Genomic DNA, 57,394 nt, shown 5'->3' with positions numbered 1-57,394 from the left:
GAGCTGGAGCGCCGCGTCCGCGCGGGCGAGAAGGACGTCGTCCTGCTCGGCGCGACCGGCACCGGCAAGTCGGCCACCACGGCCTGGATGATCGAGAAGCTGCAGCGCCCCACCCTGGTGATGGCGCCGAACAAGACGCTGGCCGCCCAGCTGGCCAACGAGTTCCGCGAGCTGCTGCCGAACAACGCGGTCGAGTACTTCGTCTCGTACTACGACTACTACCAGCCCGAGGCGTACGTCCCGCAGACGGACACCTACATCGAGAAGGACTCCTCGATCAACGAGGAGGTCGAGCGGCTGCGCCACTCCGCCACCAACAGCCTGCTCACCCGGCGGGACGTGGTGGTCGTGGCCTCGGTCTCCTGCATCTACGGCCTCGGCACCCCGCAGGAGTACGTCGACCGGATGGTGCGCCTGAAGGTCGGCGAGGAGGTCGACCGGGACGCCCTGCTGCGCCGCTTCGTCGACATCCAGTACACCCGCAACGACCTGGCGTTCACCCGCGGCACCTTCCGCGTCCGGGGCGACACGGTGGAGATCTTCCCGGTGTACGAGGAGCTCGCCGTCCGGATCGAGATGTTCGGCGACGAGATCGAGGCGCTGTACACGCTGCACCCGCTGACCGGCGAGGTGATCAGCCAGGACGACTCGGTCTACGTCTTCCCGGCCTCGCACTACGTGGCGGGCCCGGAGCGGATGGAGCGGGCGATCGGCGGCATCGAGGCCGAGCTGGAGCAGAGCCTCGCCCGGATGGAGAAGCAGGGCAAGCTGCTGGAGGCCCAGCGGCTGCGGATGCGCACCACGTACGACATCGAGATGCTCCGCCAGATCGGCACCTGCTCGGGCGTCGAGAACTACTCGATGCACTTCGACGGCCGCGAGCCCGGCTCCCCGCCGAACACCCTGCTCGACTACTTCCCGGAGGACTTCCTCCTGGTCATCGACGAGTCGCACGTCACCGTCCCGCAGATCGGCGCGATGTACGAGGGCGACGCCTCGCGCAAGCGCACGCTGGTCGAGCACGGCTTCCGGCTGCCCTCGGCGATGGACAACCGGCCGCTGAAGTGGGAGGAGTTCCAGGAGCGGATCGGCCAGACCGTCTACCTGTCGGCCACCCCGGGCAAGTACGAGCTGGCCCGCGGCGACGGCCAGGTCGAGCAGATCATCCGCCCGACCGGCCTGATCGACCCCGAGGTGATCGTCAAGCCCACCGAGGGCCAGATCGACGACCTGGTGCACGAGATCCGGCAGCGGGTGGAGAAGGACGAGCGGGTCCTGGTCACCACCCTCACCAAGAAGATGGCCGAGGACCTCACCGACTACTTCCTCGGCCTCGACATCCGGGTCCGCTACCTGCACAGCGACGTCGACACGCTGCGCCGGATCGAGCTGCTGCGCGAGCTGCGGGCGGGCGAGTACGACGTGCTGGTCGGCATCAACCTGCTCCGCGAGGGCCTCGACCTGCCCGAGGTCTCGCTGGTCGCGATCCTGGACGCGGACAAGGAGGGCTTCCTGCGCTCCGGCACCTCGCTGATCCAGACCATCGGCCGCGCCGCGCGCAACGTCTCCGGCCAGGTGCACATGTACGCCGACAAGATCACCCCGGCGATGGACCTGGCGATCAGCGAGACCAACCGCCGCCGCGTCGTCCAGCAGGCGTACAACGAGGAGCACGGGATCGACCCGCAGCCGCTGCGGAAGAAGATCGGCGACCTGCTCTCCACCATGGCCGGGGAGGACGTCGACACCGAGGAGCTGCTCTCCACCGGCTACCGGCAGCAGGGCAAGGGCAAGGCGCCGGTCCCGGCGCTGGGCATCGAGCGCAAGCCCGCCAAGAGCCTGCCCGCGGCCGAGCTCGCCGAGCTGATCCAGGGCATGACCGACCGGATGCACACCGCGGCGGCCGAGCTGCAGTTCGAGGTGGCGGCCCGGCTGCGCGACGAGGTCAAGGAGCTCAAGCGCGAGCTGCGCCAGATGCGGGAGGCGGGAATGGCCTGATCCGGCGTCTGACCCCCGCCGGGCGGTGGTAATTCACCGTTCGGCGGGTGTCGTTGTGTCGTAGTTTGGCCACAGTCCGCTCCTCCCGGGCCGCGGCGGAAGGGCGGCGGCGTAGGGTGGGGCGCGGTCTGCCCGGGGCTCGAACGTTCCGGGTACGGTCGGATGTGCGACGAGGACGCCGGGCGGGGCCCGGAGGAAGCAGAGGTCGGCAGCGTGTCCGTGAACCTGGCCAAGGGCCAGAGCGTGAGCCTGTTGAAGTCCACCGGCGAGACGCTGACCGTGGTGCGGATGGGCCTCGGTTGGAAGTCCGCCCCCGGCAAGCGCGGTTTCTTCAGCCGCCGCCCCAAGGAGATCGACCTCGACGCGTCCGCCCTGCTGTACGACGGCAAGGTGATGAGCGACGTGGTGTTCTTCTCGCACCTGGTCAGCAACGACGGCTCGGTGCAGCACAACGGCGACAACCTGGTCGGCGGGGCGGGCGTGGGCGCCGACGACGAGAGCATCACGGTCGACCTGACCAAGGTGCCGCGCCGGGTCACCCAGATCGTCTTCACCGTCAGTTCGTACACCGGCCAGAACTTCCTGGAGGTGCAGAACGCGCACTGCCGGCTGGTCGACGAGACCACCGGCAGGGAGCTGGCCCGCTACGAGCTGACCGGCGGCGGCCCGCACACCGGGCAGATCATGGCCAAGGTCGAGCGGGACGGCGAGGGCGGCTGGAAGATGACCGCGATCGGCGCCCCCGCCAGCGGCCGCACCTTCCGGGACATGCTGCCCTTCATCGAGCCGTTCCTCTGATTCCCCTGATTCCTCCGACGACCGGCTGAGCCGACTTCAAAGGGGCTTCTTTACCTTCTTTACCTTCCCTTGGTCTTCCTGTTAACCTTCTGGGAGCGGAGGGGAGTATTCCCCGTTCAGTGTCCCCGTCATCACGGGCGCCCATCGCGGCGCCCCGGGGCGCTGGCCGCGCGGTGCCCGCGGTGAGCGGGCCGCGCGGCGGAAGAGACCTCCGGCAGTGACGATTGTTCGCCTATCTGCCGGAGGAGCAGACATGGACGTATCCGCAGGCCTGTGGGGCGGCACCATCGCGGTGCTGATCGCCCTGGTGGTGGCCGACTTCTTCATCGGCGGCCGCAAGCCGCACGAGGTCTCCGTCAAGGAGGCCGGCATCTGGACGGCGGTCTGGGCGGCCCTGGCCGTGCTGTTCGGCGGCTTCCTATGGTGGTACGGCGGCGGGAAGCCCGCCGGCGAGTTCTTCGCGGGCTACATCACCGAGAAGTCGCTCAGCGTCGACAACCTGTTCGTGTTCATCCTGATCATGGGCAAGTTCGCGGTGCCGCGGATCTACCAGCAGCGGGTGCTGATGTTCGGCGTGATCATCGCCCTGGTGCTGCGGGCGGTCTTCATCGCGGGCGGCGCGGCGATGGTCTCGAACTTCTCCTGGGTCTTCTACATCTTCGGCGCGTTCCTGGTCTGGACGGCCTGGAAGCTGATCAAGGAGGCCCGCGCCGAGGAGGAAGAGGAGGAGTTCGAGGAGAACCGCCTGCTCAAGTCGATCGAGCGGCGCTTCCCGTCCACCGACCGGTACCACGGCACCAAGCTGTTCGTCCGGGAGAACGGCCGCCGGCTGATGACCCCGATGCTGATCGTGATGCTGGCGATCGGCACCACCGACGTGCTGTTCGCGCTGGACTCCATCCCGGCGATCTTCGGCCTCACCCAGGACCCGTACATCGTCTTCACCGCCAACGCCTTCGCGCTGATGGGCCTGCGGCAGCTGTACTTCCTGATCGGCGGGCTGCTGAAGAAGCTGGTCCACCTGTCCTACGGCCTGTCGGTGATCCTCGGCTTCATCGGCGTCAAGCTGGTCCTGCACGCGCTGCACGAGAGCGGCGTGCACGTGCCGGAGATCGGCATCCCGGTCTCGCTGGGCTTCATCGTGCTGACCCTGGCGGTCACCACCGTCACCAGCCTGGTCGCCGCGAAGAAGCAGGAGGCCGCGGAGGCCGCCGCGCCGGAGAAGATCGACGCCTGAGCCGACGCACGACGGGGCCCCGCCGAGCCGTTCGGCGGGGCCCCGTCGGCGCGTCACCAGCCGCGCTCGCGCCACTCCGGCAGGTGCGGGCGCTCGGCGCCCAGGGTGGTGTCGCCGCCGTGGCCGGGGTAGACCCAGGTCTCGTCCGGGAGGACGTCGAAGACCTTCTCGTTGACGTCCCGGAACAGCGAGTCGAACGCGGCCGGGTCGCCCCAGGTGTTGCCGACCCCGCCCGGGAAGAGGCAGTCGCCGGTGAACAGGTGCGGGTGGCCCTGCGGGTCGTCGTAGAGCAGCACGATCGCGCCGGGGGTGTGGCCCACCAGGTGGCGCACCGTCAGCTCGACCTGCCCGAAGCGCAGCACCGAGCCGTCCTCCAGGGCCAGGTCGGTGGGCACGTCGATGCCCTCCGCGTCGATCCGCCCGGCCACGGTGCGGGCGCCGGTGGCGGCCACCACCTCGGCCAGCGCGCCCCAGTGGTCGCGGTGCCGGTGGGTGGTGACCACCGCGGCCAGCCGGGGGCCGACGGTCTCCAGCAGCACCGGCGCGTCGGCCGCCGCGTCGATCAGCAGCTGCTCGTCGGTGGCCCGGCAGCGCAGCAGGTAGGCGTTGTTGTCGTGCGGGCCGACCGCCACCTTGGTGACGATCAGGTGGGCCAGCTCCCGGACGTCCGGGGCCCCGCCGACCTTCACCGCTCCGTGGTACGTCATCAGGCCGCTCCTCGCTCGCTGTCGGGCTCTCGCGTCAACCGCCCACCATCATCCCATCGGGGGGAGCGCGGGCAGTGCGGAACGGGGGTCGACGAGGCCCTCGTCGCCGCGGTGGACCTGCAGGCCGTCCCCGTTCGAGCGGCCGGACAGCCAGCCGGTGAGCGCCCGCACCGGGCCCTCCGCGGTCAGGTCGAGCGGCTCGCCGCCGATCCTGGCCTCCAGCCCGGCGTCCTCGGCGACCAGCCGCACGCCGGGCAGCCCCGCCGCGCCGCCGAAGTGCCCGCCCAGCCGTCGGAACTCGGCGATCGCGAACGGTTCCGGCCAGTGCGCGGGGGTGTACCCGGCGTTCAGGTCGACGTGGTGGTACTCCAGCTCGGCCAGCCGCTTCGCCGGGATCTGCCAGGCCGGGAAGACGTAGCCGGCGCGGTGGGTGATCCGGGCGGTCCAGTGCTCGGGGGCGAGCAGCGCGGCGGCGTCCAGGAAGCGCTGCTGGCTGGCCCGGACGTCGGCGACCTGCTCGGCCAGCGGGCGCCCGGCCCCGGCCGCGATGCCGGCGTCCCGGCTCTCGGGGGTGGGGTACTGCGGGACGTCCTCGCCGGTGCGGGCCCCGGTCAGCAGGTTGACCAGGGAGTCCGCGTTGCGCGAGACGTGCGCGAGCACGTGCCCGCGGGTCCAGCCGGGCAGGCCGGACGGGCCGGACAGCTCGGCGGGGTCCAGTTCGGCGAGGGTGTGCAGCAGCAGGTCGGTGCTCTCCACGGTGGCCCGCAGCTGTTCGGCCGCGGCGGCGGCAGCGGCGGCTGCGGTGGTGGGGTCGCTCATCGGGGCGGTGCCTTTCGACGGTCGGGGGTGCGGGTCGAGGCGGTGCGGCGAGCGGTCCGGGCGTTGCCCGGGCCGGTTGTCAGTCGTTGACGCTACCGTCGAGCGCGGGTGCCGTTCACCCGTCCGGGTGGTCCCCGCTGGACAGGCTCAGATTCGAACGAATGAGCTAGTACGCTGGCGGGCGCATCCTGGAAGAAGCACGAAGAAGCACACCCCCCTCCCCTTCGACCCGGAGAAAGGCGCCAGTAGCAGTGGCAGACCGCCTCGTCGTCCGTGGTGCACGCGAGCACAACCTCAAGAACGTCTCGCTCGACCTGCCCCGGGACTCCCTCATCGTCTTCACGGGCCTCTCCGGGTCCGGCAAGTCCTCCCTCGCCTTCGACACGATCTTCGCCGAGGGCCAGCGGCGCTACGTCGAGTCGCTGTCCTCGTACGCCCGGCAGTTCCTCGGGCAGATGGACAAGCCGGACGTCGACTTCATCGAGGGCCTCTCCCCGGCCGTCTCGATCGACCAGAAGTCCACCAGCCGCAACCCCCGCTCCACCGTCGGCACCATCACCGAGGTGTACGACTACCTGCGCCTGCTGTTCGCCCGGATCGGCAAGCCGCACTGCCCGCACTGCGGCCGCCCGATCGCCCGGCAGTCGCCGCAGGCCATCGTCGACAAGGTGCTGGAGCTGCCCGAGGGCACCCGCTTCCAGGTGCTCAGCCCGGTCGTCCGGGAGCGCAAGGGCGAGTTCGTCGACCTCTTCGCCGACCTGCAGTCCAAGGGCTACGCCCGGGCCCGGGTGGACGGGCAGACCGTCCAGCTGACCGAGCCGCCCGCGCTGAAGAAGCAGGAGAAGCACACCGTCGAGGTGGTCATCGACCGCCTCACCGTGAAGTCGAGCGCCAAGCGCCGGCTCACCGACTCGGTGGAGACCGCCCTCAAGCTGGCCGGCGGCATGGTGGTGCTCGACTTCGTCGACCTGCCGGAGGACGACCCCGAGCGCGAGAAGATGTTCTCGGAGCACCTCTACTGCCCGTACGACGACGTCTCCTTCGAGGAGCTGGAGCCGCGCTCCTTCTCCTTCAACTCCCCGTTCGGCGCCTGCCCGGACTGCTCGGGCCTGGGCAACCGGATGGAGGTCGACCCGGAGCTGCTCGTCCCCGACGAGGAGAAGTCGCTCGACGAGGGCGCCATCCACCCCTGGTCGCAGGGCGCCACCAAGGAGTACTTCCAGCGGCTGGTCAACGCGCTGGCCGGCGAGCTCGGCTTCCGCACCGACATCCCGTGGGCCGGGCTGCCGGTCCGGGCGAAGAAGGCGCTGCTGTACGGGCACAAGACCCAGGTCGAGGTCCGCTACCGCAACCGCTACGGCCGCGAGCGCTCGTACACCACCGCCTTCGAGGGCGTCGTCCCGTTCGTCACCCGCCGGCACTCCGAGTCGGAGAGCGACGCCGGGCGCGAGCGCTTCGAGGGCTACATGCGCGAGGTGCCCTGCCCGACCTGCAAGGGCACCCGGCTCAAGCCGGTGGTCCTCGCCGTCACGGTGATGGACCGCTCGATCGCCGAGGTCTCCGCGATGTCGATCAGCGACTGCGCGGACTTCCTCGGCGCGCTGCGGCTGGACCGCCGGGACAAGCAGATCGCCGAGCGGGTGCTCAAGGAGGTGCTGGAGCGGCTGCGCTTCCTGGTCGACGTCGGCCTGGACTACCTCTCGCTCAACCGCGCCGCGGGCACGCTCTCCGGCGGCGAGGCCCAGCGCATCCGGCTGGCCACCCAGATCGGCTCCGGCCTGGTCGGCGTGCTGTACGTGCTGGACGAGCCGTCCATCGGCCTGCACCAGCGCGACAACCACCGCCTGATCGAGACGCTCGTCCGGCTGCGCGACATCGGCAACACCCTGATCGTCGTCGAGCACGACGAGGACACCATCAAGACCGCCGACTGGATCGTCGACATCGGCCCCGGCGCGGGCGAGCACGGCGGCAAGGTGGTGCACTCCGGCTCGCTGGAGGAGCTGCTGGCCAACGAGGAGTCGCTGACCGGCCAGTACCTCTCCGGCAAGCGCGCCATCCCGATCCCGGCGACCCGCCGCCCGCGCGACAAGAAGCGCCAGCTCGTGGTGCACGGCGCCCGCGAGCACAACCTGAAGGACGTCACGGTCGCCTTCCCGCTCGGCACCTTCACCGCCGTCACGGGCGTCTCCGGCTCCGGCAAGTCCACGCTGGTCAACGACATCCTGTACGCGCACCTGGCCCGCGAGCTGAACGGCGCCCGCAGCGTCCCCGGGCGGCACACCCGGATCACCGGCACCGACCAGGTCGACAAGGTGGTGCACGTCGACCAGTCGCCGATCGGCCGCACCCCGCGCTCCAACCCGGCCACCTACACCGGCGTCTTCGACCACGTGCGCAAGCTGTTCGCGGAGACCCAGGAGGCCAAGGTCCGCGGCTACCTGCCCGGCCGGTTCTCGTTCAACGTCAAGGGCGGCCGCTGCGAGAACTGCTCCGGCGACGGCACCATCAAGATCGAGATGAACTTCCTGCCGGACGTCTACGTCCCCTGCGAGGTCTGCCACGGCGACCGCTACAACCGGGAGACGCTGGAGGTCCACTACAAGGGCAAGTCCATCGCCGAGGTGCTGAACATGCCGATCGAGGAGGCGCTCGACTTCTTCGAGGCCGTCCCCGCGATCGCCCGCCACCTCCGGACGCTCAAGGAGGTCGGCCTCGGCTACGTCCGGCTCGGCCAGCCCGCCACCACCCTCTCCGGCGGCGAGGCCCAGCGCGTCAAGCTCTCCGCCGAGCTCCAGAAGCGCTCCACCGGGCGGACGGTCTACGTCCTGGACGAGCCCACCACCGGCCTGCACTTCGAGGACATCAGCAAGCTGATCAAGGTCCTGGAGGGCCTGGTCGACAAGGGCAACACCGTCATCGTCATCGAGCACAACCTCGACGTCATCAAGACCGCCGACTGGCTGGTCGACATGGGCCCCGAGGGCGGCTCCGGCGGCGGCGGCGTGGTCGTCGAGGGCACCCCGGAGGAGGTCGCGGCCGCCACCGCCAGCCACACCGGCAAGTTCCTGCGGGACATCCTGCCGGGCGTCTCCGACGCGGCGCCCGCGAAGCGCGGCAGGAAGAAGTAGCCGCCGCCCGCGGACGGGCCCGCCCGGGAGCGCACGCCTCCCCGGGCGGGCCCGTCCGCGCGTGCTAGGTTGCTGGCGCCAAATCCCGCACCGAGGAGCCCCGATGACCGAGCCCACCGCCTCCCGCCGTACCGTGCTGTGCTGCGCGGCCGTCGCGCTCGCGGGGGCCGCGGCCGCCGGCTGCTCCTCGTCGTCCGGGGACGACGGCAAGGCCGCCTCCTCCGGCCCGGTCGACCTCGGCCCGGCCGCGGACGTGCCGGTCGGCGGCGGGAAGGTCTACCGGGAGCAGGCCGTCGTGGTGACGCAGCCCGCCGCGGGCGAGTACAAGGCGTTCAGCGCGAAGTGCACGCACGCCGGGTGCCTGGTCAACGGGGTGGTCAAGGAGCAGATCCAGTGCCTGTGCCACGGCAGCCGGTTCGGGATCTCCGACGGCGCCGTCCAGGACGGCCCGGCGCCGAAGCCGCTGCCCGCCTACCAGGTCGCGGTGCAGAACGGGAACCTGCAGGTCACCAAGGGCTGACGGGCCGTCGGCGGCAAGAGAAGAACAACCAGGGGGAACGGCAGGATGAATCGCCGACTGTTCATGGGGGCGTTCACGGCGGGCGCGGTCACGGTCGCGGTGGGGAACGCGGACGGCGCGAGCGCGGCCGACCAGGTCACCGTCTTCAACAGCCAGGTCAGCGCGCAGAGCTTCTACGCGGACGGCCTGAACAGCCAGGCCGCCTGCTTCGTCACCGAGTCGAAGGCGGTCGCCTACGCGCACGCCCTGGTGGCCGTCCAGAACGGCACCACCGGTTTCGACGCCGACGGCGTCACGCCCAGGCTCAACGGCGGTTCCGCGATCAACGCGGTGTCCAAGAACCCGGACACCTCCGCGATGTACCTGACCGGCGTCGAGAAGGCCCGCGGCACCCTCAAGATCACGCACACGGGCTACGACGACGCCAGCGACAAGAACGCGGCCGCCCTCTCCATCGACCTGAGGACCGCCGGCACCGCCGCCCAGGGCATCTACGTGACCGCGACCGACGGCGCCACCCAGGGCAACCTGATCGCGCTGCGCAACAACACCGGCCTGGACGACTTCGTCGTCAAGGGCAGCGGCCTGGTCGGCATCGGCACCGTCCGGGGCGACAATCCGCGCGCCAAGGTGCACGTCGTGCAGAAGGCCGGCACCGACGCCGCGGGCCTGCTGGTGGAGGGCACCGTGCGGATCGGCAACGCCGCCGCCGCCCCGACCGGGGTGGACGCCGCGGCCGGCGGCGGCACGCTGTTCGCCCGGGACGGCGCGCTGTACTGGCGCGGCTCCGCGGGCACCGTCACCAAGATCGCCTCGGCCTGAGCGGGAAGGACGGACCGTGCAGCTGACCCCGGAGGAACTGGTGCGGGAGTTCCAGGACGCCGTCCTGGAGCTCTACTTCGCGCGCAAGCGGATCGCCCGGCTGGAGGTGGAGAACGCCGAACTCCGGGCGCACCTGGCCGCCGCGGCGGCGCAGGAGGAGTCCGACTGACGGCGACCGCGCCGCGCTGTCACCGGCAGTCGGTACGGTAGGGGCATGGCAGACCCGTCCACCTACCGACCGGCGCCGGGGGCGATCCCGCCCTCGCCCGGGGTGTACAAGTTCCGCGACGCGCACGGCCGGGTCATCTACGTGGGCAAGGCGAAGAGCCTGCGCCAGCGCCTCTCCTCGTACTTCCAGGACGTGGCGAACCTGCACCCGCGCACCGCGACGATGGTGACCACCGCGGCCTCGGTGGAGTGGACGGTGGTCTCCACCGAGGTCGAGGCGCTGCAGCTGGAGTACTCCTGGATCAAGGAGTTCGACCCGCGGTTCAACGTCAAGTACCGGGACGACAAGAGCTACCCGGAGCTGGCGGTCACCCTGAACGAGGAGTTCCCCCGCGTCCAGGTGATGCGCGGCGCGCACAGGAAGGGCGTGCGCTACTTCGGCCCGTACGGGCACGCCTGGGCGATCCGCGAGACGGTCGACCTGCTGCTGCGGGTCTTCCCGGTGCGGACGTGCTCCAACGGCGTGTTCAAGCGCGCCCAGCAGGTCGGCCGCCCCTGCCTGCTCGGCTACATCGGCAAGTGCGCCGCGCCCTGCGTCGGCAAGGTCACGGCCGCCGAGCACCGCGAACTCGCCGAGGAGTTCTGCGACTTCATGGCCGGCCGGACGGGCGGCCACCTGCGCCGGGTGGAGCAGGAGATGCAGCAGGCCGCCGCCGAGATGGAGTACGAGAAGGCCGCCCGGCTGCGCGACGACCTCGGCGCCCTGCAGCGCGCGATGGAGAAGAACGCGGTCGTCCTCGGCGACGGCACCGACGCCGACCTGCTGGCCCTGGCCGAGGACGAGCTCGAGGCCGCCGTGCAGATCTTCCACGTCCGCGGCGGCCGGGTCCGCGGCCAGCGCGGCTGGGTCACCGACCGGGTCGAGGACGTGGACACCGCGGGCCTGGTCGAGCACGCCCTGCAGCAGCTGTACGGCGAGGGCAACGAGCAGGTCCCGCGCGAGGTGCTCGTCCCCGCGCTGCCCGACGAGGCCGTGCACGCGTGGCTGTCCGCCCTGCGCGGCGCCCAGGTCGACCTGCGCGTCCCGCAGCGCGGCGACAAGAAGGACCTGATGGAGACCGTCCAGCGCAACGCCCAGCAGGCGCTGGCGCTGCACAAGACCAAGCGCGCCTCCGACCTGACCACCCGCAGCCGCGCCCTCCAGGAGATCGCCGACGCCCTGGAACTGGACTCGGTGCCGCTGCGCATCGAGTGCTTCGACGTCTCGCACCTCCAGGGCGAGGACGTGGTCGCCTCCATGGTGGTCTTCGAGGACGGCCTGGCCCGCAAGGGCGAGTACCGCCGCTTCGAGGTCAAGTCGTTCGAGGGCCAGGACGACGTCCGCTCGATGCACGAGGTGATCACCCGCCGCTTCCGCCGCTACCTCCAGGAGCGCGAGCGGACCGGCGAGTGGGCGGTGCCCGAGGAGGCCCCGGGGGAGGACGGGGCGCTCACCGACGAGAACGGCCGCCCCAAGCGCTTCGCCTACCCGCCGCAACTGCTGGTGGTCGACGGCGGGCAGCCGCAGGTCGCCGCCGCCGTGCGGGCGCTGGAGGGGCTGGGCATCGACGACGTCGCGGTGTGCGGGCTGGCCAAGCGCCTGGAGGAGGTGTGGCTGCCCGGCCAGGACGACCCGGTGGTGCTGCCGCGCTCCAGCGAGGGCCTCTACCTGCTGCAGCGGGTGCGCGACGAGGCGCACCGCTTCGCCATCACCTACCAGCGGGCCAAGCGCGCCAAACGGCTCACGGCGGGGGAACTGGACTCCGTCCCCGGGCTGGGCGAGACTCGCCGCCGGGCCCTGCTCAAGCACTTCGGTTCGCTGAAGAAGCTGCGCGCGGCGACCGTCGACGAACTGTGCGAGGTCCCCGGGATCGGGCGCCGCACCGCCGAGACTGTTGCCGCAGCCTTGGCCTCCCGTACACCTGCCGCATTCGCGGTCAACACCGCGACCGGCGAGATCATCGAAGACAGCACGGCCACAGCAGTACCGAGAAGCGGGGAAGAGACGTGACAGTGTCCAACGGGGGAGAGACCACCCCCGAGCTGGTGATCATCTCCGGCATGTCCGGGGCGGGCCGTTCCACCGCCGCCAAGTGCCTGGAGGACCTCGGCTGGTTCGTGGTCGACAACCTGCCGCCCGCGCTGATCCCCACCATGGTCGACCTGGGCGCCCGCTCGCAGGGCGCGGTGCCGCGGATCGGCGCCGTGGTCGACGTCCGCGGCCGCACCTTCTTCGACGACCTGCTGACCTCGCTGGAGGAGCTGGAGAAGCGCGGCGTCCGGCTCCGGGTGCTCTTCCTCGACTCCTCCGACGACGCGCTGGTGCGCCGCTTCGAGTCGGTCCGCCGCCCGCACCCGCTGCAGGCCGACGGCCGGATCGTCGACGGCATCGCCCGCGAGCGCGAGCTGTTGCGCGAGCTGCGCGGCGAGGCCGACCTGGTGCTCGACACCTCCAACCTCAACGTGCACCAGCTGCGCGCCAAGATGGACGCCCAGTTCGCCGGGCAGGACGAGCCGGAGCTGCGCGCCACCGTGATGTCCTTCGGCTTCAAGTACGGCCTGCCGGTCGACGCCGACCTGGTGGTGGACTGCCGCTTCCTGCCCAACCCGCACTGGGTCCCCGAGCTGCGGGCCCGCACCGGCACCGACCCGGAGGTCGCCGAGTACGTGTTCCAGCAGCCCGGCGCGCAGCAGTTCGTGGACGGCTACACCGACCTGCTCCGGATCATCACCGAGGGGTACCGCCGGGAGGGGAAGCGCTACATGACGCTTGCCGTAGGCTGCACCGGAGGCAAGCACCGCAGCGTGGCGATGTCCGAGCAGCTGACCAAGCGTCTGATCGCGGACGGGGTCGAGACGGTGCTGGTCCACCGGGACATGGGCCGGGAGTAAGCGGCCGGGAACCCCCGCACCGCCGCCCCGGTCGAGCACGAGACAGGAACATGGGGTCGGCGTGACGGGATACGTGCCAGCGCGGCAGCAGCTCCGGACCAGACCCGCCGAGCGGGCCCCGCGCCCCGGCGCGCCCAGGCCCAACCGGCTGAGGGTGGCGGCCCTGGGCGGCGGCCAGGGCCTGTCCGCCTCGCTGTCCGCGCTGCGCCGGCTCACCACCGAGCTGACCGCGGTGGTCACCGTCGCCGACGACGGCGGCTCCAGCGGGCGGCTGCGCGCCGAGCTCGGCGTGCTGCCGCCCGGCGACCTGCGCAAGGCGCTGGCCGCGCTGTGCGGCGACGACGACTGGGGCCGGACGTGGTCCGAGGTGATCCAGCAGCGCTTCGCGGGCACCGGCGAGCTCGGCGGCCACGCGGTCGGCAACCTGCTGATCGTGGCGCTCTGGGAGAAGCTCGGCGACCCGGTGGAAGCGCTGGACTGGGTCGGCCGGCTGCTGAACGTGCAGGGCCGGGTGCTGCCGATGTCCGCCGTCCCGCTGGACATCGAGGCGCAGGTCCGCGGCCACGACCCGCTGCGCCCCGCCGAGGTGTCGGCGGTGCGCGGCCAGGCCGCGGTGGCGATCACGCCCGGCACCGTGCAGTCGATCCGGCTGCTGCCGGACGGGCCCCCGGCCGTCCCGGAGGCCGTGCAGGCCGTCCTGGAGGCGGACTGGGTGGTGCTCGGCCCCGGCTCCTGGTTCACCAGCGTGCTGCCGCACCTGCTCGTCCCGGACCTCGCCAAGGCCCTCACCGGGACCAGGGCCCGCCGCCTGCTCACCCTCAACCTGGCCCCGCAGCCCGGCGAGACCGAGGGCTTCACCCCGCAGCGCCACCTGGAGGTGATCGCCGACCACGCCCCGGACCTGGCCGTGGATGCGATCCTGGTGGACGAGCGGGCGGTCAGCGGCGGCGCCTTCGGGGTCGCCGACCTGGCCGGCCTGGAACAGGCCGCCGAGCGGATGGGCGCCGTCCTGGTGCTCGACTCGGTGGCCCGCGCGGACGGGACGCCGCGACACGACGCGGAGCTCTTGGCCGCCGCGTACGACCGGATTTTCCGGACTCATGGAAGGATCGGCCCATGGCGATGACGGCAGCGGTGAAAGACGAGATCTCCCGGCTTCCCGTCACCCGTGCCTGCTGCCGCAAGGCGGAGGTCTCGGCGATCCTGCGTTTTGCGGGCGGACTGCACATTGTGAGCGGCCGCATCGTGATCGAGGCGGAGCTGGACACCGGCATTGCGGCACGGCGGCTGCGCAAGGACCTCCTGGAGATCTTCGGACACTCCTCGGATCTGGTGGTGATGGCCCCCGGCGGGCTGCGACGCGGCAGCCGGTACGTGGTGCGGGTGGTGAAGGACGGCGAGCTGCTGGCCCGGCAGACCGGGCTGGTGGACGGACGCGGACGGCCGATCCGGGGCCTGCCCCCGGCGGTGGTCTCCGGCGCGACCTGCGACGCGGAGGCGGCCTGGCGCGGCGCCTTCCTCGCGCACGGCTCGCTGACCGAGCCCGGGCGCTCCTCCTCCCTGGAGATCACCTGCCCGGGGTCGGAGGCGGCACTCGCCCTGGTCGGCGCGGCCCGCCGGCTCGGCATCCCGGCCAAGGCCCGCGAGGTGCGCGGCGTCGACCGGGTGGTGATCCGCGACGGCGACGCGATCGGCGCGCTGCTCACCCGCCTCGGCGCGCACGAGTCCGTGCTGGCCTGGGAGGAGCGCCGGATGCGCCGCGAGGTGCGGGCCACCGCCAACCGGCTGGCCAACTTCGACGACGCCAACCTGCGCCGCTCGGCCCGCGCCGCGGTCGCCGCGGGCGCCCGGGTGCAGCGCGCCCTGGAGATCCTCGGCGAGGAGGTGCCCGAGCACCTGGCCGCGGCCGGCGCGCTGCGCATGCAGCACAAGCAGGCCTCGCTGGAGGAGCTGGGCGCGCTCGCCGACCCGCCGCTGACCAAGGACGCGGTGGCCGGCCGGATCCGCCGCCTGCTGGCGATGGCCGACAAGCGGGCCGCCGAACTCGGCCTGCCGAACACCGAGGCCAACCTGACCGAGGAGATGGCCCTGAACTGACGGTCGGTCAACCGTCCGACAGCACACCGGAGGGGCGTGCGGAGCAGGTCGCGGCAGCCGCCGCGCCCGCTGCGCGCGCCCCTTCCGCGCACCCGGGCCGCCGCGTCCCAACCGGTGAGGCGATGTGCCTTGCGACACTTGGGGGAGGTAGGGTCAGCAGTGGTCGGGGACAACCCAAATTTCACCCCCGTCGGGCTCCGGCCCGGCGTACCTAAGAGGAGATCGGTTCGTGACGATCCGGGTAGGCATCAACGGGTTCGGCCGCATCGGCCGCAACTTCTTCCGTGCGGTCAAGTCCCAGGGCGCTGACATCGAGATCGTCGGTGTCAACGACCTGACCGACACCAAGACGCTGGCTCACCTGCTCAAGTACGACACCACTCTCGGTACCTTCCCCGGCGAGGTCTCGCACACCGAGGACAGCATCACCGTCGACGGTCACACCTTCAAGGTCACCGCCGAGCGCGACCCCGCCAACCTTCCCTGGGCCGCCCTGGGCGCCGACATCGTCGTCGAGTCCACCGGCATCTTCACCAAGGCCGATGCTGCGAAGAAGCACATCACCGCCGGTGCCAAGAAGGTCATCATCTCGGCGCCCGCCAGCGACGAGGACATCACCATCGTCCTGGGCGTCAACGAGGACAAGTACGACGCCGCTGCGCACGACATCATCTCGAACGCCTCCTGCACCACCAACTGCGTGGCGCCGATGGCGAAGGTCCTGCACGAGAACTTCGGCATCGTCAAGGGCCTGATGACCACCGTGCACGCGTTCACCAACGACCAGGTCACCCTGGACTTCCCGCACAAGGACCTGCGTCGCGCCCGCGCCGCCTCGCAGAACATCATCCCGACCTCGACCGGTGCCGCCAAGGCCACCTCCCTGGTCCTGCCGGAGCTGAAGGGCAAGCTGGACGGCACCTCGCTGCGCGTCCCCGTCCCGACCGGCTCCATCACCGACCTGGTGGTCACCCTCGAGCGCGAGGTCACCAAGGACGAGGTCAACGCGGCCTTCCAGAAGGCCGCGCAGGAGGGCCCGCTCAAGGGCTACCTGGCGTACACCGAGGACCCGATCGTCTCCTCGGACATCGTGAACGACCCGCACTCCTGCATCTTCGACTCGCAGCTGACGATGGTCCAGGGCAACCAGGTCAAGGTGCTCGGCTGGTACGACAACGAGTTCGGCTACTCCAACCGCCTCGTCAACCTGGTCTCCCTCGTCGGCGACCAGCTCTGACCCCAGCGGTAGCTGACGTGACGTAAGGGGCAGGGCCCGGACGGCTGTCTTCGCCGACCGGGCCCTGCCCGCTGCGCCCGCCCCCTCGTCCCGTCCCGCCCCTTCCGGTGACCCGCCGCCGTGTCGCCGCCTGCCGTTTTCATCCCTTGAGGAGCAAGACCGTGAAGACGATCGAAGACCTGGAGGTCTCCGGCAAGCGGGTGTTCGTCCGCGCCGACCTCAACGTGCCGCTGTCCGGTGACACCATCACCGACGACGGCCGGATCCGCGCCGTCGCGCCGACCATCGCCAAGCTCGTCGAGCGCGGCGCGCGCGTCGTCGTCGCCTCCCACCTGGGCCGCCCCAAGGGCGAGCCGGACCCGAAGTTCTCCCTCGCGCCGGTGGCCGTCCGCCTCGGCGAGATCCTCGGCCGCCCGGTGGCGTTCGCCACCGACACCGTCGGGGACAGCGCGAAGGCCACCGTCGCCGCCCTCGGCGACGGCGAGGTCACGCTGCTGGAGAACCTGCGCTTCAACGCGGGCGAGACCTCCAAGGACGACGCCGAGCGCGGCGCGTTCGCCGACGCCCTGGCCACCCTCGCGGACCTGTACGTCGGCGACGGCTTCGGCGCGGTGCACCGCAAGCACGCCTCCGTCTACGACCTCCCGGCCCGGCTGCCGCACGCGGTCGGCGACCTGATCGCCACCGAGGTGGGCGTCCTCAAGCGCCTCACCGAGGACGTGGCCCGCCCGTACGTGGTGGTGCTCGGCGGCTCGAAGGTCTCCGACAAGGTCGGCGTGATCGAGAACCTGCTCGGCAAGGCCGACCGGATCCTGATCGGCGGCGGCATGATGTACACCTTCATCGCGGCCCAGGGCCACGGCGTGGGCGCCTCGCTGCTCCAGGAGGACCAGATCCCGGTCGTCCAGGACTACCTGAAGCGCGGCGCCGAGCAGGGCGTCGAGTTCGTGGTCCCGCTGGACACCGCGGTCTCGGGCAGCTTCCCGGACGTCAAGACCGGCGCCCCGGTCGCGGACTACGCGGTCGTCGACGTGGACGCGATCCCGGACGGCGCGCTCGGCCTGGACATCGGCCCGAAGACCGCGCAGCTGTTCGCGGAGAAGATCGCCGACGCGAAGACCGTGTTCTGGAACGGCCCGATGGGCGTCTTCGAGCACCCCGCCTTCGCGGACGGCACCCGGGCGGTCGCCCAGGCGCTGCTCGACTCCGACGCGTTCACCGTGGTCGGCGGCGGCGACTCGGCGGCGGCGGTCCGCACCCTGGGCTTCGACGAGACGAAGTTCGGACACATCTCGACCGGCGGTGGCGCGAGCCTCGAGTACCTGGAGGGCAAGACCCTTCCCGGTCTCGCCGCCCTGGAGGACTGAGAGAGACATGACTGAGCGTCTCCCGCTGATGGCGGGCAACTGGAAGATGAACCTCGACCACCTCGAGGCCATCCAGCACACCCAGAAGCTGGCGTTCTCGCTGGCCGACAAGGACTACGAGGCCGTCGAGGTCGCCGTCCTGGTCCCGTTCACCGACCTGCGCTCCGTGCAGACCCTGGTCGACGGCGACAAGCTGAAGCTCAAGTACGGCTCGCAGGACATCTCCCAGCACGACGGCGGCGCCTACACCGGCGAGGTGTCCGGCCCGATGCTGGCGAAGCTGAAGGTCGCCTACGCGGTGATCGGCCACTCCGAGCGCCGCCAGTACCACGGCGAGAACGAGGAGATCGTCAACGCCAAGGTGAAGGCCGCCTACCGCAACGGGATCACCCCGATCCTGTGCATCGGCGAGCCGCTGGAGATCCGCAAGGCCGGCACCCACGTCGCGCACACCCTCGCCCAGCTCGACGGCGCCCTCGACGGCGTCCCGGCCTCGGACGCGGAGAGCATCGTCGTCGCGTACGAGCCGGTCTGGGCGATCGGCACCGGCGAGGTCGCCACCCCCGAGGACGCGCAGGAGGTCTGCGGCGCGATCCGGGCCCGCCTGGCCGAGCTGTACGGGGCCGAGCTGGCCGACAAGGTCCGTGTCCTGTACGGCGGTTCGGTGAAGTCCTCGTCGGCGGCCGGTCTGATGGCCAAGCCCGACGTCGACGGCGGCCTGATCGGCGGTGCCTCGCTGGACGCCGACGAGTTCGTCAAGATCGTGCGCTACCGTGAGCAGGCAGTAGGCTAACGCCCCTGCGGCAACGTAGGCTTTGGGGCCGGACCGCGTGGAGCGGGCCCGGCCCCTTCGCCGAAGATTCGAGAGAGTTGGTCCGTCGTGGTTCTCGGGTTCGAGATTGCTCTGATCCTCCTGAGCTTGATCATGATCCTGCTGGTGCTGCTCCACAAGGGCAAGGGCGGCGGCCTGTCCGACATGTTCGGCGGCGGCGCGTCCTCGACCGGCGGCGGTTCCGCGGTGGCCGAGCGCAACCTCGACCGCATCACCGTGATCGTCGGCACCGCCTGGTTCGCGTGCATCGTGGTGCTCGGGCTGCTGCTCAAGAACAACTGAGACCAAGTCGGCGGGCGATGGTGGCGATGGCTTAACTCCCGCTTACACTAGGACGACTTCGCCACCGTCCGCCCAGCCGCGGCCGGACGGCACCAGCACGCAGGGAGTCAGACCGTGGCAAGTGGCAACGCGATCCGAGGCAGCAGAGTCGGCGCCGGCCCGATGGGCGAAGCGGAGCGCGGCGAGTCCGCTCCCCGCAACCGCATCTCGTTCTGGTGCGCCAACAAGCACGAAACGCGCCCCAGCTTCGCCGCCGAGGCGGCCATCCCCGACACCTGGGACTGCCCGCGCTGCGGGTTCCCGGCCGGCCAGGACGAGCACAACCCGCCCGCCCCGGCCCGCAACGAGCCCTACAAGACCCACCTCGCCTACGTCCGCGAGCGCCGCACCGACGCGGACGGCGAGGCGATCCTCGCCGAGGCGCTGGCCAAGCTGCGAGGCGAGATCTGAGCACGGCCGCTGAGACGGAGGGCGCCACCGGTCACCGGTGGCGCCCTCCGTCCGTGCGGGAGCAAGTAACCGAAGGCCCGGCCCCCGAGCGGGGGCCGGGCCTCCTGGCGTCCTGCGGGCTCAGGCGAGCTTCGCCGCGGCGGCCTCGTCGAGGAGCCACAGGGTCTGCTCGGTGCCGTGGACCGCGCCGGCCGGGGCCGTGGCGGCTCCGGGGGCGGTGCGGGCCAGGGCGACGGCCTCGGACTTGTCCTCGCCCGCGGCCAGCAGCCAGACCTGGCGGGCCCGTTGGAGGGCGGGGAGGGAGAGGGAGAGGCGGGTCGGCGGGGGCTTGGGCGAGTCGTGGACCGCGATGACGGTGCCGTCGGTGCGCTCGGTGCCGGGGTGGCCGGGGAAGAGCGAGGCGACGTGCGCGTCGGGGCCGACGCCGAGCAGCAGGACGTCGAAGACCGGCAGCTGCGCGCCGGGGGCGGCCGCGGCCGCCAGGTCGGCGGCGTAGCGGTCGGCGGCGTCCTCGGCCGGGGTGCCGCCGTCGTCCGGGGGCATCTCGTGCACCCGGGCGCCGAGCGGCCGGACGGCGTCCAGGAACGCGGCCGCCTGGACGGCGTTGCGCTCCGGGTCGCCGGCCGGCAGGTAGCGCTCGTCGCCCCACCACAGGTCGACGTGCGCCCAGTCGACCGCGTCGCGCGCCGGGTGGGCGGCGAGCGCGGCCAGCAGGGCGTTGCCGTTGCGGCCGCCGGTGAGCACCAGGTGTGCGGTGCCGCGGGCGGACTGGGCGTCGACCAGGGTGGTGAGCAGCCGGGCGGCGGCCGCCTGGGCGAGCAGCGCGGCGTCCCGGTGGACCAGGACCCGGTCGGTGCTCACTGCCCGCTCCGCTTGCGCGGGGCGGGCTTCTCCGCGGCGGGCGCCTTCTTCGTGGCGGTCTTCTTCGCCGGGAGCTTGGCGGTGACCCGGGCCGGGGCGGTGACCGCGGCCTCGACGACCTTGGACTCCTCCGGCTCCGCCGACTCCGCCGCCGCGGGGGCCTCGGCCTCCACGGTGCCGCCGGGGCCCGCGTGCCCGACTCCGGCGATCCGCTCGCGCAGCCGGTCGACCGGGGTGCGGACGGCGGTGGCGTAGATGTCGTCGGGGTCGAGGCGGCGCAGTTCCTCGGCGATCAGTTCGGCGGTGTCGCGGCGCTTGAGCGCGACCATCCGGTCGGGCGCGCCGGGCATGCAGAGCGTGCCGAGCAGGCCGTCGGGGCGGTCGAGGGTGATGTCGCCGTCCGCGGTGCGCAGCCGGACGGCGGTGATGCCGGGGCCGCCGGTGACGACCCGTTCGACCGGGACGCGCAGGCGGTTGTGCAGCCACAGGCCGAGCAGTTCGACGCTGGGGTTGTACGACTCGCCCTCGACCACGGCGCCGGTGATGGCGACGTCGCGCTGGTCCAGGGCGGCGGCCAGCATGGAGCGCCAGCCGGTGATCCTGGTCCAGGCGAGGTCGGTGTCGCCGGGGGTGTAGCCGGACGCCCGCTGGGCGAGCTGGCCGACCGGGGACTCGGCGGTCACCGCGTCGGTGATCCGGCGCTGGGCGAGCGCGCCCAGCGGGTCCTGCGCGGGGTTGAGCGGGGCGTTGTCCGGCCACCAGACCACCACGGGGGCGTCGGGCAGCAGCAGCGGCAGGACCACCGACTGGGCGTGCGCGGCGAGTTCGCCGTGCATGCGCAGGACGACCGTCTCGCCGCTGCCCGCGTCGGTGCCGACCAGGATCTCCGCGTCGAGCCGGGTCTCGGCCCGGGCGCGGGGGGAGCGGCCGGCCCGCTTGATGACGGCGAGCGTCCGCGAGGGGTGCTCGCGGGAGGCGTCGTTGGCGGCCTTGAGGGCGTCGTAGGCGCTGCCCTCGTCGGTCACGATGACCAGGGTCAGCACCATGCCGGCGGCGGTCGAGCCGCTGGCCCGGCGGGCGCCCATCAGGGCAGCGTTGATCTTGCTGGACGTGGTGTCCGTCAGGTCGATCTTCATGGCCGGCGCCAGCTCCTGCCGTCTCGTGCGAGCATCTCGTCCGCCTCGACCGGCCCCCAGGTGCCGGCCGGGTACTGCGCGGGCTTCCCGTTGGCGTCCCAGTACTGCTCGATCGGGTCGAGGATCTGCCAGGACAGCTCGACCTCCTGGTGCCGCGGGAAGAGGTTCGCGTCGCCCAGCAGGACGTCCAGGATGAGGCGCTCGTACGCCTCGGGGCTGGACTCGGTGAAGGACTCGCCGTAGGCGAAGTCCATCGTGACGTCGCGGACCTCCAGCGCGGTGCCGGGAACCTTCGAGCCGAACCGCACGGTGACGCCCTCGTCCGGCTGGACGCGGATCACCAGGGCGTTCTGGCCGAGCTCCTCGGTGGCGTAGGAGTCGAACGGCAGGTACGGGGCGCGCTGGAAGACCACCGCGATCTCGGTGACCCGGCGGCCCAGCCGCTTGCCGGTGCGCAGGTAGAACGGGACGCCCGCCCAGCGCCGGTTGTTGATCTCCAGCTTGATGGCGGCGTAGGTGTCGGTCCGGGACTCGGGGTTGATGCCGTCCTCGTCCAGGTACCCGACGACCTCCTCGCCGCCCTGCCAGCCCGCCGCGTACTGGCCGCGCACGGTGTGCGCGCCCAGGTCGGCGGGCAGCTTGACGGCGCTGAGCACCTTCAGCTTCTCGGCGACCAGCGCCTTCGGGTGGAAGGACGCCGGCTCCTCGATGGCGGTCAGCGCCATCAGCTGCAGCAGGTGGTTCTGGATGACGTCACGGGCGGAGCCGATGCCGTCGTAGTAGCCGGCCCGGCCGCCGATGCCGATGTCCTCGGCCATGGTGATCTGCACGTGGTCGACGTACGACCGGTTCCAGATCGGCTCGAACATCTGGTTGGCGAAGCGCAGCGCCAGGATGTTCTGGACGGTCTCCTTGCCCAGGTAGTGGTCGATCCGGAAGACCTCGTCCCGGGGGAAGACCTCGTGGACGATCCGGTTCAGCTCCTGGGCGCTGGCCAGGTCGTGGCCGAACGGCTTCTCGATCACGGCCCGGCGCCAGGAGCCCGGCGCCGGGTCGGTCAGGCCGTGCTTCTTGAGCTGCTGGACCACGGTCGGGAAGAACTTCGGCGGCACCGACAGGTAGAAGGCGAAGTTGCCGCTGGTGCCCTGCGCCCGGTCGAGGTCCTCGATGGTGCGGCGCAGGGTGTCGAAGGCCTCGTCGTCGCCGAAGTCGCCCTGGACGAAGCGCATGCCCTTCGCCAGTTGCTGCCAGACCTCCTCGCGGAAGGGCGTGCGGGCGTGCTCCTTGACGGCGTCGTGGACCTCGTTGGCGAAGTCCTCGTCCTCCCACTCGCGGCGGGCGAACCCGACGAGCGAGAAGCCCGGGGGGAGCAGGCCGCGGTTGGCGAGGTCGTAGACGGCGGGCATCAGCTTCTTGCGCGACAGGTCGCCGGTGACGCCGAAGATCACCAGCCCGGACGGGCCGGCGATCCTCGGGAGGCGCCGGTCGGCGGGGTCGCGCAGCGGGTTGACGGGCCGGTCCGGGGTGTCGCCCGCGGCCGGTTCCGTGCCCTCCACATCCGGGTACGGCTGGGTGTTGCTCACTGTGGTGTGCTCCGCTTTCGTTGCGTCAGTTCGTGAGCAGGTGTCAGTTCTTGCCGTGCGCTTCGAGCGCCGCGGTGACGGTGTCGAGCAGCTCGGTCCAGGAGGCCTCGAACTTGGAGACGCCCTCGTCCTCCAGGACCTGGACCACGTCGTCGTAGTCCACGCCCGCGGCGGCGACCGCGTCGAGCACGGCCTTCGCGTCGGCGTAGTTCGACGTGATGGTGTCGCCGGTGACCTCGCCGTGGTCGTCGGTGGCGTCCAGGGTGGCCTCGGGCATGGTGTTGACGGTGCCCGGGGCGACCAGCTCGGTCACGTAGAGGGTGTCGGGCAGGTTCGGGTCCTTGACGCCGGTGGACGCCCACAGCGGGCGCTGCGGCTTGGCGCCCGCGGCCTCCAGGGCGGCCCAGCGGGCGGAGGCCGGCTTGGCGCCGTCCACCGAGCCGTAGACCTCCTCGTACGCCTGGTAGGCGAGGCGGGCGTTGGCCAGGGCGGCCTTGGAGCGCAGCTCCTTGGCCTCGGGGGTGCCGACCGCCTCCAGGCGCTTGTCGATCTCGGTGTCCACGCGGGAGACGAAGAACGAGGCGACGGACTCGATCTGGGAGAGGTCCAGGCCGGCGGCCTTGGCCTGCTCCAGGCCGGACAGGTGGGCGTCGATGACGGCCTTGTAGCGCTCGAGCGAGAAGATCAGCGTGACGTTGACGCTGATGCCCCGGGCCAGGACCTGGCTGATCGCGGGGAGGCCGCCCATGGTGGCGGGGATCTTGATCAGCACGTTGGGGCGGTCGACCAGCCACCACAGCTGCTTGGCCTCGGCGACGGTGGCGTCGGTGCGGTGGGCCAGGCGCGGGTCGACCTCGATGGAGACCCGGCCGTCGCGGCCGTTGGAGGCGTCGTAGACGGGGCGCAGCACGTCGGCGGCGTCGCGCACGTCGGAGGTGGTGATCATGCGGATCGCCTCCTCGGTGGTGACGCCGCGCACCGCGAGGTCGGTCAGCTGGCCGTCGTAGGCGGCGCTGCCGCTGCCGATGGCCTTCTGGAAGATGGTCGGGTTGGTGGTGACGCCGACGACGTGCTTCTCCTGCACCAGCTCGGCCAGGTTGCCGGAGTTCAGGCGCTCGCGGCTCAGGTCGTCGAGCCAGATCGCCACGCCTGCTTCGCTGAGGCGGTTCAAAGCGTCGGTCATGGTGCTCAGTCCCTCTTCTTCTTTTCGTACGTCTGGTGGAGTCCGGGGAGACCGGTCCGGGGTAGTGCGGATACCCCGGACCGGGTGGGTCAGCGCGTCAGCGGGAGACGGCCTCGACCGTGCGCAGCGAGGCGCGGGCGGCGTTGGCGACCGCGTCGGCGGTGATGCCGAACTCCTGGTACAGCACCTGGTAGTCGGCGGAGGCGCCGAAGTGGTCCAGGCTGATGATCCGACCGGCGTCGCCGACCAGCTCGCGCCAGCCCTGGGCGATGCCCGCCTCGACCGAGACCCGGGCCCGGACGTTCGGCGGCAGCACGCTGTCGCGGTACGCCTGGTCCTGCTCGTTGAACCACTCCACCGACGGCAGCGAGACCACCCGGGTCGGGACGCCCTCGGACTGCAGCGCCTCGCGGGCCTGCACGGCCAGCTGCACCTCGGAGCCGGTGCCGATCAGGATCACCTTGGGCTCGCCGCCCTCGGCCTCGGCCAGCACGTAGCCGCCCCTGGCCGCGCCCTCGGCGGAGCCGAACACCTCGCGGTCGAAGGTCGGCACGCCCTGCCGGGTCAGCGCCAGGCCGACCGGGCCGGGGTGGCTGGTCTGCCGCTCCAGCACGGTGCGCCACACCACGGCGGTCTCGTTGGCGTCCGCCGGGCGGACCACCGCGAGGCCGGGGATGGCGCGCAGCGCGGCCAGGTGCTCGACCGGCTGGTGGGTCGGGCCGTCCTCGCCGAGGCCGATCGAGTCGTGCGTCCAGACGTAGACCACCGGCAGCTTCATCAGCGCGGCGAGCCGGACCGCGGGGCGCATGTAGTCGGAGAACACCAGGAAGGTGCCGCCGTAGATGCGGGTGCGGCCGTGCAGCGCGATGCCGTTCATCACCGAGCCCATGGCGTGCTCGCGGATGCCGTAGTGGATGGTGCGGCCGTACGGCGAGGCGCTCTTGAGCGGGTTGCCCTCCGGAAGGAAGGAGGACTCCTCGTCGATGGTGGTCAGGTTGGACTCGGCGAGGTCCGCGGAGCCGCCCCACAGTTCGGGGACGAGCTTGCCGACGGCCTTGAGGGTGTCGCCGGAGGCCTTGCGGGTGGCGACGTCCTTGCCGGCCGGGAAGACCGGGATCGCCTTCTCCCAGCCGTCGGGCAGCTCGCCGATCTGGATCCGGTCGAACTCGGCGGCGCGCTGCGGGTTGGCGGCGCGCCAGTCGGCGAGCTCGCCGTCCCAGGCGGCGCGGGCGGCCTGGCCGCGCTGCACCACGAGGCGGGCGTGCGCGACGACCTCGTCGGAGACCTCGAAGGTCTTGGCCGGGTCGAAGCCGAGCACCTTCTTGGTGGCGGCGATCTCGGCGTCGCCGAGGGCCGAGCCGTGCGCCTTGGCGGTGTCCTGGGCGTTCGGCGCGGGCCAGGCGATGATGGTGCGCATCGCGATGATCGACGGCTTGCCGGTCTCGGCCCGGGCGGCCTCCAGCGCGGCGGCCAGCGCGGCCACGTCGATGTCGCCGTCGGCCTTCGGGCTGACCCGCTGGACGTGCCAGCCGTACGCCTCGTAGCGGGCCAGCACGTCCTCGGAGAAGGCGGTGGCGGTGTCGCCCTCGATCGAGATGTGGTTGTCGTCGTACAGCGCGACCAGGTTGCCCAGCTTCTGGTGGCCGGCCAGCGAGGACGCCTCCGCGGAGATGCCCTCCTCCAGGTCGCCGTCGGAGACGATCGCCCAGACGGTGTGGTCGAACGGCGAGGTGCCGGGCGCCGCGTCCGGGTCGAACAGGCCGCGCTCGTAGCGGGCGGCCATCGCCATGCCGACCGCGTTGCCCATGCCCTGGCCGAGCGGGCCGGTGGTGGTCTCCACGCCCGCGGTGTGGCCGTGCTCGGGGTGGCCGGGGGTGCGGCTGCCCGCGACCCGGAAGGCCTTCAGGTCGTCCAGCGACAGTCCGTAGCCGGACAGGAACAGCTGGGTGTACAGCGTGAGGGAGGTGTGCCCGGGGGAGAGCACGAAGCGGTCGCGGCCCACCCAGGTCGGGTCGGTCGGGTCGTGGCGCAGGAAGCGCTGGAAGATGAGGTACGCGGCGGGAGCCAGCGACATGGCCGTGCCGGGGTGTCCGTTCCCCACCTTCTGCACGGCGTCCATGGCCAGGACCCGGGCCGTGTCGACGGCCCGCTGGTCCGACTCGCTCCACTCAAAGACGTTCGGCGTGGTGCTCACCCTGACTCAGGGCTCCTTCCGGATGTGTGAAGTGTGACCCCGTGAAGGGGACCGGTCGGCCACGCCGCTGTGGCTGGTGCCGATCACGGAGGGTTGATCCCGCTTCTCCGTGCGAGCCTACCGTTTGCGGCGCACCTCACCCTCTGTGCCGGGGCAACGTGAGACGGCGGCGCCGCATTCCACCGGCGGACGTCAATCGCTCTGTCCCACCTTCACCCGTACGGGGAGGGTTTGCCCGTTCCGATGGGCGAGACGGGAGCGGACGCGGCTCGCCGGGGACCCCGGGGCGGATCGGGAGATATGGAACGTCTATGGTTGCGTGGTACGCGCAGAGCGGACGGCGGGCACCCTGCGGGTCTCCGGGACGCCTGTGGAAGTTCATCGACTGTTGAGGTGTCCGTGACCGCCGTCGAATCCCGCCCCGCAGGGGTGGTGGTAGGGACGAGGACCGCGCCCCGGCCGTTCGGGGCCCGCGTCGGGGCCTTCGTGGCCCTCACCAAACCCCGGATCATCGAACTCCTGCTGATCTCCACGGTGCCGGTGATGTTCCTGGCCCAGGGCGGCGTGCCCAACCTGTGGCGGGTGCTCGCGGTCGTGGTCGGCGGCTACCTCTCGGCGGGCGGCGCCAACGCGCTCAACATGTACATCGACCGGGACATCGACGCGGTGATGTCCCGCACCGAACGGCGTCCGATCGTCACCGGCATGGTCTCCCCGCGCGAGGCGCTGGTCTTCGGCGTCGTGCTGGCCGTGGTCTCCACCCTGTGGCTCGGCGTCCTGGTCAACTGGCTCTCCTCGGCGCTCGCGCTGGGCGCCCTGCTGTTCTACGTCTTCGTCTACACCCTCGGCCTCAAGCGCCGCACCTCGCAGAACGTCGTCTGGGGCGGCATCGCCGGGTGCATGCCGGTGCTGGTCGGCTGGTCCTCGGTCACGAACTCGCTGTCCTGGGCGGCCCTGGTGCTGTTCCTGGTGGTGTTCTTCTGGACGCCGCCGCACACCTGGGTGCTGATGATGAAGGTCCGCGACGACTACGCCAAGGCCGGGGTGCCGATGCTGCCGGTGATCCGCGGCAACATCGGCGTCGCCCGGCAGGTCGTCGCCTACTCCTGGGTGATGGTCGCGACCTCGCTGCTGCTGTGGCCCGCCGCGCACACCAGCTGGCTGTACCCGGCGGTCGCCGCGGTCCTCGGCGCGCTGTGGATGAAGGAGGCGTACGCCCTCCAGTCGCGCGCCAAGGCCGGCATCGTGGGCGCCAAGCTCAAGGAGATGCGGCTGTTCCACTGGTCGATCACCTACCTGACCCTGCTGTTCCTGGTCGTCGCGGTGGACCCCTTCGTGGGCTGACCCCCGTCTCCTCCTGCTCGACGTCTCCTCCTGCTCGACCCCTCGGCCTCAGCGCGGCGGAAGCTCGCTGGGGCCGACGTGGTTCTCCAGCCACTCGTGCAGCGGCGCCGCCGCGTGCAGGAAGCCGGTGATCCGGCCGTACGCCTGCGCGGTGCCCAGCCAGGCCGCGGGCTCCCACTCCTGCCAGGCGATCAGGCCCTTGTGGCGCAGCAGTTCGATCCGCGGGTGGTCCTTGGCCACGCCGCGCGGCGCGGTCTTCAGGCTGTCCCGCCCCACCACCTGCGGCCCGGCCGCGCGGACGGCCGCCACCACCCGCTCCAGCTCGGCGCCCGGCACGTCCTCGGCCACCGCGGCGCGGTAGCGCGCCAGTTGGTCGCTCGCCAGGTGGTAGTAGCCCAGCCCGCAGGCCAGCCCGTCCGCCGACAGCTGCACGTAGCCGCCGGACTCCAGGTAGCCGCCGACGTGCGTCTTGTACGGGGACTTGTCGGCGGAGAACCGGACGTCGCGGTTCGGCCGGAAGACCTTGCCCGGCCCGAACTCCGGCTCCAGCCGGGCCAGCAGCGCCTCCATCGGCGCCCGCACCGCCTCGTCGTACACCGCGCGGTGCGCGGCCCAGAAGGTCTTCGAGTTGTCGGCCTCCAGGTGCTCGTAGAACTCCAGCGCCTCGGCCGGCCAGCCACGGAAATCGTTCACCCGGACAGTATTCACGCCACGGGCCTGACGGTCCGTCAGGTGCTAGGTTGCGGACGTCCGCCGAGAGCACCGGGAGAGCACCGATGACGCCCCGCACCACCACCGTCGCGATCGTCGGCGCCGGGCCCGCCGGGCTGGTGCTCGCGCACCTGCTGCGCCGGGCGGGCGTCGACGTCGCCGTCCACGAGCGGCGCTCCCGGGCCGAGCTGGAGGGCGCCGCCCGGGCCGGGGTGCTGGAGCACCGGGTGGTGGAGCACCTGCGCGGGCTGGGCCTGGCGGACCGGCTGGTCGCGGCGGGGGAGCGGCACGGGCGGTGCGAGATCACCTGCCTCGGCGAGAAGGTCACCGTCGACTACGGCGCGCTCTCCGGCGGCGCGCGGCACTGGGTGTACCCGCAGCAGCTGCTGGTCCGCGACCTGGTCGCCGCCTACGAGGCGGACGGCGGCACGATCGCCTTCTCCTCGCCGGTCGCGGCGGTGGCGGCGGACGGCGCGGGGCGGCCCGTGCTGGACACCGCCCGCGGGGAGCTGCGCGCCGCCTGGGCGGTCGGCTGCGAGGGCGCGCGCGGCCCGGTCGCCGCCGCCTTCCCCGACGGGGCCCGGGGCCCCGCCCGCCGCTACCCGTACGACTGGCTGACCGTGCTGGCCCGGATCGACCGGCCGGTGGGCACGATCCGCTACGCGGTGCACGCGGACGGGTTCGCCGGGATGATGCCGCGCACCGCCGAGGTCGGCCGGTTCTACCTGGAGGTGCCCGCCGGGGAGCGGCTGGACGGCTGGGACGCGGACCGGATCCGGGCCGGGCTGGCGCACCGGCTGGGGCTCGGCGGCGCGGACCCGGTGCCCGGCGAGCTGCTGGAGACCGGCGTGCTGCGGATGCGCGGCCGGGTCGCCGGCCGGCTGCGGCACGGGCGGCTGCTGCTGGCCGGGGACGCCGCGCACACCGTCACCCCGTCCGGCGGCAAGGGCCTCAACTCGGCCGTCGCCGACGTCGTCGACCTGGCCGGGGCGCTGCTGGAAGCCCTCGGCGACGACGGGGGCGGGGGCGACGACGGTGGCGACGGCGGTGCGCTGGAGGGCTACCAGCGGCGCCGGCTGGCGGCGGCCTGGCGCACCCAGGAGTTCTCCGACGGGCTGCTCGACCTGCTCCACCTGCCCGCCGGGCTGCCGCCCGAGCAGCGCGAGTTCGCGCTGCGGCTGCGGCTGGAGCGGATCCGCCGGATCGCCCGCCCCGGCCCGGAGGCCGCCGCCTTCGCCCGCGCCTACGTCGGGGCCGGCGAGCTGCGGGCCGAGGAGGCGGGGGCCGAGGAGGTGTGGGCTCCGGCACAGCGCTCCACCGTCGCCACCGGCGCTACCCCTCGGTAGCATGCGGGCATGACCAACGCGGACACCGCCACCACCACCGCGCCGGACGCCCGCGCCGAGCGCCGCGCCAAGCGCATTGCCAAGCACCTGAGCAGCTTCGCCGCGCAGCACGGCGGCAGCGCCGACGGCGTCGTGGAGTACGTCGGCGCGGCCGCCACCCGGATCGTCCTGGTCGGCGCGGACGGCGCCTGGGGCGACCAGGTCGCGCCCAGCTACCCGGTCGGGCTCCGGGCCGCCGAGCTGGCCGGGATCACCCTGCACGACAGCTTCGAGGGCGAGCTGGGCCTGAAGGTCAGGACCGGCCCGTACGAGTGGAAGCGGATGGCGGGCATCCAGATCTGACCCCCCGCACACGACGACGGCCCGCCGGGGCTCGGGTTCCCGGCGGGCCGTCGGTGCGTTCCGGGGCCGGTCAGGCGACCAGTTCGGCGGCCGGGGCGGCGGCGGACCGGTCCGGGACGGCGGCGCGGCCGCGCAGGGCCAGCGGGACGCGCAGGGCGGCGCCCCAGATCACCGCGGCGCCCAGCATGTGCAGGCCGACCATGACCTCCGGGGCGTCCGTGAAGTACTGGACGAAACCGAGCACGCCCTGCAGCAGCAGCAGCACGAACAGCTCCCGCACCCGGGCCCGGGCGGCCGGCGGGGCCTTGACCGCGGCGAACACCAGCAGTGCGGCCAGCGTCAGGCCGACCGCGAGGAAGACCAGGTCGGCGTGGGCCTGGGCCAGGCGGTCGTAGTCGAGCGGGATGCGCCAGGTACCGGCCGAGCCCGGGTGGTGGCCCGCGCCGGTGACCAGCGTGCCGACCAGCACCAGCGCCCCGATCGCGGCCACCAGCACCTGCGCGAACCGCTGGATCCCGGGCGCCACCAGCGGGTGCGGCGCCCCGTCGCCCTCCTTGCTGCGCTCCCAGCTGAGCACGGCCGTCCAGACCAGGCCCAGCGCGGCGACCATGTGCAGCGCCACCACGTACGGGTTGAGGTCGGTCAGCACGGTGATGCCGCCGAGCACCGCGTTGGAGACCACCAGCCAGAACTGGGACCAGCCGAGCTTGGTCAGCGAACGGCGCCACGGCTTCGCGCAGCGGGCGGCCAGGATGAACCAGCCGATCGCGGCGGACAGCACGTAGGTGAGCATCCGGTTGGTGAACTCGATGACGCCGTGCACGCCCATCTCGGGCGTCGGCGTCACGCTGCCGTCGGTGCAGGCGGGCCAGGTGGTGCAGCCCAGGCCGGAGTCGGTCAGCCGGACGGCGCCGCCGGTCACCACGATCACCACGCTCATCACCAGCGCGGCCAGCGCCGCCCGGCGGACGTGCTGCGGGGTCGGGTGCCAGCGTTCGGCGAGGAGGGAGAGCGGGTTGGTCACCGGACCATCGTAGGCGGGCTTACACCGTGCTCCGGCCCCGGGCGGCGGGCGGGCGCGGCGGTGCGGGCGGGGTGCGGCGGCGGTGCGGCCGGGACGCGGCTGCGGTGCGGGCGCGGTTCGACCGCGGGCGAAAGGTTCCCGTGCGGCCGCTGGACAAAAAGTATCATTTCGAGCGTGTCGGTCAACGGCCTTGACCGGCCGAGCAGATGGCCGAAAGAGTGCGGTTTGGTCCATACCTTTTTCCGGGTTGGGCTCATCTCACACTCCTGCCCGCACCCACACGCGGAGTCCCGCACATGCGCAAGTCCATATCCGCTGCCGCCGTGGCGCTCGGTGGCTCGCTCGCCCTCGCGGCCCTGGTCGTCCCGACCGCCGCGACCGCCGCCCCGACCACGGGCGGCACCTGCTTCGACCTCGGGGTCGCCGGGAAGTACGGCGAGTTCATCGAGGGCAACGACACCCACAGCCCGGACGCCGAGGGCGCGGTCGCGGTCGGCGGCAACGCCGACTTCAGCAAGTCCGGCTTCACCGTGGGCAACGAGCTCACCCAGGCCGAGGTCGCCGCCCTGCCCGGCGGCTACTCGCTGGTGGTGGGCGGCGACCTGATCCAGAACGGCGCCCACGTCCAGGTCATGAAGGGCAAGGGCGTCTACGCCGGCAAGGTCGTCGGCGGCGGCCAGCTGGAGGGCGTCTCCAAGGGCACCTCGCCGATCGACTTCGGCAAGGAGTTCGCCCACCTGCGGCACGTCTCCACCGAACTGGCGAAGACCACGGGTGGCGCCCCGGTCTCCGACGGACGCACGATCACCTTCACCGGCACGGACGCGACCACCAACGTCTTCACCGTCGCGGCCGACGTGCTGCAGAAGGCCGGCGACGTCTACCTCAAGGTCCCGGCCGGCTCCACCACGATCATCAACGTGACCGGCGGCTCCTACGACCAGACCAAGGGCCCGGGCGGCCCGACCACCGGGTTCTGGATCTGGGACAACGCCAAGGGCAAGTACGTCCAGGACGACAAGTCGCAGTCCGCGGACGGCGGCGCCGAGCGCGCCGAGCTGCTGTGGAACCTCCCGACCGCGACCGCGGTCACCAAGCACAGCGGCAACGCCTGGCCGGGCAGCATCCTCGCCCCGAACGCGGCGTTCGACCTGGGCACCGGCGGCCCGGTCAACGGCTCGGTGTGGGCGAAGTCGCTGACCGGCAGCGGCGGTGCCGAGACCCACCACTACCCGTTCGGCGGCTGCCTGCCCGGCGGCACCACCCCGGGCGGCTCCGAGAGCCCGTCGCCCTCGGGCAGCACGGGTGCCTCCGAGAGCCCGAAGCCCTCGGAGAGCGCCGGCACCCCGGCCGGCAGCGAGTCGCCGACCCCCGGCGGCTCCGCGAGCCCGCAGCCGAGCGCCAGCGGCTCCGCCGACGCGACCCCGTCCCCGTCCCCGTCCGCGAGCCGCACCGGCTCGAACGGCGGCGGCGGTGGCGGCCTGGCGTTCACCGGTGCGGACGGCATCCTGCCGCTGACCATCGGCGGCGTCGTGGTGCTCGCCGCGGGCGGCGGCATCGTCTACGCGGCGCGCCGCAAGAAGGCCAACGGCGCCTCCTGAACCGGGAGCCGCTGAAGGCGACGGCCCCGGGAGCACCGCTCCCGGGGCCGTTCCCGTGCCGGGCGGCTCACTCCCAGCGGAAGAACCGGGACGCGGCGGCCAGGCCCAGCACCGACCAGGCGGCCAGCACGCCGAGGTCGGCCCAGGGGACGCCGCCGCCGAGCTGGAGGACCGAGCGCAGGCCGTCGGAGAGCGCCGAGACCGGCAGCAGCTCCAGCACCGGGCGCACCGCGTCCGGGAACTTCGACAGCGGGACGACCACGCCGCCCGCCAGCAGCAGCAGGACGAACACCAGGTTGGCCCCGGCCAGCGTGGCCTCGGCCCGCAGGGTGCCCGCCATCAGCAGGCCCAGGCCGGAGAACGCGGCGGTGCCCAGCACCAGCAGGAGCAGCACCGTCAGCGGGTTGCCGTGCGGGGACCAGCCCAGCGCCAGCGCGATGCCGGACAGCAGCAGGACCTGGAGCAGTTCGGTGACCAGCACGCAGCCGGTCTTCGCGGACAACAGCGCCCAGCGCGGCAGCGGCGTCGCGCCGAGGCGCTTGAGCACGCCGTAGCGGCGCTCGAAGCCGGTGGCGATGGCCTGCCCGGTGAACGCGGTGGACATCACCGCCAGCGCCAGCAGCCCGGGCGCCAGGAAGTCGACCCGCTCGCCCGGGCCCTCCACGGTGACCACGTCGACCGTGGAGAACAGCACCAGCAGCACGGTCGGGATGACCACGGTGAGCAGCAGCTGCTCGCCGTTGCGCAGCAGCATCCTGGTCTCCAGGGCGGTCTGCGCGAGCAGCATCCGGCCGACCGGGGCGGCGCCCGGGCGGGGGGTGAGGTCGGTGGCGGTCATCGCAGTTCCCGTCCGGTCAGGTCGAGGAAGACGTCTTCGAGGCTGCGGCGCTGCACCGCGAGCTTGTCGGGCATCACCCCGGCCCCGGCGCACCAGCCGGTGACGGCGGCCAGCAGGGCGGCGTCGAGTTCGGCCTCGACGCGGTAGGAGCCGGGGGAGGGCTCGGTGACGACGGCCCGGTCCGGGAGGACCTTGCGCAGGGCGGCCAGGTCGAGGGCGGGCGGGCCGTCGAAGCGCAGCCGGGCGTCGGTGCCGCGCAGCTCGTCCGGCGAGCCCTGGGCGATGACCCTGCCGCGGTCGACGACGGCGACCGCGTCGGCGAGCTGCTCGGCCTCGTCCATCTGGTGGGTGGTGAGGACGACGGTGACGCCCGCGGCGCGCAGTTCGGTGACCAGCTCCCAGGTGGCGCGGCGGGCCTGCGGGTCGAGGCCGGCGGTGGGCTCGTCCAGGAAGACCAGCTCGGGGCGGCCGACCACGGCCATCGCCAGGGCCAGGCGCTGCTGCTGGCCGCCGGAGAGCCGGCGGTACGGGGTACGGCCGCAGGAGTCCAGGCCGAGGCGCTCGGCGAGCGGGCCGACGGGCAGCGGGTGGGCGTACAGCCTGGCGGTGTGCTGGAGCATTTCGAGGGCGCGCGCACCGGCGTACACGCCCCCGGACTGGAGCATCACGCCGATCCGCGGCCGCAGCTGCCCGGCCTGGGCGACCGGGTCCAGGCCGAGGACCCGGACGGTGCCCGCGTCGGGGCGGCGGTAGCCCTCGCAGGTCTCGATCGTGGTGGTCTTGCCCGCGCCGTTGGGGCCCAGCACCGCGGTGACGGCGCCCCGGGCGATGGTCAGGCTCAGCCCGTCCACGGCGGTCTTGTCGCCGTACCGCTTGACCAGTGCGGTCACCTCGACGGCGGGGTCTGCATGCATACGGCGAGTCTAGGAGCAGCTCACGCCGTCCTACAGGTAAGGCTTGCCTTTCGTGATGGACGACACCGGTGAGGCGTGGATCACGGCTTGTTTCCGGCCGACGAATTACGCAACAATCGTGTTGTGAAAAACATCCGCGAGCACGAAGCCCGGCGCCGGGAGCCCGACGCTCCCGGCTGCGCCGTGCCCGCGACGGCGACGGAGGTGCTCTTCGAGGGCCACCTGGCGACCCGGGACCGGGTCGCCCGCTCGATCCTCGACCACGGCCCCTCCTCGGCCGCCGACCTGGCCAGCCGCCTCGGCCTGACCGCCGCCGCGGTCCGCCGCCACCTGGACGGCCTCGCCGCCGCCGGGCTGGTGGAGTCCCGCGAGCAGCGGGTCCACGGCAGCCGCGGCCGGGGCCGCCCGGCCAAGGTCTTCGCGCTCACCGACGGCGGGCGCGACGCCTTCTACCAGGCCTACGACCAGCTCGCCGCCGACGCGCTGCGCTGGATCTCCGAGACGGCCGGCGGCGGCAGCGCGGGCGAGGAGGCGGTCGCCGCCTTCGCCCGGGCCCGGCTCGCCAAGCAGGGCGAGCGCTACCGGGACGCCCTGACCGCGGCCGCCGCCGGGCGGCGCGCCGAGGCACTGGCCGAGGCCCTCAGTGCCGACGGGTACGCTGCCACGGTGCGGCGCGTCCCGTCCGCCGCCGCTGCGCCCGCCGCACCGGCCGGCGCCCAGCTCTGCCAGCACCACTGCCCGGTCGCGCACATCGCCGAGCAGTTCCCGCAGCTCTGCGAGGCGGAGACCGAGGTCTTCTCCCAGCTCCTGGGCACCCATGTGCAACGGCTGGCCACCATCGCCCACGGCGACGGGGTCTGCACCACGTATGTGCCGGCACCCGGTGCCGCACCGTCGTCCTCCCGGACGCCCGGTGCCGCGCCGACTGCCGGTACGTCCCCCATCGAAAACGGCTCGTCCGCGCGGAGGAACCTCGCATGACTGACATCGCACACCCCGAGCTCGAAGGCCTCGGCACGTACGAGTACGGCTGGGCCGACTCGGACACCGCCGGCGCCACCGCCAAGCGCGGTCTGAGCGAGGCGGTCGTCCGCGACATCTCGGCGAAGAAGAACGAGTCCGAGTGGATGCTGGACCTCCGCCTCAAGGGCCTCAAGCTGTTCGGCAAGAAGCCGATGCCGACCTGGGGCTCCGACCTGTCGGGCATCGACTTCGACAACATCAAGTACTTCGTCCGCTCGACCGAGAAGCAGGCCGAGTCCTGGGAGGACCTGCCCGCCGACATCAAGGCCACCTACGACAAGCTGGGCATCCCGGAGGCGGAGAAGCAGCGCCTGGTCGCCGGTGTCGCCGCCCAGTACGAGTCCGAGGTCGTCTACCACCAGATCCGCGAGGACCTGGAGGAGCAGGGCGTCATCTTCCTGGACACCGACACCGCGCTCAAGGAGCACCCGGAGCTCTTCAAGGAGTACTTCGGCACCGTCATCCCGGCCGGCGACAACAAGTTCGCCGCGCTGAACACCGCGGTGTGGTCCGGCGGGTCGTTCATCTACGTGCCGAAGGGCGTGCACGTGGACATCCCGCTCCAGGCCTACTTCCGGATCAACACCGAGAACATGGGCCAGTTCGAGCGGACGCTGATCATCGTCGACGAGGACGCCTACGTCCACTACGTCGAGGGCTGCACCGCGCCGATCTACTCCTCGGACTCGCTGCACTCCGCGGTCGTCGAGATCATCGTCAAGAAGGGCGGCCGCTGCCGCTACACGACCATCCAGAACTGGTCGAACAACGTCTACAACCTGGTCACCAAGCGCGCCGTGGCGTACGAGGGCGCGACCATGGAGTGGATCGACGGCAACATCGGCTCCAAGGTCACCATGAAGTACCCGGCCGTCTACCTGATGGGCGAGCACGCCAAGGGCGAGACCCTGTCGATCGCCTTCGCGGGCGAGGGCCAGCACCAGGACGCCGGCGCGAAGATGGTCCACATGGCGCCGAACACCTCCTCGCACATCGTCTCCAAGTCGGTGGCGCGCGGCGGCGGCCGCACCTCCTACCGCGGCCTGATCGAGATCGGCGAGGGCTCGCACGGCGCCAAGTCGAACGTGCTGTGCGACGCGCTGCTGGTGGACACCGTCTCCCGCTCGGACACCTACCCGTACGTGGACGTCCGCGAGGACGACGTGTCGATGGGCCACGAGGCGACCGTCTCCAAGGTCTCCGAGGACCAGCTCTTCTACCTGATGAGCCGCGGCCTGAGCGAGACCGAGGCGATGGCGATGATCGTGCGCGGCTTCGTCGAGCCGATCGCCCGCGAGCTGCCGATGGAGTACGCGCTGGAGCTGAACCGGCTGATCGAGCTGCAGATGGAGGGTGCGGTCGGCTGACGCCCGTCAGCCCCGCCGCCCGTCGACCATTCCCGAAAGAGAGCAACACGAACAGCCATGGCTGAGCAGAACACCCCCGGCTCCACCACCGCCGGCTCGATCGAGGTCGGCACCGCCGGCGCGCAGCTCGCCGGCCCGGGCACCGGGCGCGACACCGTCCGGCAGCCGATCGACGCCCGGGTCGCCGTCAAGCCGTCCTTCGACGTCGCCGACTTCCCGGTGCCGACCGGCCGCGAGGAGGACTGGCGGTTCACCCCGCTGCACCGCCTCGGCGGGCTGCACGACGGCAAGGCGCTGGAGGCGGCGCGCGGCGAGGACAAGATCGAGCTGGGCCTGCCGGAGGGCGTCACCTCCGAGCTGGTCGGCCGCGACGACGCCCGGGTCGGCAAGGCCGGCACCCCGGTGGACCGGGTCGCCGCGCAGGCGTTCAGCGCCTTCGAGCAGGCCCTGGTGGTGACCGTCCCCAAGGAGACGGTGCTCACCGAGCCGGTCCGGATCGACGTGCACGGCGAGGGCGGCACCGCCTTCGCCCACCTGGTGGTCGAGGTCAAGCCGTTCGCCGAGGCCGTCGTGGTGCTGAACCACACCGGCACCGGCACCCGGGCCGCCAACGTCGACCTGCTGGTCGGCGACGGCGCCAAGCTGACCTTCGTCTCCGTCCAGGACTGGGAGCGGGACGCGGTGCACGTCGCCCAGCAGAACGCGCTGGTCGGCCGGGACGCCTCGTTCAAGTCGGTGGTCGTCACCTTCGGCGGCGACGTGGTGCGCCTGCACCCCCGGGTCAACTACGCCGCCCCCGGCGGCGAGGCCGAGCTGTTCGGCCTGTACTTCGCGGACGCCGGGCAGCACCTGGAGCACCGCCTGGTGATCGACCACGACACCCCGCACTGCCGCTCCAACGTCGCCTACAAGGGCGCCCTCCAGGGCCAGGACGCGCACGCGGTGTGGATCGGCGACGTGCTGATCCGCGCGGCCGCGCTCGGCACCGACACCTACGAGCTCAACCGCAACCTGGTGCTCACCGACGGCGCCCGGGTCGACTCCGTCCCGAACCTGGAGATCGAGACCGGCGAGATCGTCGGCGCCGGCCACGCCTCGGCGACCGGCCGCTTCGACGACGAGCAGCTGTTCTACCTGCAGTCCCGCGGCATCCCGGCCGACGAGGCCCGCCGCCTGGTGGTGCGCGGCTTCTTCGCCGAGCTGGTCCAGCAGATCGGCGTCGCCGAGATCCAGGACCGGCTGCTGGAGAAGATCGAGGCCGAGCTGGAAGAGACCGTGGCATGAGCTACGTCCGGGCCTGCGCGCTGAGCGTCCTGCAGGAGGACGTGCCCAAGAAGGTGGAGCTGAACGGCGTCCCGGTGGCGATCGTCCGCACCGACGAGGGTGTGTTCGCGATCAACGACACCTGCTCGCACGCCAACGTCTCGCTGTCCGAGGGCGAGGTCGAGGACTGCATGATCGAGTGCTGGCTGCACGGCTCCAGCTTCGACCTGCGCACCGGCAAGCCGTCCGGGCTGCCCGCGACCAGGCCGGTCGCCGTCTACCCCGTAAAGATCGAAGGGGACGATGTGCTCGTCTCCGTCAACCAGGAGAACTGAGTACCCCATGGCAACGCTTGAAATCCGCGACCTGCACGTCTCCGTCAACGCTGAGGGCGGTCCGCGGGAGATCCTGCGCGGCGTCGACCTGACGGTCAAGCAGGGCGAGACCCACGCGATCATGGGTCCGAACGGCTCCGGCAAGTCGACCCTGGCCTACTCGCTGGCCGGTCACCCCAAGTACACCGTCACCGGCGGCCAGGTGCTGCTGGACGGCGAGGACGTGCTGGAGATGTCCGTCGACGAGCGCGCCCGGGCCGGCGTGTTCCTGGCCATGCAGTACCCGGTCGAGGTGCCCGGCGTCTCGGTCTCCAACTTCCTGCGCACCGCCGCCACCGCCGTCCGCGGCGAGGCCCCCAAGCTGCGGCTGTGGGTCAAGGAGGTCAAGGAGGCGATGGCCGCCCTGCACATGGACCCGGCGTTCGCCGAGCGCAACGTCAACGAGGGCTTCTCCGGCGGCGAGAAGAAGCGCCACGAGATCCTCCAGCTGGAGCTGCTCAAGCCGAAGATCGCGATCCTCGACGAGACCGACTCCGGCCTGGACGTCGACGCGCTGCGGATCGTCTCCGAGGGCATCAACCGGGTCCGCTCCACCGGCGAGGTCGGCACCCTGCTGGTCACCCACTACACCCGCATCCTGCGCTACATCAAGCCCGACTACGTCCACGTCTTCGCGGCCGGCAAGATCGTCGAGTCCGGCGGTGCCGAGCTCGCCGACAAGCTGGAGGAAGAGGGCTACGAGAGCTACGTGAAGGGCGGCGCTTCCGAGTGACCCATTCCCATCTGACCGGACTCCTCGACACCGACGCCATCCGCAAGGACTTCCCGGTCCTGTCGCGGCAGCTGCACGACGGCAAGCCCCTGGTGTACCTGGACAACGCGGCGACCTCGCAGAAGCCGCGCCAGGTGCTGGACGCCCTCAACGCCTACTACGAGCAGCACAACGCCAACGTCCACCGCGGCGTGCACGTGCTCGCCGAGGAGGCCACCGCGCTGTACGAGGGCGCCCGCGACAAGGTCGCCGCCTTCGTCAACGCGCCCAGCCGCAACGAGGTGATCTTCACCAAGAACGCCTCCGAGTCGCTCAACCTGGTCGCCAACATGCTGGGCTGGGCCGAGGAGCCGTACAAGGTCGACGCCGACTCGGAGATCGTGATCACCGAGATGGAGCACCACTCCAACATCGTGCCGTGGCAGCTGCTCGCGCAGCGCACCGGCGCGAAGCTGAAGTGGTTCTCGCTCACCGACGAGGGCCGGCTCGACCTGTCGAACATCGACGAGCTGATCACCGAGAAGACGAAGATCGTCTCGGTGACGCTGGTCTCCAACCTGCTGGGCACCGTCAACCCGGTGGAGGAGATCGTCCGCAAGGCGCAGTCCGTCGGCGCGCTGGTCTGCATCGACGCCTCGCAGGCCGCCCCGCACGCCGTGCTCGACGTGCAGGCGCTGGAGGCCGACTTCGTCGCCTTCACCGGCCACAAGATGCTCGCCCCCACCGGCATCGGCGTGCTGTGGGGACGGCAGGAGCTGCTGGAGGACCTCCCGCCGTTCCTCGGCGGCGGCGAGATGATCGAGACCGTCACCATGGGCTCGTCCACCTACGCCCCCGCGCCGCACAAGTTCGAGGCCGGCACCCCGCCGATCGCCCAGGCCGTCGGCCTCGGCGCCGCCATCGACTACCTGTCGGCGATCGGCATGGACAAGGTCGCCGCGCACGAGCACGCGATCACCGCGTACGCCATCGAGCGCCTCGCCGAGGTGCCCGACCTGCGGATCATCGGCCCGCGCACGGCCGTCGACCGCGGCGCGGCGATCTCCTTCACGCTCGGCGACATCCACCCGCACGACGTCGGCCAGGTCCTCGACGAGCAGGGCATCGCGGTCCGGGTCGGCCACCACTGCGCGCGGCCGGTCTGCCTGCGGTACGGAATTCCGGCGACCACCAGGGCGTCGTTCTACCTGTACTCCACGCCCGGCGAGGTGGACGCGCTGATCGACGGCCTCCACCACGTCCGCAACTTCTTCGGCTGAGGTGGCTGCGATGAAGCTCGACTCGATGTACCAGGAGATCATCCTGGACCACTACCGCAACCCCCACGGCAAGGGGCTGCGGGACGGGGACGCCGAGGTCCACCACGTCAACCCGACCTGCGGGGACGAGATCACCCTGCGGGTGCGGCTCGACGGTGCCGTCGTCGCCGACGTCTCCTACGACTCGCAGGGCTGCTCGATCAGCCAGGCCTCCGCCTCCGTGCTCAACGACCTGGTGGTCGGCAAGTCCGTCGGCGAGGCCCAGCAGATCCAGGAGGCCTTCCTGGAGCTGATGCAGAGCAAGGGCCAGTCCGAGGGCGACGAGGACCTGCTGGAGGACGCCGTCGCCTTCGCCGGGGTCTCCAAGTACCCGGCCCGGGTCAAGTGCGCCCTGCTCAGCTGGATGGCCTGGAAGGACGCCACCGCCAAGGCGCTCGGCGGCCAGCCCGCGATCACCGAGACCACCGACTGACGCCCGATAGGACACTGCATTCATGAGCGAGAACGAGACGGCCGTGGAGGCCGTGGAGGGCGTGGAGGCTGCGGCTCCCGAGGCCGACGGGGCCGCTGGGGCTCCTGGGGCGTCCGACAGCCCCGGTGCGTTCACCAGCGCGGGGACGGTCTCCACCGAGGACCTCATGGAGGCCCTGATGGACGTCGTCGACCCCGAACTGGGCATCGACGTCGTCAACCTCGGCCTGATCTACGGCCTGCACATCGACGAGGACGACACCGCCACCGTCGACATGACGCTGACCTCCGCGGCCTGCCCCCTCACCGACGTCATCGAGGACCAGGCCCGCACCGCCACCGACGGCCTGGTCAAGGACCTGCGGATCAACTGGGTCTGGATGCCGCCGTGGGGCCCCGACAAGATCACCGACGAGGGCCGCGACCAGCTGCGCGCGCTCGGCTTCAACGTCTGAGCGACGGACCGGCATCGGACAGGGGCGGGAACCTCCGGGTTCCCGCCCCTTTCGCGTGGATCCCCGCGGTCCCGGGCCGAACTACACTGCGTGACCATGGATGTCGGGGCTGACGGCGGGCAGTGGGGCGGGCAGCCGGACTGGGCCGCGATGGCCGAGCGGCACGAGCGCGCGCAGCGGCGGCGCCGACGGCTGCGGATCGCAGGGGCGGCGGCCGGGGCGCTCGTCCTGATCGGCGGGGGCGGTGCGGCCGTGGCCGGCCTCGCGGGCGGTGGGGCGGACGGCGGGCCCGCGGTGGCGGTTCCCGGCTCCGCCGCGCCGGAGGTGCCGCCCGCCCAGGACGGCTCCGCTCCGGCTCCGGCGCCGGCTCCGCTCCCCGTGGCCGCGGCACCGTCCGCGCCGCCCGCGTCCGCCGTGCCGTCCGCACCGGCCGCGCCCCGGGCCACGAGCTCGGCCACGGCCTCGGCCCGGAAGCGCCCCGGCCCCCGCCCCACTGCGGCTACCGCCGTTGCCACCGCCGCGCCCGCGGACCCGCGCGGTGGCGTTCCGGACGCGGACGTCGGCAGGGCGCTGGAGATCGCCGGTTCCGCGGTGGACCTGCTCCTCGGCCCCCGCCCCGCCGTGGGCGGCGTGCCACCGCGGAGCGTCAACGCGGGGTCCGCCACCGGCGGGTGAAACGGGTGGCGGGGGCCTGCGGCGGGGCCGGTCACGGTTTCGGCTCGCTTGCGGTCGCCTGCACCGTCCCCGCCACCGGTGGGGGCCGGTCAGCGGGGGCGGTGCAGGACGGTGGCGGCGAGGGCGAGGGCGGCGGTGGCGGCGGTGAGGGCGAAGGCGGTGACGGCGGGGAGCAGGCCGTAGGAGCGGACGAGGGCGCCGACGGCGATGATCGGGGCGGAGGAGCCGAGGTAGACGACCACCCAGAGGGCGGAGAGTTCGCTGCCGCGGCGGGCCGGGTCGAGGGCGGCGACGGTGGCGGTGAACAGGGAGCGGAAGGCGATGCCCTGGCAGGCGCCGGCCAGGACGCTGCCGACGAAGAGCAGCGCGGGGGTGCCGGTGGCGGTGGCCGCGGTGAGCAGGCCGAGGCCCGCGGCGAGGCCGGTGAGTCCGGCGGCGACCACGACCCGGTCGGAGGTGGGCGGGACGAGCAGCTGGGCGGCGGCGGACGAGCCGAGCAGCAGGGCGGCGACGGCGGCGCCCGCGAGCGGGGAGCGGGTGTGCAGCAGGGTGGCGGAGAAGGCGGGGGCCAGGGCCAGGTAGACGCCGAAGACCGCGTACGAGAGGAAGCCCGCGGCGGCGGCGAGCAGGAACTCGCGGCGTCCGGTGCGGGGCAGCCGCAGGCGGCGGGGCCGCAGGTGGGCGGGGGTGGTGATGCGCGGCGGGGAGGCCGGGGGCCGGTGCGGGCCGGGCATCCGCGGGTGCAGCAGGGCGAGCGGGACGCACAGCGCGAGCAGCGCGACGGCGTGCGGCAGGAACGGGCCGAGCAGCGGGTCCGCGTCGTTGGTGAGCGCGGCGCCGACCAGCGGGCCGAGGGCGACGCCGCCCGCGGAGCAGGCCAGGGTGAGTTTGGCGGCCAGGGTGGGCCGGTCGGGCAGCAGGTCGCCGAGGGCGGCGCCGGCCGCGCCGGTGGACAGGCCGACCGCGACGCCCTGCACGGCCCGTCCGGCGGCCAGCTGCCAGAAGGACCCGGCGGTGGCGAAGACGGCGTCCCCGGCGGCGGCGAGCGCGACCGCGGGCAGGATCAGGGCGCGCCGCCCGAGGTGGTCCGACCAGTGGCCGACCGCGGCGAGCACCGGGACGAGCGCGAACACGTAGACCGTGAACAGGACCGTGGTGTCGAGCGGGTTCAGCCCGAGGCGCTGCTGGAGCACCGGGTAGAGCGGGGTGGCGAGGTTCGCGCCGATCAGCATCAGCAGCAGGGCGGCGGCGACCAGGCCGACGCGGATGCCGCGCAGCGCGTTCCAGCGGCTGATCGCGGAGAGCTGGAGCTGCTTGCGGGGCGCGAGTTCCAGCGGAAGCAGGGCCTCCGACAGTCGGCGGCCGGCGTACTGAGCGGTGCTCAGGCCGGGGCCGGCGGGGGAGAGGTCCGCCATGGCAGGGGTCTCCTGTGGCAAGGCGCCGCGGGGCATCGCCGGGCCGGGGTGTGGCGGCGCGGCCCGGACGGTGCGGGTGTGCACGTGGTACGCGGAGCGCGGAGCGCCGTCGCTCCGGGTTCCGGGGGCGCGCGCGGGGGTGGTGCGCGTCGCCCCCCGAAGGATACGTGCCCCGGGCACTCGTTCGGACGCACCTCCCCACTCGTTCGGGGGCACGCCCCCGCAGCTCAGGCGGGCGTCCGTGGCGGCCGATACGCTGGGTTGACGGGCCGACACGCACCGGCCCGCTCCGCCGCTCCCCGCGTCCGCCGCCCCCCGGGCGGGCCGCGCCCCCGGACGGCGGTGCCCTGCGACGCACCCGGGAGAACGCGCGCGATGGCCGGACGTAGCCGTAACACCCCTGACCAGCAGCCGTCCGAGGCCGAGGGCCTACTGCCCGCCGACTACGACCTCGCCGACCTGTACGGCGCGCAGAGCGCGGACGAGGACCCGGACGACACGGCCGTCCTGATCCCGCCGATCGCCCTGCCCGAGGACGCCGAGCTCGCCGCGGCGGCCCTCGCCGTCCCGCTGATCTCCCGGGTCGTCGCGCTGGCCCGCTGGGTTGCCCCGCACCGCGAGGTCGACGAGCACGGCGACCTCGGCGAGGCCGACCGGGTGCAGGCCGCCCGGATGCTCGGCGCCGAGGAGCCGGACGAGGAGGACGTGGTCGAGGCGATGCGGGCCTGGGCGCTGGCCTGCGACCTGGACCTGGTGGAGACCGGCACCACCGAGGAGGGCGCGCACGTCGCGATCCCCGGCCCCGACCTGGACGCGGTCGAGGCGGGCGAGCCCGCCGCCGTCCTGGGCCTGTGGTTCGAGGCCGCGGAGCTGGTGCGCGAGCTGGCCGCCGAGGCCGAGTCGGTCGACCCCGAGGTGGTCGAGGGCGGCGGGCGCGACGACTCCGACGGCCTGGCCGAGGTCGAGGACGCCCGCGACCAGGCCGCCGAGATCCTCGACGAGGCGCTGCACACCCTGTACGAGGCCACCGCGTTCGCCGAGCCCGGCGCCGAGACCGTCCCGCTGGGCGTGCTGGCCGCGCTGCTGGTCGTCCCGGACGGGCAGGAACCCGACGAGGAGATGCTCGGCGAGATCACCGACCTGATGGTCGTCCTCGACCCGATGCTCGGCGACCTCGCCGAACTCGGCCTGGTCGAGCACCGCCCGATCGACCCCGACCTGTTCGAGGAGGGCGGGGACGGCGGGGACGGCGAGGGCGCCGAGGTGCTGGACACCGACCGGCCGCTCACCGAGGAGGACGCCGCCCGCTTCGGCACCGTCCGGCTCACCCCGCTCGGCCAGTACGCCGTCCGCGAGTGGCTGCTCGCCGACGGCTACGACGCCCCGCTGATCGGCGACCTCGCCGACCAGGACGGCCCCGCGCTGCTGCGCGCCCTCGCCGAGGACGGGCAGCTGTTCGCCGAGGCCGAGCTGAAGGCCTGGCTCGCCGCCCGGGCCCCGCTGGACGCCGCCCGCGACCTGCTCGCCGGGGCCCGCGGCCGCGACGTGCAGTCGCCGGTGCGCCGCTACTACTGCGTGCTCGGCCTCGGCGAGATCGGCGAGGAGGCGGCCGCCCCCGTGCGGGAGGTCGTCGACGACCCCGAGCTGGGCGGGCTGGCCCGCGAGTGGCTGCGCGCCCGCGGCGCGGACGTCCCGGCGGCGGAGCGCGAGGTCGCGCTCTGGCGGATCGTCGACTCGATGGCCGCCGTCATGCTGCTCACCGCGGGCGAGGGCGGCCGCCTGCAGGCCCTGGTCGCGGACCTGCCGGTGACCGACAACCCGGCCAGCTACTTCGGCGAGGTCTGGCGGGTGCCGCACCCGATGACGGTCGAGGTGCTGGAGGCCGTCGGCGAACTGCACCTGGACCGCAAGGTCGCCAAGGAGGCCCGGCGCGCGGCGGTCAAGGCGCGCTCGCTGCGCGCGCAGGGCGCGTGACGCTGCCGTTCCCCGGCGGCGGCCTGCGGCGGCCTGCGGCGGGCCGCGGCGGGCTGCGGTGCGGCGGGCTCCGGGCGGGCCCGCCGCAGGGTCTTCGCAAGCCCTCCCCGTCCGTCTGATGGCTCGACAGCTCCCTTGGGCCGTAAGGTAAGGCGGCGTTGGAGTGGCGAGCGGCCGGGGGTGCGGCGAGGGATGATGTGGCAGGGCACGGGCGGGGCCTGGGACCTCGACGGGGTGTATGCGGACCAGGAGGCGTACGGCCGCCAGGTGCTGGCGGGCGCGGGGTTCCCGGTGTTCGGCTGGGTGCACGGGGCCGGCGGGGTGCCGGGCTGGGACGTGCTGGCCGAGTACGGGCTCGCCGACGGCGAACTGGAGTCGGTGGAGGTCCGCTCGGGCGACTGGAGCTCCGTGCACGGACCGTACGTGACGGTCCGCACCCACCGGGCCGGGGCCGGACCGGCCGCCCTGCTGCCCGACCTGGAGGACGTGGTCGAGGACGAGCGCGACCGGGTCTACGAGCACCTGGGCGTCGACGAGGGCGACACCGTCGGGGGCGTGCGGGCGCTGCGCGAGTGGATCACGGTGGACGGCGAGCCGCACCCCGTGCAGGTCCACGAGGACTCGCGGACCGCGGCCGGGCACGGCACCGTCTGGGCGGGCCGGCTGCGGGTCGGCGCCACCACGGTGACGGTGACCGGGCGCGGGCTGGCGCCCGGCTCGGTGGAGCTGCGCCGGATCACCGACTTCGAGCGGTACATCGTCGGCCGGACGGTGATGCTGCGTCAGGTCGCCGCGCTGCGGGCCGACCGCAGCCCCGCCGACCCGGCACCGGAACCGGCCGAACTGGGCCTCCAGGCGCACCGCGAACTCGTCCTGCAGGCCGTCGAGCGCACCGGTGCGATGCTCGCCCAGCAGCGGGCCGGGCGCCCGGCCCGGCTGCCCCGGCACCTGCGCGGCGAGGACCGGAAGGCCCGCTGGGAGACGGCGGTGCGGCAGCAGATGCGGCTGGCCTCGGAGACCCGGGAGGAGGCCGACGAGGCCGTCACCTCGATGGTCAACCACCTGAGCCGGCTCGCCTTCCACGCGGACTGGGTGGGCGGCACGATCGAGGGCGCGGCCGCCGTGGAGGAGGTCGTCCGGTACACGGCCTTCGCCAGCGAGGTGCCGAGCCTGCCCGCGCAGCGGGCCTGGGAGCGGCTGTGGGCGGGCGGCACGCCCGAACTGCCCGCGGGCACCGAGGACGCCTGGCTGACCGCCTGGGAGCAGTGGCGGGTCGAGCGCACCCAGCACCGGGCGCGGCGGTAGAGCGGTCAGGGCGGTCAGGGCGGTAGAGCGGTCAAGGCGGTGAGGGGCGGGGCGGGGCGTGCAGGGGCCTATGGTCAGTAGATCGGCACGCTGAAGCTGCGTCCGATTCACGCGCGGTTCACGTGCGGCCCGGAATCTGTCGGTCACCGAAGCACATCCCCTCCTCCAGGAGTGACCGTCATGTCGCTGTCCCGCCGGGACTTCGTGAACCGTTCGACCATGCTCGGGGCAGGCGTCCTGATCGCCGGCAGCGCCGAGGTGCTCGCCACCGCCCCCGGCGCGATCGCCGCCCCCGCGGGCGGTGACGCCGCGCTCGCCAAGGGCGGGCACACCGCGGTCGGCTACGGCGAGCTGGTGTCCGACCCCGAGGGCGTCCTGGCGCTGCCGAAGGGCTTCTCGTACGAGATCATCACCCGCACCGGCCAGACCACCCTGGTCACCGGCGAGTCCACCCCCAGCAACCACGACGGCACCGCCGCGTTCGAGGGCCGCCACGGCGCGACCCTGCTGGTCAACAACCACGAGCTGGCCGGGCCGCGCTCCAAGTGGCCGCACCCCGTGCCGCTGCTGGAGGGCCACGTCTACGACCCGGCCGCGGCCGGCGGCTGCACCGTCGTCGAGGTCTCCGGCCACGGCCACGGCCGCGGCGACGAGCACGGCAAGGGGCACGGGCACGGCAAGCGGCAGGTCCGCGAGTGGGTCGGCATCGCCGGCACCGCCACCAACTGCGCCGGCGGCGCCACCCCGTGGGGCACCTGGCTGACCTGCGAGGAGACCGAGGACAAGGCCGGCACCAACGGCTTCACCAAGGACCACGGCTACGTCTTCGAGGTCGACCCGCACGACCAGGACGCCAACCGCGACCCGCAGCCGATCAAGGCGTTCGGCCGGTTCGCCCACGAGGCCGTCGTCATCGACGAGAAGCGCGGCCACGCCTACCTGACCGAGGACGCGTCCAAGCCCAACGGCCTGCTCTACCGCTGGACCCCGCCGGCCGGCTTCAGGCACGGCAAGGGCAAGCTGCGCACCCTGGCCGCCGACGCGGGCGGGTTCGAGGCGCTGAAGGCGTTCGACTCCCAGGGCAAGCTGGTCGACGACCTGTCCCGGGCCACCAAGCCCGGCACCACGTACGGCGCCGACTGGGTCAAGGTCCAGGACCGCGACGCCCGCACCACCTCGATCCGCAAGCAGTTCAAGGACGGCGAGATCACCCGGGCCCGCAAGCTCGAAGGCATGTGGTGGGGCGACAACGGCATCTACTTCGTCTCCTCCTTCGCCCGCGAGGAGTCGCCGCTGCAGCACGACGGGCAGGTCTGGTTCTACAACCCGGCCCGGCGCACCCTGACCCTGAAGGTCATCCTCGGCGTCAACAACGAGATCTGGGCCGACAAGGGCAACTTCGACGGCCCCGACAACATCACCGTCTCGCCCCACGGCGGCCTGATCATCGCCGAGGACGGCAACGGCCTGCAGCACCTGTTCGGCGCCACCACGGACGGGCGGACCTACGCGCTGGCGCGCAACGAGCTCAACCTCGGGACGGAGGAGGAGCCGGAGTACAGCGAGTTCACCGGCGTGACCTTCTCGCACGACGGGCGGACGCTGTTCGCGAACATCCAGGACCCGGGCATCATGCTGGCGATCACGGGGCCGTGGCACCGGATGTGACGCGGCGTTGAGCGGTGGGGTCCGTCCGGGGAGGGTGCTGCTCTCCGCGGGCGGACCTTGCCGTTGGCGGGGGCGCGGGGTTCCAGTCGGGGAGCCTCGGTCGGGGAGCCTCAGTCGGGGAGCCTCAGTTGGAGCATGGCGAGCAGGCGCTGCTGGGGCTGGGCGAGGTCGAGGCCGGTGAGCTGCTCGGCCCGCCGGACCCGGTAGCGGAGGGTGTTGGGGTGGATGTGCAGGGCGTCGGCCGCGGTGCGGACCTCGCCGAGGGCGTCGAGGTAGGCGAGGACGGACTCGGCGAGGCGGGTGCGGTGGCGGGTGTCGTAGGCGGTGAGGGCGGTCAGGCGGGGGTCGCGGAGTTCGGGGCGGTCCTGGAGCAGGGCGAGGACCTCGGAGACCAGCACCTCGGCCTGGACGTCCTGGAGGGCGGCGACGTCGGGGACGACGCCGCCGCGGCCCATCGCGTCGAGGATCCGGTCGGCCTGGGCGCGGGAGGCGGGGACGTCCGCGAGGCCGGGGACGGTGGGGCCGATCGCGGCCCGCAGCGGGATGGAGAGGTGGTCGCGGGCGGCGTCGACGGTCTCCTGCGTCCAGTCCCGCAGGGTCGCGGGCGGCAGGCCGGGCGGGAGTTCGGGCAGCAGCACGTAGACCCGGGAGTCGACCGGGGCGAGCAGGGCGCCGCGGTGGCGGGCGGCGGTGTGCACCGAGATCAGGCCGGTGACCTCGTCGCGGGAGAGTTCGGCGTCCCGGCCGTCGGTGGCGGCGGGGGCGTAGGCGAGGACGGTGACGGGGCGGCGCACGTCCAGGCCGAGGTGGGTGGCCAGTGACTGCGGGCCGGTGGAGCCCTCCAGCAGGCCGGTCAGCAGGGTCTGGGTGAGCCGGGTGTCGGCCGACAACTCGCGGCGGCGGCGCACCAGTTGGCCGGCCGCGACCCGGGCGGCGCCGACCAGGGCCTGCTCGGCGGTGTCGGTCAGCGGGCGGGAGCCCTCCTGCACCCAGATCGTGCCGAGCGGCTGCGCGCCGGAGCGGATCGCGATGGCCAGGCGGCGGCGGATGCCCAGTTCCGGGTGGGCGGCGATCTCGATCGCGCCCTCGGAGCCGCGCAGGTGCGAGAAGACGCCCCACTCGCGGAGCTTGGCCAGGTACGGTTCGGGGCCCTGGCGGCCGAGGATGGACAGCCGGCGCAGGTCGTCGACCTCGTCGGTCTCCGAGGTGCGGGAGTAGGCCAGCACCCGGCTGGAGGTGTCCTCGATCGAGACGATGCCGCCGGTGAGGACGGCCACCGTCTGGGCGAGCGAGAACAGGTCGCCGGTGGCGGGCCCGCCGGGGCCGGTGCCGCCGGTGCCGTCCGGGTCGTCGGCGCCGGAGAGCAGGGTGCGGGTGAGCGAGTCGAGGTGCTCCCAGCGGGTCTCCCGGCGCACCGACAGCAGCGCCACCCCGGCCTCGGTGGCGGCCTCGCGCAGCGCGTCGGCCTGCCCCGGCCCGTCCAGCTTGACCGCGACGGGGCGGGAGGCGGGAGGCGGGCGTTCGGGGCGCTCGGGCGTTCGGGCGTTCGGGCGTTCGGGCGGTCGGGCGCAGGTCAGGGCGGGTTCGTCGGGACGGACAAGATCCGGGGGCCGAGTTTAGCGAGGCGGACAGGAAACGGCGGCCGTGACCGGGGCGTGACGCTGTTCGTCCGGGCGGACAACGGCGAGCGGGGGAATTTGGCGGTCCGGCCAACAGAAGCGGGCAGGAGCGGGGAATAGCGTTTCTCCACGGCCGGTGTGCGACCCTCACCGGCTCCCCATGACGAGAAGGAGAGCGTGCGCGCCATGGATGCTGTGACCCAGGTCCCCGCGCCGGTGAACGAGCCGGTCCACAGCTACGCCCCCGGCAGCCCCGAACGGGCCCGGCTGGAGGCCAAGCTGAAGGAGCTGGGCGGCCAGGGGCCGATCCAGCTCACCATGACGATCAACGGTGAGCACCGCCTCGGCGGCGGCTCCGAGATCCACGTCGTGCAGCCGCACAACCACGCTGCCCGACTCGGCACGCTGCGCAACGCGACCCAGGACGACGCGCGCGAAGCCGTCGACACCGCGCTGGCCGCCGCGCCGGCCTGGCAGGCGCTCTCCTTCGACTCCCGCGCCGCGATCTTCCTGCGCGCCGCGGACCTGCTGGCCGGGCCGTGGCGGGAGACCCTCGCCGCGGCCACCATGCTCGGCCAGTCGAAGACCGCCCAGCAGGCGGAGATCGACACCCCCTGCGAGCTGGTCGACTTCCTGCGCTTCAACGTGCACTTCGCCCGGCAGATCCTGGCCGAGCAGCCGATCTCCTCGGACGGCGTGTGGAACCGCACCGACCACCGCCCGCTGGAGGGCTTCGTCTACGCGATCACCCCGTTCAACTTCACCGCGATCGCGGGCAACCTGCCGACCGCGCCCGCGCTGATGGGCAACGTGGTGATCTGGAAGCCGTCCCCCACCCAGCAGTTCGCCGCGCACTACCTGATGCAGCTGCTGGAGGCCGCGGGCCTGCCCAAGGGCGTCATCAACATGGTCACCGGCGACGGCCTGGCCGTCTCCGAGGTCGCGCTGAAGCACCCCACGCTGGCCGGCATCCACTTCACCGGCTCCACCGCCACCTTCCAGCACCTGTGGCGCACCGTCGGCGAGAACATCGCCGGCTACCGCACCTACCCGCGGATCGTCGGCGAGACCGGCGGCAAGGACTTCCTGGTCGCCCACCCGTCCGCCGACAAGGCCGTGCTGAAGACCGCGATGACCCGCGGCGCCTTCGAGTTCCAGGGCCAGAAGTGCTCGGCGCTGTCCCGCGCGTACGTCCCGGCCTCGATCTGGGCCGAGATCAAGGACGACTTCCGCGACGAGGTCGAGTGGCTCACCATGGGCGACGTCACCGACCTCGCCAACTTCATGGGCGCCGTCATCGACGAGCGCTCCTTCGCCAAGAACAAGGCCGCGATCGACCGCGCCAAGGCCGACCCGCAGGTCGAGGTGCTGGCCGGCGGCACGTACGACGACTCGGTCGGCTACTTCGTCCGCCCGACCGTGCTGGTCTGCCAGGACCCGGCCGCCGAGTACTTCCGCGACGAGTACTTCGGCCCGATCCTCGCCGTGCACGTCTACCGGGACGATGACTACGACGCGATGCTCGCGCAGATGGAGTCGGTCTCCCCGTACGGCCTGACCGGCTCGATCATCGCCCAGGACCGCGAGGCCGTCGAGCACGCGATGCGCGTCCTGCGCAACGCGGCCGGCAACTTCTACATCAACGACAAGCCGACCGGCGCCGTCGTCGGCCAGCAGCCCTTCGGCGGCGGCCGGGCCTCCGGCACCAACGACAAGGCCGGTGCCAAGCAGAACCTGACGCGCTGGACGTCCACCCGCTCCATCAAGGAGACGTTCGTCCCGCCGACGGACTACCGCTACCCCCACATGGGCTGACCAGGCCCCCGCGACGGCCGGCCACCACCTCCGGCCGGCCGTCCCCCCTTCTTCTCCACCAGCTGATCCGCTTCGCCGGGAGTCCACGATGCTCCGTTCCGCCCTCCTCGCCGCCTCGCGCTCCCCGCAGGTGCGCACCATGGTCGAGAAGTTCCCGCCCACCCACGCGATCGTCGAGCGCTTCGTCGCCGGCGACCGGCTCGACCAGGGTGTGGCCGCCACCGAGAAGCTGGTGGCCAGCGGCCGCAAGGTCACCCTCGACCACCTCGGCGAGGACACCAAGGACGCCGACCAGGCCGCCGGCACCGCCCTCGCCTACGAGCACCTGCTGGCCGCCCTCAAGGAGACCGGCCTGGCCGCGGACGCCGAGGTCTCCGTCAAGCTCTCCGCCGTCGGCCAGTTCCTCCCCGTGGACGGCGAGAAGATCGCCCTGGAGAACGCCCGCCGCATCTGCGAGGCCGCCGCCGACGCGGGCACCACCGTGACCCTCGACATGGAGGACCACACCACCACCGACTCCACCCTCGCCATCGCCCGCGAACTGCGCGCCGACTTCCCGTGGCTGGGCGTCGTCCTCCAGGCCTACCTGCGCCGCACCGAGGCCGACTGCCGCGACCTCGCCCACGAGGGCTCGCGGGTGCGCATCTGCAAGGGCGCCTACAAGGAGCCCGAGTCGGTCGCCTTCCAGGGCAAGCGCGACGTCGACCTCGCGTACGTCCGCGCGCTCAAGATCCTGATGGCGGGCGAGGGCTACCCGATGGTGGCCTCGCACGACCCCAACATGATCAAGATCGCCGGTCAGCTCGCCGAGTGGAACAAGCGCGACGTCTCCTCGTTCGAGTACCAGATGCTCTACGGCATCCGCCCCGAGGAGCAGCTGCGCCTCGCCGAGGCCGGCAACACCATGCGGGTCTACCTCCCCTACGGCCAGGAGTGGTACGGCTACTTCATGCGCCGCCTCGCGGAGCGCCCCGCCAACCTGACCTTCTTCCTGCGCGCGATGGCCACCCGCGGCTGAGCCGTCGTCAGGCGTCGCCGGAGGGCCCGTGGCTTCGTGCCGCGGGCCCTCCGGGCGTTCCGGGTGGCTCGGGTGTTCCGGGCGGCTCGTCGGCGCCGGAGCGGCGGGCGAAGTGGGGGAGGCCGTAGGAGGACAGGGCGTCGCAGGTCCGCCGGGCGGTGACGGTGTTGCTGCGGGTGGCGGCGAGGTCGGAGCAGCCGGTCATCGTGAGGACGGCGTGGTCGTACGGCCCCTCGTCGAACGGGTCGAGCGCCTCCGGCGGGGCCGGGGCGGCCGGAGGCGGACGTGGAAGCGGGTGCGGGCGGGGCCGTCCGGTGGCACGTCAGAGCATCGCGGCGGCGGGCTTGACCATGCTGCGGGCGGTCTTGGCGTCGACGTACTCGCCGAGGGCGGTCATCACCCACTCGCCGGAGAACTGGCGCACCAGCTTGCACATGGCGACGCCGGTGTGCGGCTCGGACTGGGCCAGGTCGAAGCGGACCAGCTCCTGGTCGTTGCCGGGGTCGACCAGGCGGCAGTAGGCGCTCTTGATGTCGGTGAACTTCTGCCCGGAGAAGGAGTTGACCACGAAGACCAGGCCGCAGACCTCGGCGGGCAGCCCGCCGAGGTGGACGGTGATGGCCTCGTCGTCGCCGCCGCCCTTGCCGGTCAGGTTGTCGCCGGAGTGCGCGATCGCGCCGTTGAAGATGACGAGCTTCATGAACCAGGCGGTGTCGATCTTGTTGCGCTGGGCGTCGAAGGCGATCACCGAGGCGTCCAGGTCGATGTTGCGGCCGTGCCCGGCGGGCTCCCAGCCCAGGCCCATCCGGACCGAGGAGAGCAGCGGCTTCCCGCCCTTCTCCAGCGAGACCGAGCCGCCCTTGACCAGGTTGACCCGGCCCTTGTCCAGGGTGATCTTGCCGACGGCGGGCGAACCGGACGGCATGGGGGGCGGGGAGGAGGGCGCCTGGGGCGCGGTGCCGGGCATCGGCGGGGCCGCGGGGGCCGCGGGGGGCGCTGCGGGCGGGGCGGGCTGAGCGGCGGCCGCGGTGGTCGCGGCGGCCGGGGGCGGCTCCTCGACCGAGACGCCGAAGTCGGTGGCGATCCCGGCCAGCCCGTCGGCGTACCCCTGGCCGACCGCGCGGACCTTCCACTCGGCGCCGCGCCGGTAGACCTCGACGACCACCAGGGCGGTCTCCCGGGACAGCCGCGGCGGGGTGAAGGTGAACAGCTCGCGGCCGGTGTCGGCGTCCCGGACGGTCGCGGTGGGCTCCGTCCCGGCGAAGGTGGCCTGCCGGTCGTCGAGCGAGGCGGTCACCACGATCCGGGTGATCTCGCCGGGCACCGCCGCGGTGTCCACGACGATCGCGTCGGGGCCGCCGCCGGTGGCCGGGCGGTGCGTCACGCCGGGGCCGTTCGGGGCGTTGAAGAAGACGAAGTCGGCGTCCGAACGGACCTTGCCCGCCGCGGTCAGCAGCAGCCCGGACACGTCCAGTTGCTTGGGTGCGCTGACCTCGACCACGACCCGGGCCGAACCCAGGGATGCGTTCCCGCCCTGGACCAGAACAGTCGTCACGTGCTCCTCCTCGAATCGCCGCCGCTGCCACAGCCTAGCCAAACCGCCCTGCCCACCGGGGTACGCCGCGGGCGAATCCGGGTCGAACACCTCGGCCGCCCCCGCCCGCGGGGGTACGCCGCGAGCGAATCCGCCCCGGGGCGCTTGCCCGCCGCGGGGGGCCTCGGCGAGCATGCGGACATGCCAGCACTGCAACGATCCGAAGCAACTGTCCGTGCCCGCCTGCTGGAGGTCGACGGCTACACCGTCGACCTCGACCTCACCCGCGGCCCGGACCGGTTCGTCAGCACCACCGAGATCCGGTTCCGGTGCGGCGAACCCGGCGCCGACAGCTTCGTCGACGTCGACCCGGCGCTGCTGCGGCGCGCCGTCCTGAACGGGCAGCCGCTGGACCCCGCCGCCCTCGACGGCAACCGGCTCGCCCTGCCCGGCCTGCGCGCGGAGAACACGCTGCTGGTGGAGGCCGAGATGCGCTACTCGCGCACCGGCGAGGGCCTGCACCGCTACACCGACCCGGCCGACGGCGCGGTGTACGCGTACGCCACCTGCGGGCCCGACCTGGCGGCCAAGGTGTTCGCCTGCTTCGACCAGCCCGACCTGAAGGCCCCGTTCACGCTGACCGCCACCGCCCCCGCGGACTGGACCCTGGTCGGCAACGGCGCCAAGGTCCGCGGCGAGGACGGGCGTTGGGAGTTCGCGCCGACCAAGCCGATCTCCACCTACCTGTTCACCGTGGTCGGCGGCCCGCTGCACTCGGTGCACGCCGAGCACGACGGCATCCCGCTCGGCCTGCACGCCCGCCGCTCGCTGGCCGCCGAACTCGACCGCGAGGCGCCCGAGTTGTTCGAGGTGACGGCCGCCTCGCTGGACCGGCTGCACCAGCTCTTCGACGAGCGCTACCCGTTCGGCGAGTACCACCAGGCCTTCGTCCCCGAGTTCAACTGGGGCGCGATGGAGAACCCCGGCTGCGTGGTCTTCCGCGACGAGATGCTGTTCCGCTCCCCGGCCACCGAGGCCGAGCACGAGCGCCGCGCCATGGTGGTCTGCCACGAGATGGCCCACATGTGGTTCGGCGACCTGGTCACCATGCGCTGGTGGGACGACCTGTGGCTGAACGAGTCCTTCGCCGAGATGCTCGGCTACCGGGTCGCCGCCGAGGCCACCCGCTTCACCGGCGCCTGGACCGGCTTCTCCGCCGAGCGCAAGGGCTGGGGCTACGACGCCGACCAGCGCGCCTCCACCCACCCCGTCGCCGGGAACGGCACCCGCTCGGTCGCCGAGGCCATGGTCAACTTCGACGGCATCTCGTACGCCAAGGGCGCCTCCGCGCTGCGCCAGCTCGTCGCCTGGCTCGGCGACGAGGCCTTCTTCGCCGGCCTCAACGCGTACTTCGCCGACCACCTCTACGGCAACGCCGAACTCCCGGACTTCCTGGCCGCGTTGAGCGCCAGCAGCGGCCGCGACGTGCACGCCTGGGCGGACGACTGGCTGCGCACCAGCGGCGTCGACACGCTGCGCGCCGAGACCGGACGGGCCGCCGACGGCACCCTGACCGCGCTGACCGTCGTCAACGAGGGCAGCCGCCCGCACCTGGTCGAGATCGGCGGCTACCGCAGCGAGCACGGCCGCCTCGTCCCCGTCGGCCGCGTCCCGGTCGAGATCGGCCCCGGCCGCCGGGTCGCCGTCCCCGCCCTGGTCGAGGCCGGTGCGACCCTGGTCGTCCCCAACGACGGCGACCTCACCTGGGCCAAGATCCGGCTCGACCCGGACTCCTGGCGGGCGGTCGAGGAGTCGCTCTCCACCGTCGCGGACGAGGTCACCCGCGCCGTCCTGTGGGAGCACGCCCGCGACCTCGTCCGGGACGCCGAACTCTCCCCCGCCGCCTACCTCGGCCTGGTCGAGCGCCACCTGCCCGCCGAGACCTCCGACAACATCGTCGAACGGGTCCTCGCCTTCGCCCGCACCCACGTCGTCGGCCACTACCTGCCCCCGGCCCGCCGCGCCGACGCCCTGGCCGTCGTCAGCCGCACCGCCCGCGCCCTGCTCGCCGGGGGCGGCGGCCACGGGCTGCGGCTCGCCGCGCTGCGCGCCGCGGTCGAGAGCAGCGGCGGCGAGCACCAACTCGCCGAACTGCGCAGCTGGTTGGCCGGGAAGGAACTGCCGGACGGGCTGACCGTCGGACCGGAACTGCGCTGGGCCGGACTGGCCCGGCTGGCCGCGCTCGGCGAACTCGACGAGGACGCGATCGCCGCCGAGGCGGCCCGCGAACCGGGCAGCGAAGCCGAGTTCGGCGCCGCCAGGGCCCTGGCGGCCCGGCCCGGGGAGGAGGCCAAGGCCCGGGCCTGGGAGATCCTGTTCGACTCCGCCGGCACGGCGTCCAACCGCGTCCTGGAGGCCACCGCCCGCGGCTTCTGGGCCTCCGGCGACCCCGAGCGGCAGCACGCGTACGCGCTGCGCTTCTTCGCGGAGGTCACCGGCGCCGCCGACCGCAGCGACATCGTCACCCGGCTGCTCGGCCGGACCCTCTTCCCGGACGCCCAGGCCACGCCCGAGGTGGTGGCGGCCGCGGAGGCGGCGCTCGCCGACCCGGGGCTGACGCCCGCGCTGCGGCGGAACCTGTCCGACTCCACGGACGACCTGCGGCGGGCGCGGGCGGTGCGAGGGGCTTTCTAGACGGGAGGCGGAGACGGAGGCGGGGTGCGGGTTGCTTCGGGTGCTGTCCCGGCCCGGAGCAGCACGGACCTTCGACGGGCCCCGGCCGCCAGCAGCCCGAGCCCGCCGTTCCCCGGGCCCCCGGCTCGTTCCCCTGCGCCTGCCTGACAGCCGGGGGTCAGAAGGTGCCGCGGGCGGCGAGGGCGCGGGTGGTGGGGAGGGCGAAGGCGGACGCGGTCCAGGTCTCGGCGGGGGCGGGGGCCGCCGCGGGGGCGGGGAG

At 72.8% G+C, this 57,394-nt stretch carries 50 protein-coding genes (1 of these 50 cut by a window edge); 35 read left to right on the top strand and 15 right to left on the bottom strand.

The features are described 5' to 3' along the window. From uvrB to OO57_RS12820, 3 genes are all read left to right on the top strand, one after another. Positions 1–1,998 carry the 3' portion of an excinuclease ABC subunit UvrB gene (uvrB, locus tag OO57_RS12830; protein WP_033252528.1) on the top strand. 93 nt of this gene lie to the left of the window's left edge, so the window shows 1,998 of its 2,091 coding nt (coding positions 94–2,091); the start codon falls outside the window, past its left edge; it ends in the stop codon at positions 1,996–1,998. A 213-nt stretch (positions 1,999–2,211) separates the two neighbouring features. Next, a complete protein-coding gene (locus OO57_RS12825) occupies positions 2,212–2,796 on the top strand; it encodes a TerD family protein (RefSeq protein WP_033252549.1) in 585 nt (194 codons plus the stop codon). Positions 2,797–3,049: 253 nt separating this feature from the next. Beyond that, positions 3,050–4,033 (top strand): TerC family protein, encoded by a 984-nt coding sequence (locus tag OO57_RS12820; RefSeq protein ID WP_033252527.1) that lies wholly within the window; start codon positions 3,050–3,052, stop codon positions 4,031–4,033. Between the two features lie 53 nt (positions 4,034–4,086). On the opposite strand, the gene OO57_RS12815 is transcribed toward OO57_RS12820, so the two are convergent. After that, a complete protein-coding gene (locus tag OO57_RS12815; protein ID WP_033252526.1) occupies positions 4,087–4,740 on the bottom strand; it encodes an MBL fold metallo-hydrolase in 654 nt (217 codons plus the stop codon). Between the two features lie 48 nt (positions 4,741–4,788). Then, the gene (locus OO57_RS12810) at positions 4,789–5,559 is read right to left on the bottom strand and encodes a maleylpyruvate isomerase family mycothiol-dependent enzyme (protein WP_051777419.1); all 771 of its coding nucleotides are present in this window, start codon (positions 5,557–5,559) and stop codon (positions 4,789–4,791) included. A gap of 251 nt (positions 5,560–5,810) precedes the next feature. Between OO57_RS12810 and uvrA the strand changes: the two genes are divergently transcribed. The 13 genes from uvrA (at position 5,811) to OO57_RS12750 (ending at position 19,396) form a co-directional block, all read left to right on the top strand. Further along, positions 5,811–8,690, top strand: coding sequence for an excinuclease ABC subunit UvrA (uvrA, locus tag OO57_RS12805; protein ID WP_033252525.1), 2,880 nt, complete (start codon positions 5,811–5,813; stop codon positions 8,688–8,690). Positions 8,691–8,793: 103 nt separating this feature from the next. Beyond that, on the top strand, positions 8,794–9,210 hold the full coding sequence (locus OO57_RS12800) for a Rieske (2Fe-2S) protein (RefSeq protein WP_033252524.1): 417 nt from the start codon (positions 8,794–8,796) through the stop codon (positions 9,208–9,210). A 45-nt stretch (positions 9,211–9,255) separates the two neighbouring features. Continuing rightward, positions 9,256–10,032 (top strand): hyaluronoglucosaminidase, encoded by a 777-nt coding sequence (locus OO57_RS12795; RefSeq protein ID WP_033252523.1) that lies wholly within the window; start codon positions 9,256–9,258, stop codon positions 10,030–10,032. A gap of 16 nt (positions 10,033–10,048) precedes the next feature. Continuing rightward, the gene (locus OO57_RS44690; RefSeq protein ID WP_199811248.1) at positions 10,049–10,201 is read left to right on the top strand and encodes a hypothetical protein; all 153 of its coding nucleotides are present in this window, start codon (positions 10,049–10,051) and stop codon (positions 10,199–10,201) included. A 45-nt stretch (positions 10,202–10,246) separates the two neighbouring features. After that, a complete protein-coding gene (gene uvrC / locus OO57_RS12790) occupies positions 10,247–12,250 on the top strand; it encodes an excinuclease ABC subunit UvrC (RefSeq protein ID WP_033252522.1) in 2,004 nt (667 codons plus the stop codon). 2 nt (positions 12,251–12,252) lie between these two features. Further along, positions 12,253–13,131, top strand: a complete 879-nt coding sequence (rapZ, locus tag OO57_RS12785) for an RNase adapter RapZ (RefSeq protein WP_051777416.1) — start codon at positions 12,253–12,255, stop codon at positions 13,129–13,131. A 61-nt stretch (positions 13,132–13,192) separates the two neighbouring features. Next, positions 13,193–14,257, top strand: a complete 1,065-nt coding sequence (locus tag OO57_RS12780; protein WP_081973643.1) for a uridine diphosphate-N-acetylglucosamine-binding protein YvcK — start codon at positions 13,193–13,195, stop codon at positions 14,255–14,257. Further along, complete coding sequence (whiA, locus tag OO57_RS12775; RefSeq protein ID WP_014138611.1) at positions 14,248–15,228, top strand: DNA-binding protein WhiA; 981 nt, start codon at positions 14,248–14,250, stop codon at positions 15,226–15,228. The genes OO57_RS12780 and whiA overlap by 10 nt, the downstream gene beginning before the upstream one ends. 229 nt (positions 15,229–15,457) lie before the next feature. Then, a complete protein-coding gene (gap, locus tag OO57_RS12770) occupies positions 15,458–16,465 on the top strand; it encodes a type I glyceraldehyde-3-phosphate dehydrogenase (protein WP_033252519.1) in 1,008 nt (335 codons plus the stop codon). 161 nt (positions 16,466–16,626) lie between these two features. Next, positions 16,627–17,832, top strand: a complete 1,206-nt coding sequence (locus tag OO57_RS12765) for a phosphoglycerate kinase (RefSeq protein ID WP_033252518.1) — start codon at positions 16,627–16,629, stop codon at positions 17,830–17,832. A 7-nt stretch (positions 17,833–17,839) separates the two neighbouring features. After that, on the top strand, positions 17,840–18,625 hold the full coding sequence (gene tpiA / locus OO57_RS12760; RefSeq protein WP_033252517.1) for a triose-phosphate isomerase: 786 nt from the start codon (positions 17,840–17,842) through the stop codon (positions 18,623–18,625). A gap of 87 nt (positions 18,626–18,712) precedes the next feature. Next, on the top strand, positions 18,713–18,946 hold the full coding sequence (secG, locus tag OO57_RS12755) for a preprotein translocase subunit SecG (protein ID WP_033252516.1): 234 nt from the start codon (positions 18,713–18,715) through the stop codon (positions 18,944–18,946). Between the two features lie 162 nt (positions 18,947–19,108). After that, positions 19,109–19,396, top strand: a complete 288-nt coding sequence (locus tag OO57_RS12750) for an RNA polymerase-binding protein RbpA (RefSeq protein ID WP_014138616.1) — start codon at positions 19,109–19,111, stop codon at positions 19,394–19,396. Positions 19,397–19,516: 120 nt separating this feature from the next. Here OO57_RS12750 and pgl read toward each other — a convergent pair whose 3' ends face one another. The 5 genes from pgl to tkt all read right to left on the bottom strand — a co-directional run bounded on the left by pgl (position 19,517) and on the right by tkt (position 26,353). Next, positions 19,517–20,257, bottom strand: coding sequence for a 6-phosphogluconolactonase (gene pgl, locus OO57_RS12745; protein ID WP_033252515.1), 741 nt, complete (start codon positions 20,255–20,257; stop codon positions 19,517–19,519). Next, positions 20,254–21,393 carry a glucose-6-phosphate dehydrogenase assembly protein OpcA gene (opcA, locus tag OO57_RS12740; protein ID WP_033252514.1) on the bottom strand — a complete coding sequence of 380 codons (1,140 nt, stop codon included), beginning with the start codon at positions 21,391–21,393 and terminating at the stop codon, positions 20,254–20,256. Before opcA ends, pgl begins: the two co-directional genes overlap by 4 nt. Continuing rightward, positions 21,390–22,949: a glucose-6-phosphate dehydrogenase gene (gene zwf, locus OO57_RS12735; RefSeq protein ID WP_051777441.1), complete on the bottom strand. Its 1,560-nt coding sequence runs from the start codon at positions 22,947–22,949 to the stop codon at positions 21,390–21,392. The genes opcA and zwf overlap by 4 nt, the downstream gene beginning before the upstream one ends. 70 nt (positions 22,950–23,019) lie before the next feature. Beyond that, entirely contained in the window at positions 23,020–24,159 is a 1,140-nt protein-coding gene (gene tal, locus OO57_RS12730; RefSeq protein WP_033252513.1) for a transaldolase, read from the bottom strand. Between the two features lie 97 nt (positions 24,160–24,256). Continuing rightward, the gene (tkt, locus tag OO57_RS12725) at positions 24,257–26,353 is read right to left on the bottom strand and encodes a transketolase (protein ID WP_033252512.1); all 2,097 of its coding nucleotides are present in this window, start codon (positions 26,351–26,353) and stop codon (positions 24,257–24,259) included. Between the two features lie 399 nt (positions 26,354–26,752). On the opposite strand from tkt, the gene OO57_RS12720 reads away from it, so the two are divergent. Next, a complete protein-coding gene (locus OO57_RS12720; RefSeq protein ID WP_033252546.1) occupies positions 26,753–27,697 on the top strand; it encodes a heme o synthase in 945 nt (314 codons plus the stop codon). A gap of 48 nt (positions 27,698–27,745) precedes the next feature. On the opposite strand, the gene OO57_RS12715 is transcribed toward OO57_RS12720, so the two are convergent. Continuing rightward, positions 27,746–28,390, bottom strand: a complete 645-nt coding sequence (locus tag OO57_RS12715) for a DUF2461 domain-containing protein (protein ID WP_033252511.1) — start codon at positions 28,388–28,390, stop codon at positions 27,746–27,748. 83 nt (positions 28,391–28,473) lie between these two features. Between OO57_RS12715 and OO57_RS12710 the strand changes: the two genes are divergently transcribed. Together OO57_RS12710 and OO57_RS12705 are read left to right on the top strand one after the other, a co-directional pair. Further along, entirely contained in the window at positions 28,474–29,754 is a 1,281-nt protein-coding gene (locus OO57_RS12710) for an FAD-dependent monooxygenase (protein ID WP_033252510.1), read from the top strand. Between the two features lie 9 nt (positions 29,755–29,763). After that, entirely contained in the window at positions 29,764–30,096 is a 333-nt protein-coding gene (locus tag OO57_RS12705; protein ID WP_033252509.1) for a hypothetical protein, read from the top strand. A 70-nt stretch (positions 30,097–30,166) separates the two neighbouring features. Here OO57_RS12705 and OO57_RS12700 read toward each other — a convergent pair whose 3' ends face one another. Continuing rightward, entirely contained in the window at positions 30,167–31,120 is a 954-nt protein-coding gene (locus tag OO57_RS12700) for a COX15/CtaA family protein (RefSeq protein ID WP_033252508.1), read from the bottom strand. A gap of 296 nt (positions 31,121–31,416) precedes the next feature. On the opposite strand from OO57_RS12700, the gene OO57_RS12695 reads away from it, so the two are divergent. Beyond that, positions 31,417–32,721, top strand: a complete 1,305-nt coding sequence (locus OO57_RS12695; protein ID WP_033252507.1) for a choice-of-anchor A family protein — start codon at positions 31,417–31,419, stop codon at positions 32,719–32,721. Positions 32,722–32,788: 67 nt separating this feature from the next. On the opposite strand, the gene OO57_RS12690 is transcribed toward OO57_RS12695, so the two are convergent. Both OO57_RS12690 and OO57_RS12685 read right to left on the bottom strand, forming a co-directional pair. Next, positions 32,789–33,559, bottom strand: coding sequence for an ABC transporter permease (locus tag OO57_RS12690; protein ID WP_033252506.1), 771 nt, complete (start codon positions 33,557–33,559; stop codon positions 32,789–32,791). Then, complete coding sequence (locus OO57_RS12685; RefSeq protein ID WP_033252505.1) at positions 33,556–34,473, bottom strand: ABC transporter ATP-binding protein; 918 nt, start codon at positions 34,471–34,473, stop codon at positions 33,556–33,558. Before OO57_RS12685 ends, OO57_RS12690 begins: the two co-directional genes overlap by 4 nt. 123 nt (positions 34,474–34,596) lie before the next feature. Here OO57_RS12685 and OO57_RS12680 point away from each other — a divergent pair, with 123 nt between their 5' ends. The 9 genes from OO57_RS12680 to OO57_RS42480 all read left to right on the top strand — a co-directional run bounded on the left by OO57_RS12680 (position 34,597) and on the right by OO57_RS42480 (position 42,093). Further along, positions 34,597–35,454, top strand: a complete 858-nt coding sequence (locus OO57_RS12680; RefSeq protein ID WP_033252504.1) for a MarR family transcriptional regulator — start codon at positions 34,597–34,599, stop codon at positions 35,452–35,454. Continuing rightward, complete coding sequence (gene sufB, locus OO57_RS12675) at positions 35,451–36,863, top strand: Fe-S cluster assembly protein SufB (protein WP_033252503.1); 1,413 nt, start codon at positions 35,451–35,453, stop codon at positions 36,861–36,863. Before OO57_RS12680 ends, sufB begins: the two co-directional genes overlap by 4 nt. A gap of 57 nt (positions 36,864–36,920) precedes the next feature. Further along, the gene (gene sufD, locus OO57_RS12670) at positions 36,921–38,147 is read left to right on the top strand and encodes a Fe-S cluster assembly protein SufD (protein WP_033252502.1); all 1,227 of its coding nucleotides are present in this window, start codon (positions 36,921–36,923) and stop codon (positions 38,145–38,147) included. Further along, the gene (locus OO57_RS12665) at positions 38,144–38,461 is read left to right on the top strand and encodes a non-heme iron oxygenase ferredoxin subunit (protein ID WP_033252501.1); all 318 of its coding nucleotides are present in this window, start codon (positions 38,144–38,146) and stop codon (positions 38,459–38,461) included. Before sufD ends, OO57_RS12665 begins: the two co-directional genes overlap by 4 nt. Before the next feature lie 7 nt (positions 38,462–38,468). Next, the gene (sufC, locus tag OO57_RS12660) at positions 38,469–39,233 is read left to right on the top strand and encodes a Fe-S cluster assembly ATPase SufC (protein ID WP_033252500.1); all 765 of its coding nucleotides are present in this window, start codon (positions 38,469–38,471) and stop codon (positions 39,231–39,233) included. After that, positions 39,230–40,492: a cysteine desulfurase gene (locus tag OO57_RS12655; protein WP_033252499.1), complete on the top strand. Its 1,263-nt coding sequence runs from the start codon at positions 39,230–39,232 to the stop codon at positions 40,490–40,492. The genes sufC and OO57_RS12655 overlap by 4 nt, the downstream gene beginning before the upstream one ends. 10 nt (positions 40,493–40,502) lie before the next feature. Further along, on the top strand, positions 40,503–40,964 hold the full coding sequence (gene sufU / locus OO57_RS12650; RefSeq protein ID WP_033252498.1) for a Fe-S cluster assembly sulfur transfer protein SufU: 462 nt from the start codon (positions 40,503–40,505) through the stop codon (positions 40,962–40,964). 166 nt (positions 40,965–41,130) lie between these two features. Next, positions 41,131–41,418, top strand: a complete 288-nt coding sequence (locus OO57_RS12645) for a metal-sulfur cluster assembly factor (RefSeq protein ID WP_051055973.1) — start codon at positions 41,131–41,133, stop codon at positions 41,416–41,418. A 96-nt stretch (positions 41,419–41,514) separates the two neighbouring features. Continuing rightward, positions 41,515–42,093 carry a hypothetical protein gene (locus tag OO57_RS42480; RefSeq protein WP_158715104.1) on the top strand — a complete coding sequence of 193 codons (579 nt, stop codon included), beginning with the start codon at positions 41,515–41,517 and terminating at the stop codon, positions 42,091–42,093. 89 nt (positions 42,094–42,182) lie between these two features. Here OO57_RS42480 and OO57_RS12635 read toward each other — a convergent pair whose 3' ends face one another. Beyond that, positions 42,183–43,508, bottom strand: coding sequence for an MFS transporter (locus OO57_RS12635; protein WP_051777404.1), 1,326 nt, complete (start codon positions 43,506–43,508; stop codon positions 42,183–42,185). Between the two features lie 375 nt (positions 43,509–43,883). Between OO57_RS12635 and OO57_RS12630 the strand changes: the two genes are divergently transcribed. The 3 genes from OO57_RS12630 to OO57_RS12620 all read left to right on the top strand — a co-directional run bounded on the left by OO57_RS12630 (position 43,884) and on the right by OO57_RS12620 (position 48,455). Continuing rightward, positions 43,884–45,482, top strand: coding sequence for a hypothetical protein (locus tag OO57_RS12630; protein WP_051777401.1), 1,599 nt, complete (start codon positions 43,884–43,886; stop codon positions 45,480–45,482). Between the two features lie 192 nt (positions 45,483–45,674). Continuing rightward, complete coding sequence (locus OO57_RS12625; protein WP_033252496.1) at positions 45,675–46,787, top strand: hypothetical protein; 1,113 nt, start codon at positions 45,675–45,677, stop codon at positions 46,785–46,787. 180 nt (positions 46,788–46,967) lie between these two features. Then, positions 46,968–48,455: an alkaline phosphatase PhoX gene (locus OO57_RS12620; protein ID WP_033252495.1), complete on the top strand. Its 1,488-nt coding sequence runs from the start codon at positions 46,968–46,970 to the stop codon at positions 48,453–48,455. 110 nt (positions 48,456–48,565) lie between these two features. Here OO57_RS12620 and OO57_RS12615 read toward each other — a convergent pair whose 3' ends face one another. Further along, entirely contained in the window at positions 48,566–49,885 is a 1,320-nt protein-coding gene (locus OO57_RS12615) for a PucR family transcriptional regulator (RefSeq protein ID WP_234337323.1), read from the bottom strand. Between the two features lie 375 nt (positions 49,886–50,260). Between OO57_RS12615 and pruA the strand changes: the two genes are divergently transcribed. Both pruA and OO57_RS12605 read left to right on the top strand, forming a co-directional pair. After that, the gene (gene pruA, locus OO57_RS12610; RefSeq protein WP_033252494.1) at positions 50,261–51,889 is read left to right on the top strand and encodes an L-glutamate gamma-semialdehyde dehydrogenase; all 1,629 of its coding nucleotides are present in this window, start codon (positions 50,261–50,263) and stop codon (positions 51,887–51,889) included. A gap of 88 nt (positions 51,890–51,977) precedes the next feature. Then, a complete protein-coding gene (locus OO57_RS12605) occupies positions 51,978–52,907 on the top strand; it encodes a proline dehydrogenase family protein (RefSeq protein WP_033252493.1) in 930 nt (309 codons plus the stop codon). Positions 52,908–52,914: 7 nt separating this feature from the next. Here OO57_RS12605 and OO57_RS12600 read toward each other — a convergent pair whose 3' ends face one another. Together OO57_RS12600 and OO57_RS12595 are read right to left on the bottom strand one after the other, a co-directional pair. Further along, positions 52,915–53,112: a hypothetical protein gene (locus OO57_RS12600; protein WP_033252492.1), complete on the bottom strand. Its 198-nt coding sequence runs from the start codon at positions 53,110–53,112 to the stop codon at positions 52,915–52,917. 117 nt (positions 53,113–53,229) lie between these two features. Then, the gene (locus OO57_RS12595) at positions 53,230–54,450 is read right to left on the bottom strand and encodes a TerD family protein (RefSeq protein WP_033252542.1); all 1,221 of its coding nucleotides are present in this window, start codon (positions 54,448–54,450) and stop codon (positions 53,230–53,232) included. Between the two features lie 192 nt (positions 54,451–54,642). On the opposite strand from OO57_RS12595, the gene pepN reads away from it, so the two are divergent. After that, positions 54,643–57,135, top strand: a complete 2,493-nt coding sequence (pepN, locus tag OO57_RS12590; RefSeq protein WP_033252491.1) for an aminopeptidase N — start codon at positions 54,643–54,645, stop codon at positions 57,133–57,135. Positions 57,136–57,394 lie beyond the last annotated feature (259 nt).

The sequence above is a fragment of the Kitasatospora phosalacinea genome (assembly GCF_000717185.1).
Taxonomy (GTDB): Bacteria; Actinomycetota; Actinomycetes; order Streptomycetales; family Streptomycetaceae; genus Kitasatospora; species Kitasatospora phosalacinea_A.
Note: the sequence above shows the minus strand (reverse complement) of the source record. Positions and strands in the feature narration are given on the sequence as shown.

Excerpts from the sequence above, each read along its gene's own strand:
- OO57_RS12820 (WP_033252527.1), top strand. The coding sequence starts at position 3,050 with ATGGACGTATCCGCAGGCCTGTGGGGCGGCACCATCGCGGTGCTGATC.
- OO57_RS12815 (WP_033252526.1), bottom strand. The coding sequence starts at position 4,740 with ATGACGTACCACGGAGCGGTGAAGGTCGGCGGGGCCCCGGACGTCCGG.
- OO57_RS12810 (WP_051777419.1), bottom strand. The coding sequence starts at position 5,559 with ATGAGCGACCCCACCACCGCAGCCGCCGCTGCCGCCGCCGCGGCCGAA.
- OO57_RS12800 (WP_033252524.1), top strand. The coding sequence starts at position 8,794 with ATGACCGAGCCCACCGCCTCCCGCCGTACCGTGCTGTGCTGCGCGGCC.
- OO57_RS12795 (WP_033252523.1), top strand. The coding sequence starts at position 9,256 with ATGAATCGCCGACTGTTCATGGGGGCGTTCACGGCGGGCGCGGTCACG.
- uvrC (WP_033252522.1), top strand. The coding sequence starts at position 10,247 with ATGGCAGACCCGTCCACCTACCGACCGGCGCCGGGGGCGATCCCGCCC.
- whiA (WP_014138611.1), top strand. The coding sequence starts at position 14,248 with ATGGCGATGACGGCAGCGGTGAAAGACGAGATCTCCCGGCTTCCCGTC.
- tpiA (WP_033252517.1), top strand. The coding sequence starts at position 17,840 with ATGACTGAGCGTCTCCCGCTGATGGCGGGCAACTGGAAGATGAACCTC.
- OO57_RS12750 (WP_014138616.1), top strand. The coding sequence starts at position 19,109 with ATGGGCGAAGCGGAGCGCGGCGAGTCCGCTCCCCGCAACCGCATCTCG.
- opcA (WP_033252514.1), bottom strand. The coding sequence starts at position 21,393 with ATGAAGATCGACCTGACGGACACCACGTCCAGCAAGATCAACGCTGCC.
- tal (WP_033252513.1), bottom strand. The coding sequence starts at position 24,159 with ATGACCGACGCTTTGAACCGCCTCAGCGAAGCAGGCGTGGCGATCTGG.
- OO57_RS12710 (WP_033252510.1), top strand. The coding sequence starts at position 28,474 with ATGACGCCCCGCACCACCACCGTCGCGATCGTCGGCGCCGGGCCCGCC.
- OO57_RS12705 (WP_033252509.1), top strand. The coding sequence starts at position 29,764 with ATGACCAACGCGGACACCGCCACCACCACCGCGCCGGACGCCCGCGCC.
- OO57_RS12695 (WP_033252507.1), top strand. The coding sequence starts at position 31,417 with ATGCGCAAGTCCATATCCGCTGCCGCCGTGGCGCTCGGTGGCTCGCTC.
- OO57_RS12690 (WP_033252506.1), bottom strand. The coding sequence starts at position 33,559 with ATGACCGCCACCGACCTCACCCCCCGCCCGGGCGCCGCCCCGGTCGGC.
- OO57_RS12685 (WP_033252505.1), bottom strand. The coding sequence starts at position 34,473 with ATGCATGCAGACCCCGCCGTCGAGGTGACCGCACTGGTCAAGCGGTAC.
- sufB (WP_033252503.1), top strand. The coding sequence starts at position 35,451 with ATGACTGACATCGCACACCCCGAGCTCGAAGGCCTCGGCACGTACGAG.
- sufD (WP_033252502.1), top strand. The coding sequence starts at position 36,921 with ATGGCTGAGCAGAACACCCCCGGCTCCACCACCGCCGGCTCGATCGAG.
- OO57_RS12665 (WP_033252501.1), top strand. The coding sequence starts at position 38,144 with ATGAGCTACGTCCGGGCCTGCGCGCTGAGCGTCCTGCAGGAGGACGTG.
- sufC (WP_033252500.1), top strand. The coding sequence starts at position 38,469 with ATGGCAACGCTTGAAATCCGCGACCTGCACGTCTCCGTCAACGCTGAG.
- sufU (WP_033252498.1), top strand. The coding sequence starts at position 40,503 with ATGAAGCTCGACTCGATGTACCAGGAGATCATCCTGGACCACTACCGC.
- OO57_RS12645 (WP_051055973.1), top strand. The coding sequence starts at position 41,131 with ATGGAGGCCCTGATGGACGTCGTCGACCCCGAACTGGGCATCGACGTC.
- OO57_RS42480 (WP_158715104.1), top strand. The coding sequence starts at position 41,515 with ATGGATGTCGGGGCTGACGGCGGGCAGTGGGGCGGGCAGCCGGACTGG.
- OO57_RS12635 (WP_051777404.1), bottom strand. The coding sequence starts at position 43,508 with ATGGCGGACCTCTCCCCCGCCGGCCCCGGCCTGAGCACCGCTCAGTAC.
- OO57_RS12630 (WP_051777401.1), top strand. The coding sequence starts at position 43,884 with ATGGCCGGACGTAGCCGTAACACCCCTGACCAGCAGCCGTCCGAGGCC.
- OO57_RS12625 (WP_033252496.1), top strand. The coding sequence starts at position 45,675 with ATGATGTGGCAGGGCACGGGCGGGGCCTGGGACCTCGACGGGGTGTAT.
- OO57_RS12620 (WP_033252495.1), top strand. The coding sequence starts at position 46,968 with ATGTCGCTGTCCCGCCGGGACTTCGTGAACCGTTCGACCATGCTCGGG.
- pruA (WP_033252494.1), top strand. The coding sequence starts at position 50,261 with ATGGATGCTGTGACCCAGGTCCCCGCGCCGGTGAACGAGCCGGTCCAC.
- OO57_RS12605 (WP_033252493.1), top strand. The coding sequence starts at position 51,978 with ATGCTCCGTTCCGCCCTCCTCGCCGCCTCGCGCTCCCCGCAGGTGCGC.
- OO57_RS12600 (WP_033252492.1), bottom strand. The coding sequence starts at position 53,112 with ATGACCGGCTGCTCCGACCTCGCCGCCACCCGCAGCAACACCGTCACC.
- pepN (WP_033252491.1), top strand. The coding sequence starts at position 54,643 with ATGCCAGCACTGCAACGATCCGAAGCAACTGTCCGTGCCCGCCTGCTG.